The sequence below is a fragment of the Mycolicibacter arupensis genome (assembly GCF_002086515.1).
In the GTDB taxonomy this organism is placed as follows: Bacteria; Actinomycetota; Actinomycetes; order Mycobacteriales; family Mycobacteriaceae; genus Mycobacterium; species Mycobacterium arupense.
Genome location: NZ_MVHH01000027.1, coordinates 1 through 56,894 on the forward strand (window position 1 = coordinate 1; position 56,894 = coordinate 56,894).

53 protein-coding genes and 1 pseudogene (1 of these 54 running past the window's edge) are annotated in these 56,894 nt (G+C 67.5%); 33 read left to right on the forward strand and 21 right to left on the reverse strand.

The window, feature by feature from the left end; genetic code table 11:
- Positions 1–517 (forward strand): annotated as a pseudogene (locus BST15_RS13240) (PGRS repeat-containing protein); the annotation flags it as partial.
- 92 nt (positions 518–609) lie between these two features.
- Here the strand turns inward: BST15_RS13240 and BST15_RS13245 are convergent.
- Together BST15_RS13245 and BST15_RS13250 are read right to left on the reverse strand one after the other, a co-directional pair.
- Entirely contained in the window at positions 610–1,449 is an 840-nt protein-coding gene (locus BST15_RS13245; protein WP_046190601.1) for a dienelactone hydrolase family protein, read from the reverse strand.
- A gap of 40 nt (positions 1,450–1,489) precedes the next feature.
- Positions 1,490–3,319 (reverse strand): fatty acyl-AMP ligase, encoded by a 1,830-nt coding sequence (locus BST15_RS13250; protein ID WP_046190604.1) that lies wholly within the window; start codon positions 3,317–3,319, stop codon positions 1,490–1,492.
- A gap of 314 nt (positions 3,320–3,633) precedes the next feature.
- On the opposite strand from BST15_RS13250, the gene gjpA reads away from it, so the two are divergent.
- The 6 genes from gjpA (at position 3,634) to rnhA (ending at position 9,424) form a co-directional block, all read left to right on the forward strand.
- Positions 3,634–4,722, forward strand: coding sequence for an outer membrane porin GjpA (gene gjpA / locus BST15_RS13255; RefSeq protein WP_046190600.1), 1,089 nt, complete (start codon positions 3,634–3,636; stop codon positions 4,720–4,722).
- 111 nt (positions 4,723–4,833) lie between these two features.
- Positions 4,834–6,702, forward strand: a complete 1,869-nt coding sequence (gene glmS, locus BST15_RS13260; protein ID WP_046190599.1) for a glutamine--fructose-6-phosphate transaminase (isomerizing) — start codon at positions 4,834–4,836, stop codon at positions 6,700–6,702.
- 12 nt (positions 6,703–6,714) lie between these two features.
- Positions 6,715–7,272 (forward strand): hypothetical protein, encoded by a 558-nt coding sequence (locus BST15_RS13265; protein WP_052734909.1) that lies wholly within the window; start codon positions 6,715–6,717, stop codon positions 7,270–7,272.
- A 170-nt stretch (positions 7,273–7,442) separates the two neighbouring features.
- A complete protein-coding gene (locus BST15_RS13270; RefSeq protein WP_046190598.1) occupies positions 7,443–8,264 on the forward strand; it encodes a DUF4436 domain-containing protein in 822 nt (273 codons plus the stop codon).
- Positions 8,265–8,309: 45 nt separating this feature from the next.
- Positions 8,310–8,936, forward strand: coding sequence for a hypothetical protein (locus BST15_RS13275; protein WP_046190597.1), 627 nt, complete (start codon positions 8,310–8,312; stop codon positions 8,934–8,936).
- On the forward strand, positions 8,933–9,424 hold the full coding sequence (rnhA, locus tag BST15_RS13280) for a ribonuclease HI (RefSeq protein ID WP_046190596.1): 492 nt from the start codon (positions 8,933–8,935) through the stop codon (positions 9,422–9,424). Before BST15_RS13275 ends, rnhA begins: the two co-directional genes overlap by 4 nt.
- A 3-nt stretch (positions 9,425–9,427) precedes the next feature.
- Here the strand turns inward: rnhA and BST15_RS13285 are convergent, their stop codons facing one another.
- Complete coding sequence (locus BST15_RS13285; RefSeq protein ID WP_046190595.1) at positions 9,428–9,784, reverse strand: hypothetical protein; 357 nt, start codon at positions 9,782–9,784, stop codon at positions 9,428–9,430.
- Positions 9,785–9,922: 138 nt separating this feature from the next.
- On the opposite strand from BST15_RS13285, the gene BST15_RS13290 reads away from it, so the two are divergent.
- Positions 9,923–10,468: a hypothetical protein gene (locus BST15_RS13290; protein ID WP_052751422.1), complete on the forward strand. Its 546-nt coding sequence runs from the start codon at positions 9,923–9,925 to the stop codon at positions 10,466–10,468.
- Positions 10,469–10,472: 4 nt separating this feature from the next.
- On the opposite strand, the gene BST15_RS13295 is transcribed toward BST15_RS13290, so the two are convergent.
- From BST15_RS13295 to BST15_RS13305, 3 genes are all read right to left on the reverse strand, one after another.
- Complete coding sequence (locus tag BST15_RS13295; RefSeq protein ID WP_046190594.1) at positions 10,473–11,210, reverse strand: SDR family NAD(P)-dependent oxidoreductase; 738 nt, start codon at positions 11,208–11,210, stop codon at positions 10,473–10,475.
- On the reverse strand, positions 11,207–13,141 hold the full coding sequence (locus tag BST15_RS13300) for a flavin-containing monooxygenase (RefSeq protein WP_046190593.1): 1,935 nt from the start codon (positions 13,139–13,141) through the stop codon (positions 11,207–11,209). The genes BST15_RS13295 and BST15_RS13300 overlap by 4 nt, the downstream gene beginning before the upstream one ends.
- A gap of 103 nt (positions 13,142–13,244) precedes the next feature.
- Positions 13,245–14,009, reverse strand: coding sequence for a sensor domain-containing protein (locus tag BST15_RS13305; protein WP_046190592.1), 765 nt, complete (start codon positions 14,007–14,009; stop codon positions 13,245–13,247).
- Between the two features lie 257 nt (positions 14,010–14,266).
- Here BST15_RS13305 and BST15_RS13310 point away from each other — a divergent pair, with 257 nt between their 5' ends.
- The 3 genes from BST15_RS13310 to gad are packed head-to-tail and all read left to right on the forward strand — an operon-like array spanning position 14,267 to position 17,807.
- Positions 14,267–14,944, forward strand: coding sequence for a rhomboid-like protein (locus tag BST15_RS13310; RefSeq protein ID WP_046190591.1), 678 nt, complete (start codon positions 14,267–14,269; stop codon positions 14,942–14,944).
- Between the two features lie 33 nt (positions 14,945–14,977).
- Complete coding sequence (locus BST15_RS13315) at positions 14,978–16,399, forward strand: NAD(P)H-hydrate dehydratase (RefSeq protein WP_083070994.1); 1,422 nt, start codon at positions 14,978–14,980, stop codon at positions 16,397–16,399.
- A 10-nt stretch (positions 16,400–16,409) separates the two neighbouring features.
- On the forward strand, positions 16,410–17,807 hold the full coding sequence (gene gad / locus BST15_RS13320) for a glutamate decarboxylase (RefSeq protein ID WP_046189118.1): 1,398 nt from the start codon (positions 16,410–16,412) through the stop codon (positions 17,805–17,807).
- Positions 17,808–17,902: 95 nt separating this feature from the next.
- On the opposite strand, the gene BST15_RS13325 is transcribed toward gad, so the two are convergent.
- Positions 17,903–18,775, reverse strand: coding sequence for a DUF559 domain-containing protein (locus BST15_RS13325; RefSeq protein ID WP_046189128.1), 873 nt, complete (start codon positions 18,773–18,775; stop codon positions 17,903–17,905).
- A gap of 175 nt (positions 18,776–18,950) precedes the next feature.
- On the opposite strand from BST15_RS13325, the gene alr reads away from it, so the two are divergent.
- The 7 genes from alr (at position 18,951) to groL (ending at position 25,985) form a co-directional block, all read left to right on the forward strand.
- On the forward strand, positions 18,951–20,105 hold the full coding sequence (alr, locus tag BST15_RS13330) for an alanine racemase (RefSeq protein WP_046189117.1): 1,155 nt from the start codon (positions 18,951–18,953) through the stop codon (positions 20,103–20,105).
- A 40-nt stretch (positions 20,106–20,145) separates the two neighbouring features.
- A complete protein-coding gene (locus tag BST15_RS13335; RefSeq protein ID WP_046189116.1) occupies positions 20,146–21,204 on the forward strand; it encodes an alpha/beta fold hydrolase in 1,059 nt (352 codons plus the stop codon).
- Entirely contained in the window at positions 21,197–21,658 is a 462-nt protein-coding gene (gene tsaE, locus BST15_RS13340; RefSeq protein WP_046189115.1) for a tRNA (adenosine(37)-N6)-threonylcarbamoyltransferase complex ATPase subunit type 1 TsaE, read from the forward strand. Before BST15_RS13335 ends, tsaE begins: the two co-directional genes overlap by 8 nt.
- Positions 21,655–22,740: a bifunctional tRNA (adenosine(37)-N6)-threonylcarbamoyltransferase complex dimerization subunit type 1 TsaB/ribosomal protein alanine acetyltransferase RimI gene (locus BST15_RS13345; RefSeq protein WP_046189127.1), complete on the forward strand. Its 1,086-nt coding sequence runs from the start codon at positions 21,655–21,657 to the stop codon at positions 22,738–22,740. The genes tsaE and BST15_RS13345 overlap by 4 nt, the downstream gene beginning before the upstream one ends.
- Positions 22,737–23,762 carry a tRNA (adenosine(37)-N6)-threonylcarbamoyltransferase complex transferase subunit TsaD gene (gene tsaD, locus BST15_RS13350; protein WP_046189114.1) on the forward strand — a complete coding sequence of 342 codons (1,026 nt, stop codon included), beginning with the start codon at positions 22,737–22,739 and terminating at the stop codon, positions 23,760–23,762. The genes BST15_RS13345 and tsaD overlap by 4 nt, the downstream gene beginning before the upstream one ends.
- A 195-nt stretch (positions 23,763–23,957) precedes the next feature.
- Positions 23,958–24,260 carry a co-chaperone GroES gene (gene groES / locus BST15_RS13355; RefSeq protein ID WP_046189113.1) on the forward strand — a complete coding sequence of 101 codons (303 nt, stop codon included), beginning with the start codon at positions 23,958–23,960 and terminating at the stop codon, positions 24,258–24,260.
- A gap of 102 nt (positions 24,261–24,362) precedes the next feature.
- Positions 24,363–25,985 carry a chaperonin GroEL gene (groL, locus tag BST15_RS13360; protein ID WP_046189112.1) on the forward strand — a complete coding sequence of 541 codons (1,623 nt, stop codon included), beginning with the start codon at positions 24,363–24,365 and terminating at the stop codon, positions 25,983–25,985.
- 60 nt (positions 25,986–26,045) lie between these two features.
- Here the strand turns inward: groL and BST15_RS13365 are convergent, their stop codons facing one another.
- Positions 26,046–26,588 (reverse strand): HXXEE domain-containing protein, encoded by a 543-nt coding sequence (locus BST15_RS13365; RefSeq protein ID WP_234708289.1) that lies wholly within the window; start codon positions 26,586–26,588, stop codon positions 26,046–26,048.
- 121 nt (positions 26,589–26,709) lie between these two features.
- Here BST15_RS13365 and BST15_RS13370 point away from each other — a divergent pair, with 121 nt between their 5' ends.
- Positions 26,710–27,810 (forward strand): ferritin-like domain-containing protein, encoded by a 1,101-nt coding sequence (locus BST15_RS13370; RefSeq protein ID WP_046189110.1) that lies wholly within the window; start codon positions 26,710–26,712, stop codon positions 27,808–27,810.
- Positions 27,811–27,822: 12 nt separating this feature from the next.
- On the opposite strand, the gene BST15_RS13375 is transcribed toward BST15_RS13370, so the two are convergent.
- Positions 27,823–28,389: a TetR/AcrR family transcriptional regulator gene (locus BST15_RS13375; RefSeq protein WP_046189109.1), complete on the reverse strand. Its 567-nt coding sequence runs from the start codon at positions 28,387–28,389 to the stop codon at positions 27,823–27,825.
- A gap of 142 nt (positions 28,390–28,531) precedes the next feature.
- Between BST15_RS13375 and BST15_RS13380 the strand changes: the two genes are divergently transcribed.
- The 3 genes from BST15_RS13380 (at position 28,532) to BST15_RS13390 (ending at position 30,265) form a co-directional block, all read left to right on the forward strand.
- Positions 28,532–29,497: an oxygenase MpaB family protein gene (locus tag BST15_RS13380; protein WP_046189108.1), complete on the forward strand. Its 966-nt coding sequence runs from the start codon at positions 28,532–28,534 to the stop codon at positions 29,495–29,497.
- Positions 29,498–29,663: 166 nt separating this feature from the next.
- Positions 29,664–29,963 carry a GlsB/YeaQ/YmgE family stress response membrane protein gene (locus tag BST15_RS13385; protein WP_046189107.1) on the forward strand — a complete coding sequence of 100 codons (300 nt, stop codon included), beginning with the start codon at positions 29,664–29,666 and terminating at the stop codon, positions 29,961–29,963.
- 20 nt (positions 29,964–29,983) lie between these two features.
- Entirely contained in the window at positions 29,984–30,265 is a 282-nt protein-coding gene (locus BST15_RS13390; protein ID WP_046189126.1) for a hypothetical protein, read from the forward strand.
- Between the two features lie 282 nt (positions 30,266–30,547).
- Here the strand turns inward: BST15_RS13390 and BST15_RS13395 are convergent, their stop codons facing one another.
- Positions 30,548–30,838 carry a WhiB family transcriptional regulator gene (locus BST15_RS13395; RefSeq protein WP_046189106.1) on the reverse strand — a complete coding sequence of 97 codons (291 nt, stop codon included), beginning with the start codon at positions 30,836–30,838 and terminating at the stop codon, positions 30,548–30,550.
- A 256-nt stretch (positions 30,839–31,094) separates the two neighbouring features.
- On the opposite strand from BST15_RS13395, the gene BST15_RS13400 reads away from it, so the two are divergent.
- Complete coding sequence (locus tag BST15_RS13400; protein ID WP_046189105.1) at positions 31,095–31,883, forward strand: hypothetical protein; 789 nt, start codon at positions 31,095–31,097, stop codon at positions 31,881–31,883.
- Here the strand turns inward: BST15_RS13400 and BST15_RS13405 are convergent, their stop codons facing one another.
- Complete coding sequence (locus tag BST15_RS13405; RefSeq protein ID WP_046189125.1) at positions 31,884–32,288, reverse strand: DUF5319 domain-containing protein; 405 nt, start codon at positions 32,286–32,288, stop codon at positions 31,884–31,886.
- Between the two features lie 109 nt (positions 32,289–32,397).
- Here BST15_RS13405 and guaB point away from each other — a divergent pair, with 109 nt between their 5' ends.
- The 4 genes from guaB to BST15_RS13425 all read left to right on the forward strand — a co-directional run bounded on the left by guaB (position 32,398) and on the right by BST15_RS13425 (position 40,387).
- Positions 32,398–34,026, forward strand: coding sequence for an IMP dehydrogenase (gene guaB, locus BST15_RS13410; RefSeq protein ID WP_165757127.1), 1,629 nt, complete (start codon positions 32,398–32,400; stop codon positions 34,024–34,026).
- Positions 34,027–34,109: 83 nt separating this feature from the next.
- On the forward strand, positions 34,110–35,258 hold the full coding sequence (locus BST15_RS13415) for a GuaB3 family IMP dehydrogenase-related protein (protein WP_046189104.1): 1,149 nt from the start codon (positions 34,110–34,112) through the stop codon (positions 35,256–35,258).
- Between the two features lie 63 nt (positions 35,259–35,321).
- Complete coding sequence (locus BST15_RS13420) at positions 35,322–37,067, forward strand: GMC family oxidoreductase (RefSeq protein ID WP_046189103.1); 1,746 nt, start codon at positions 35,322–35,324, stop codon at positions 37,065–37,067.
- A 392-nt stretch (positions 37,068–37,459) separates the two neighbouring features.
- Positions 37,460–40,387 (forward strand): AMP-binding protein, encoded by a 2,928-nt coding sequence (locus BST15_RS13425; protein WP_046189123.1) that lies wholly within the window; start codon positions 37,460–37,462, stop codon positions 40,385–40,387.
- An 8-nt stretch (positions 40,388–40,395) separates the two neighbouring features.
- Here BST15_RS13425 and BST15_RS13430 read toward each other — a convergent pair whose 3' ends face one another.
- From BST15_RS13430 to BST15_RS13445, 4 genes are all read right to left on the reverse strand, one after another.
- Entirely contained in the window at positions 40,396–40,854 is a 459-nt protein-coding gene (locus BST15_RS13430; protein ID WP_046189102.1) for a DUF5709 domain-containing protein, read from the reverse strand.
- Between the two features lie 115 nt (positions 40,855–40,969).
- Positions 40,970–41,329, reverse strand: a complete 360-nt coding sequence (locus BST15_RS13435) for an HPF/RaiA family ribosome-associated protein (RefSeq protein WP_046189101.1) — start codon at positions 41,327–41,329, stop codon at positions 40,970–40,972.
- A 352-nt stretch (positions 41,330–41,681) separates the two neighbouring features.
- On the reverse strand, positions 41,682–44,057 hold the full coding sequence (locus tag BST15_RS13440) for a glycoside hydrolase family 65 protein (RefSeq protein WP_046189100.1): 2,376 nt from the start codon (positions 44,055–44,057) through the stop codon (positions 41,682–41,684).
- A gap of 10 nt (positions 44,058–44,067) precedes the next feature.
- A complete protein-coding gene (locus BST15_RS13445; RefSeq protein WP_046189122.1) occupies positions 44,068–44,802 on the reverse strand; it encodes a beta-phosphoglucomutase family hydrolase in 735 nt (244 codons plus the stop codon).
- An 88-nt stretch (positions 44,803–44,890) separates the two neighbouring features.
- Between BST15_RS13445 and guaA the strand changes: the two genes are divergently transcribed.
- Together guaA and BST15_RS13455 are read left to right on the forward strand one after the other, a co-directional pair.
- Positions 44,891–46,459 carry a glutamine-hydrolyzing GMP synthase gene (gene guaA / locus BST15_RS13450; RefSeq protein ID WP_046189099.1) on the forward strand — a complete coding sequence of 523 codons (1,569 nt, stop codon included), beginning with the start codon at positions 44,891–44,893 and terminating at the stop codon, positions 46,457–46,459.
- 4 nt (positions 46,460–46,463) lie between these two features.
- Complete coding sequence (locus BST15_RS13455; RefSeq protein WP_046189098.1) at positions 46,464–47,375, forward strand: phytanoyl-CoA dioxygenase family protein; 912 nt, start codon at positions 46,464–46,466, stop codon at positions 47,373–47,375.
- A gap of 15 nt (positions 47,376–47,390) precedes the next feature.
- On the opposite strand, the gene BST15_RS13460 is transcribed toward BST15_RS13455, so the two are convergent.
- Both BST15_RS13460 and BST15_RS13465 read right to left on the reverse strand, forming a co-directional pair.
- Positions 47,391–47,993: a TetR/AcrR family transcriptional regulator gene (locus tag BST15_RS13460; RefSeq protein WP_046189097.1), complete on the reverse strand. Its 603-nt coding sequence runs from the start codon at positions 47,991–47,993 to the stop codon at positions 47,391–47,393.
- Entirely contained in the window at positions 47,971–48,825 is an 855-nt protein-coding gene (locus BST15_RS13465; RefSeq protein ID WP_046189096.1) for an oxygenase MpaB family protein, read from the reverse strand. The genes BST15_RS13460 and BST15_RS13465 overlap by 23 nt, the downstream gene beginning before the upstream one ends.
- A 194-nt stretch (positions 48,826–49,019) precedes the next feature.
- Between BST15_RS13465 and BST15_RS13470 the strand changes: the two genes are divergently transcribed.
- Together BST15_RS13470 and BST15_RS13475 are read left to right on the forward strand one after the other, a co-directional pair.
- Positions 49,020–49,733, forward strand: coding sequence for a hypothetical protein (locus tag BST15_RS13470; RefSeq protein WP_046189095.1), 714 nt, complete (start codon positions 49,020–49,022; stop codon positions 49,731–49,733).
- 11 nt (positions 49,734–49,744) lie between these two features.
- Entirely contained in the window at positions 49,745–51,337 is a 1,593-nt protein-coding gene (locus BST15_RS13475; RefSeq protein ID WP_046189094.1) for a DNA polymerase Y family protein, read from the forward strand.
- Positions 51,338–51,346: 9 nt separating this feature from the next.
- On the opposite strand, the gene BST15_RS13480 is transcribed toward BST15_RS13475, so the two are convergent.
- Positions 51,347–51,622, reverse strand: coding sequence for a hypothetical protein (locus tag BST15_RS13480; protein WP_234708287.1), 276 nt, complete (start codon positions 51,620–51,622; stop codon positions 51,347–51,349).
- A 69-nt stretch (positions 51,623–51,691) separates the two neighbouring features.
- On the reverse strand, positions 51,692–52,387 hold the full coding sequence (locus BST15_RS13485; RefSeq protein ID WP_234708288.1) for an SDR family NAD(P)-dependent oxidoreductase: 696 nt from the start codon (positions 52,385–52,387) through the stop codon (positions 51,692–51,694).
- Positions 52,388–52,622: 235 nt separating this feature from the next.
- Here BST15_RS13485 and BST15_RS13490 point away from each other — a divergent pair, with 235 nt between their 5' ends.
- Positions 52,623–53,615 carry an NAD(P)H-dependent flavin oxidoreductase gene (locus BST15_RS13490; RefSeq protein WP_046189093.1) on the forward strand — a complete coding sequence of 331 codons (993 nt, stop codon included), beginning with the start codon at positions 52,623–52,625 and terminating at the stop codon, positions 53,613–53,615.
- A 15-nt stretch (positions 53,616–53,630) separates the two neighbouring features.
- Here BST15_RS13490 and BST15_RS13495 read toward each other — a convergent pair whose 3' ends face one another.
- Both BST15_RS13495 and BST15_RS13500 read right to left on the reverse strand, forming a co-directional pair.
- Positions 53,631–55,658, reverse strand: a complete 2,028-nt coding sequence (locus BST15_RS13495; RefSeq protein ID WP_046189120.1) for an SDR family oxidoreductase — start codon at positions 55,656–55,658, stop codon at positions 53,631–53,633.
- Positions 55,659–55,736: 78 nt separating this feature from the next.
- Positions 55,737–56,444, reverse strand: coding sequence for a histidine phosphatase family protein (locus BST15_RS13500; RefSeq protein ID WP_046189092.1), 708 nt, complete (start codon positions 56,442–56,444; stop codon positions 55,737–55,739).
- An 86-nt stretch (positions 56,445–56,530) separates the two neighbouring features.
- On the opposite strand from BST15_RS13500, the gene BST15_RS13505 reads away from it, so the two are divergent.
- On the forward strand, positions 56,531–56,894 hold the 5' portion of the coding sequence (locus BST15_RS13505; RefSeq protein WP_046189091.1) for a MaoC/PaaZ C-terminal domain-containing protein. 506 nt of this gene lie beyond the right edge of the window; 364 of the gene's 870 nt are visible here — the first part of the coding sequence; its start codon is at positions 56,531–56,533; its stop codon lies beyond the right edge, outside the window.

The following is a 56,894-nucleotide window of genomic DNA, read 5'->3' on the forward strand; positions in this document are numbered from 1 at the left end:
TGAGCGGAATACCGCTGACGCCCTCGGCGCCGGTGGTGCCGGCGGCAACGCCGACTCCGGCGCCGAGGGCGTCAGCGGTATTCCGCTCATCGGCGACAACAACACCGCCGGCGGCAACGGCGGCAACGGTAATGACGGCGGCACCGGCGGCAAGGGCGGGGTCGGCGGAGCCTCCACCTCCGGCACCGGCGGCAACGGCGGCGCCGGTGGCACCGGCGGCACGGGTGGTAACGGCGGTAACGGCGGGGCCGGCGGGACCAATGCCACCACCGGGAACGGCTACAACGGCGGCAACGGTGGTAACGGCGGCGACGGCGGTACCGGTGGCAACGGCGGCGGCCATGGCACGGGCGGTGGCGGCAACGGCACCGGCGGCGCGGCCGGTGGCGGCGGCAACGCTGGGGGAGCCGGGGCGGCCGGCCCCGGTGGTGCCGCGACGGGAACCGGAACGCCGGGCGCCGACGGTGCCCCGGGCAGTGCCGGCAACCCCGGTGCTGGCGGTACACCCGGCACCTAGCCGTTACTTCGCAGCGACCGTGGTCGCCGAGTCCCCTGGGCTCGGCGACCATGGTCGTCTCGCGACCTAGGTGATGCCGGCCAGCGCGTGGCCTAGGTGAACAGCGCCGCGAACTTCTCTTCCGGGCTCACCGGTTCCGGCAGGGCGTCGAGTGCGGTGGTCTTGGGCAAGACCACCCGCGGGTTGGCGAAGTCGCGGAACGTCTTGTCGCCCACGAGTTGTGCGAGCAAATAGCCGGTCAGCAGCGCCCGAACCCGCCGCTGGGTACGACGATCGGACGTGGGCAGGCCGAAAAACCCGGTAAGCCTGCGTCCCTGCGGAAGGCCGGCAGGTGTCACCTTGCCGATCACCCGCAGCGTAGCGAGCTCCCAGGCGTGCGCCAGTTCGATCGAGTTGGAGCGCAACGCTTTCGGGTCGCCCGGGCCGCTGAACACCACACCCGGTACCGCCAGCGTCGAAGCCGCCTGCTCGGCGGCCGGGGTCGTGACGGTCGGGAAGATCGCCGCCACCGCTTTGGGGCGCACCGACAGGATGTCCGCGGTGAACACCGCGGCCGAGCCGCCGAACCCGTGGCCGGCCAGCGCGAGTCGGTCGCGGTCGACGCTGATCCGTCCCGGCCCCAGGCGGACCTCGCTGGCGATATCCAAGGCGCGACCCAGATCAGCGGCCAGATCCAGCACCGACGGCGCCAGGCCCCGGCCCGTGTCGGGGGCCGCCACCACCATGCCCCAGGAGGCCAGGTGTTCGAGCAACCCGGCGTAGCGCTCGGCACCGGTCAGCCAGTCGTGACCGAACGCCACTGCCGGAAGCCGGTATCCCGACTGCGGCGTGTAGACCACCCCGGCCAAGCCGGCATAGGCCAGGTCCCCGCGCAGGACGCGATGCGGGCCGGGACGGGTCAACGCGGCGTAAAGGCGCTTGATGCTGGCCATCCGATGACGGTAACGCACGCCGGCTCAGATGCTGAGCCCCTCAGTCCTGCCGTGCCTTCCAGTACTGCAGTGCCACCGCCTGCTGGGCCACCGCGGCGGTCCGGGCCGCCGCCACCGGTTCGCTCGCACCGGTGCCCGCGTCCGGGGCTCCCCGCCACTGCGCCAGCGCGGTGAATCCGCCGTCGACGAAGCGCTCGCGGGCCGCCTGCCGCTGGATCTTGCCGCTTGAGGTGGTCGGGATCGATCCCGCCTCGACCAGCATCACGGCATGGGCTTGGATGCCGTGGTGGCGGGTGATCGCCGACCGGATCCTGCCCAGCACACCGGCCAGCGCGGCGGCGTCGGCAGCGTGGGTCTCCTGCACCACAACGAGGTGCTCGCCGGCACCGGGCTGGGGTTCCACGGCAAAGGCCGCACCCCGCCCGGACAGCAGGCCCGGATGGCTGCCCTGCACTGTCTTCTCGATGTCGTTCGGGTAATAGTTGTTGCCGCGCAGGATGATCAGGTCTTTGCAGCGGCCCGTGATGAACACCTCGCCTGCGCTCACGAAGCCCAGATCTCCGGTACGTAGGTACGGTCCGTCGCCGGTGTCGGCCAGGTACGCGCCGAAGGTCTGTTCGGTGTCCTCGGGCTTCCCCCGGTACCCCTGAGCAACCGACGGCCCGCAGACCCAGATCTCGCCGACCTGATCGGCACCGCGCCGCCGGCGGGTCTCCGGGTCGGCAATCACGATCTGCTGACCGCCGCGGGGATAGCCGCAGCCCACCAGCTCCAGCACACCGGAGGTGTCGGTCTGCGCATCGGCCACCTCGACCACCCGGTCTTCGCCCAGCGCGGCGCGGTCGATCCGCCGGATCACCGGTGCGGCGGCGTCCGATCCGCCCGAGACCAACAGGGTGGCCTCGGCCAAGCCGTACACGGGCAAGAACGCCTCGGACCGGAACCCGGCATCGGCGAACGCCTCAGAGAAGGCCCGCAGGGTGCTTGCCTGCACCGGCTCGGCACCGTTCATCGCGGTCGCCCACTGCGACAGATCCAGGGCCGCACGCTCAGCCGCGGTGCTGCGCTCGAGGCAGAGCTGGTAGGCGAAATTGGGTGCGGTGGTGCCGGTGGCGCGATACCGCGACATGGCCTCCAACCACCGCATCGGGCGGGTGATGAACGCCGCCGGCGACATCAGCACGGTGGTGCACCCGACGTAGACCATCTCCAGAATCCCGCCGATCAGGCCCATGTCGTGATGCTGCGGCAGCCAATACACCGTGATCGCCCGCTCATCGCCACCCCAGGCGTCGCGAATCGCGGCAAGGTTGGCCAGCAGATTGGCGTGGGTGAGAACGACGCCCTTGGGTGCCCTGGTGGATCCCGAGGTGTACTGGATCGTCGCCGTGGTGTCGCCACCGATGTCGGGTGGTACCCACCTGTCGGGGTCCGTGCCGGGGTCCTCGGGGGTCAGCCAGCGCAGCGGCCGTCTGACCAGGCCGTCCACCTGCGCACGGATGCTGGCTTGCGTCGCAGCGTCTGCGAGGGCGAACCCGGCGCGCGCGTCGGGAACGATCAGCGACAGGCGCCCCAGCCGATCCTGCACCGGAACCGCCACCGCGCCGGCGTACAGGCAACCGAAGTAGGCGGCGACGCTGTCCAGGCCCGGCCGGCAGACGACCAGCACCCGCCGGCCGGTGGCTCCCTGTTGCTGAAGTCCTGCCGCTATGGCACGTGCTCGGCGGTCGAGTTCTGTGTAGCTGATCCGGCTGTGCTCGGCGGTGCCGTCCGGGTCAAACACGAAGGCGGCCTTGTCCCCGTGGCGTTCGGCCTGCTGACACAGCAGTTCCACCAGGGTGCGGGCGGGGGCTGATTCATCCTCTGGCATGTCGTCACCTAAGACCGTCGTGTGCAGGCCGTCCTCGGCCACGGAGGCGCCGCGCGGAGTCTCAACATAACCGCTGCGGGCCGTGGCGGCAGCGGTGTTGACCGCAAATGTGCTGGCAGTAGCCCAAGAAAGCCCACTGTGGCCGAAACCGCTCCATCGGTCTCCCAAAGGCCCCCCGGGTTCCGAAACTGACAGCAAACTGCCATGAATCCTGGGTGCGAACTCCTTGTCGCACAGCTTCTTATTAAATATGATCTTGGTCACAGCACAGTTACTTCCCTAGTCACGGAACCGGATGTTGAGGAGATGCACAGATGAATCCGACGCTTCGCCCGTTTGTCACCGCCGGAATTGCGCTGGTAGGCGCGGGCATGATCACAGTGACCCCGGTGGCCACGCCGCTGCTGGAGTCGTACGTTGCGCGCGACGTCGCCTTGACCGCCGATCTCGATTTCACGGGGGCCTGGGCCGACGCCCTCAGCACCGCGCAGGCGAACATCGACACGCTGCAGACCGCGGCCCAGGACGCCAACACCGCCCTGAGTGAGGCACTCAACAACGCCGATCCCAGCAACCTGGACCTGGCGGAGCTTGGCGCCGCGCTGACGTTCCTCGCCGGAGATCAGAAGACCTTCATCAACCCGCTGGCGGCCTGGACGCTCAACGGCGCCGGACCCGACGCGGACATCACCGTCGACGCCACCCACGCGCTGCTGTTCCCGATCTTGACCAACCAGGCCGGCGACCTTGCGCCCGATCTGTTCCCGACCATCCCCGAGCCGATCCCGGAGATCGTCAACTTCCTGGCGTCACCACTGTCTGGCGTCCTGATCGGCGCACTGGGACCGTCCATCGCGCCGTTGGTCGCGCTGTTCAACAGTGTCGAGACGATCATCGGCAATCTCGGCGGTGAGGACCCGGACTCGATGGCGGCGATACAGGAGCTCATCAACATCCCGGCGAACATGTTCAACGGCTGGCTCAACGGCGCCACGCTGAATCTTGACTTCCTGATCCCGACGATCAGTGAGGCCGGACTGCTGCCCGAAGGCGCTGACATCACCTCGTTGAGCTTCGCCTTCGGCGGCATGACCACGCCCGGGATCGTCGGCGCCGACCCGTCCGACCTCGAAACGTTCGGTGATGTCATTCCCGGTGGCGGCTCGATCCTCAACTCGCTGGGCATCACCTTGAGCATCACCGATCCGCTGGAGTTGGAGCTGCCGTTCCTGCCCCAGGGGGTTGGCTTGACCGGTGCGCTGATCGGCTTGGAGCAGGTGTTCGCCGAGTTCTTCAGTGGCAACCTGGACTTCGACGGGCCGCCGCCAGAGGTGGTACCGGATCCGGGTGCGGCCACCGACTTCGACTTCGCGGGCCTGTGGGCAGGGCTGTTCGGGGCCTGACCGCGGTGATCAGCGGTCGCTGACCGTTCAGCGTGCTCGGCTGCTCACCGGGACGTCACTGACCTGCGCGGTTGTCCGGGTTCTGGCAGCGGTGCACTACCCTGAACAGCTATGTGTGGAATCGTCGGCTACGTCGGGAAACGGCCTGCCCGCGACGTCGTCGTCGAGGCCCTGCGCCGCATGGAATACCGCGGCTACGACTCCGCCGGAATCGCCGTCGTGGACGGCGTCGGCCAACTCACCGTTCGGCGACGGGCCGGCCGGCTGGCCAACCTGGAAGCCGAGCTGGCCGCCACCGATCCGGCGCTGCTGGCCGGGGGTACCGGTCTGGGCCACACCCGGTGGGCTACCCACGGACGTCCCACCGACCACAACGCGCACCCGCACTGCGACACCGCCGGCAAGTTCGCCGTCGTGCACAACGGCATCATCGAGAATTTCGCCGTCTTGCGCGACGAGCTGGAAATGGCCGGGGTGGAGTTCACCAGCGAGACCGACAGTGAGGTGACCGTCCACCTGCTGGCGCGCGAGTACCGGTACGGCGAGACGGCCGGGGATTTTGTCGCCTCGGCGCTGGCGGTGCTGCGCCGGCTGGAAGGCCACTTCACCGTGGTGTTCGCCCACGCCGATGAACCGGGCACGATCGTGGCGGCGCGCCGTTCCACCCCGCTGGTGGTCGGCATCGGTGACGGTGAGATGTTTCTGGGCTCGGACGTGGCGGCCTTCATCCCCTTCACCCGCGAAGCGGTCGAGCTCGGCCAGGACCAAGCCGTGGTCATCACCGCCGACGGCTACCGCATCACCGACTTCCACGGCACCGATGACACCGCCAACGCTCGGCGGTTTCACATCGACTGGGACCTGTCGGCCGCGGAGAAGGGCGGCTATGAGTACTTCATGCTCAAGGAGATCGCCGAGCAGCCCACCGCGGTCGCCGAGACACTGCTGGGGCATTTCGAGGACGGCCGCATCGTGCTCGACGAGCAGCGCTTGAGCGATCAGGAACTGCGCGAGGTCGACAAGGTGTTCGTGGTGGCCTGCGGGACCGCCTACCACTCCGGACTGCTGGCCAAGTATGCGATCGAGCACTGGACGCGGCTGCCGGTGGAGGTCGAGCTCGCCAGCGAGTTCCGCTACCGCGATCCGGTGCTGGACCGCAGCACCCTGGTGGTGGCGATCAGCCAGTCCGGCGAGACCGCCGACACCCTGGAGGCCGTGCGGCACGCCAAGGAACAGAAGGCCAAGGTGCTCGCGGTCTGCAACACCAATGGCTCGCAGATCCCTCGCGAGTGCGACGCGGTGCTCTACACCCGGGCCGGGCCGGAGATCGGCGTCGCATCCACCAAAACGTTCCTGGCGCAGATCACCGCGAACTATCTGGTGGGCCTGGCGCTGGCGCAGGCCCGGGGCACCAAGTACCCCGACGAGGTCGAACACGAGTACCGGCAGTTGGAGGCCATGCCCGAACTGGTGTCGCATGTGCTGGCCGGCATCGACTCGGTCGCGCAGCTGGCGAAGCAGTTCGCGTCATCGAGTGCCGTGCTCTTTCTGGGGCGCCACGTGGGTTATCCCGTCGCCTTGGAAGGCGCGCTCAAGCTCAAGGAACTGGCCTACATGCACGCCGAGGGTTTCGCCGCCGGTGAGCTCAAGCACGGCCCGATCGCACTGATCGAGGACGACCTGCCGGTGATCGTCGTGATGCCCTCGCCCAAGAACGCCGCGATGCTGCACTCGAAGCTGCTCTCCAACATCCGCGAGATCCAGGCCCGCGGCGCCGTCACCATCGTGATCGCCGAGGAGGGCGACGACACGGTGCGGCCCTACGCCGATCACCTGATCGAAATCCCTGCGGTGTCAACGCTGTACCAGCCGCTGTTGTCCACGATCCCGCTGCAGGTGTTTGCCGCGGGCGTCGCCCAGGCGCGTGGCTACGACGTGGACAAGCCGCGCAACCTGGCCAAGTCGGTCACCGTCGAGTAGCAGGAGCATTCAGTGCGACAACTGGTGGCGGTGGCGTGCGCCGCGATGGCGGTGCTGGCGCAGGTGCCGAATGCCGTTGCGGCGAATGAGGTTCCCGACCTCGATCCGCTGTTCGACGACAGTGGGCCATTGCCGGGAACGGTCGGCGACCTCAGTGCGATCCCCGACCTGGCGTTCACCACCGCGTCGGGGGTGGCCTGCCGGAAGAGTCACGGGAAACTGACGCACAGTGTGGCCTGTGTGGGCAACGTCGTCGGCGCGCCGCCGGGAACCCGCAGTGTCAGCCTCGGCACGGTAGCCGCCGACGGCAGCGGCCCGGCGCAGTTTCTGCCGATGGCGCCCGCCGGGCTCCTCGGCGATCCCGGGAAGGTGCCGCTGATCATGCTGGCGCCCGGCCACAAGATCGTGTTCTGGGATTTCTCGCCGACCGAATCGCTGGTCTGTGGCGCCCCGCTGGGAACCGAGGTGGCCTGCGTGCTCAAGGCCTCGCGTGAGAGCGGTGCCGCGAGCAACGGTGCGGCCGTGACGCACGGATTCGTCATCGCAGCCCCGCAGAGCGAAGTCTTCTAACCCGGGCGCGCCGCTGGTACGCCGAAAACTCGGCGGCGATCCCTGCGGCGATGAGACGATGCACAGTTGTCGGCGACCATCGATATGTCTCAATGAGAGGGAGGACGGCCGTGTCCACTAATGGTCCTGCTGTCCACTGGAACCGGCCCCGGCTGTTGTTGATCCTCGGAATGACGGTGTTCTTCATCGCCTCCTACGTCGTCACCGTCGCACTGTATGAGCGTGCCGGTTGCGGATGCCCTCGGCACCTGACCGAGGGTGTGGCGTCGGCCGATGGAACGACCGTTGTGATCGACATCGAGGACCTCCAGACCGTCAAGGGCACGCTGACCGGAAAGGTCACGATCAGCCCGGGACCGGCACTGCTCGATCCGGTCAGGCACGGACTCACCGAAGAACTCAGCATCGCCGTGCACTCTGCGGTCACCCCGACCAAGCGCACCTGGAGCAAGGGCACCGTGCCGGGGGAGTTCCCGGTTCCCCTGACCATCTCCGGGAATTCGTCCAAGTGGCCGTTCGATCATTATCAGACCGGGCCGGTGACCGTTGACGTCGTTCGCGGCGACGCCACGATGCCCGAACGAATGTCTGTGACTTTTGTCGACCACATCGCCGGCTGGCGCAACGAGATCGCCAGCGACCGCGACGACGGCGGACCGTATCGGATCGCGCTGCACCGCTCACCCAGCACCATCGCTTTCGGTGCCGTGATCGTGGGCGTTCTGGTCTCCTTGGCCGTGGTGGCCGTCCTCGTTGCGAACCTGACGTTCCTGGGCTGGCGTAAATTCCAGCCGCCGATGACAACATGGTATGCGGCAATGCTTTTCGCGGTGGTTCCGCTGAGAAACGCACTACCTGACGCCCCGCCGATCGGGTCCTGGATCGATGTCACGGTCACACTCTGGGTGATCGTCGCTCTGGTGATGTCGATGATGGTGTTCATCTTCTGTTGGTGGCGTGATCTGAAACCCGAGCCCACCACGCAGGTCTGACACGATGCGCTGAGCGCAGCGCTGTGCCGCAGTACTGTGAGCGGCATGTCCGTCACCGTCGACGAACTTCACCTTGCCGATCCAGCTGATGCGTGGCGGTCGGCCGGGTTCAGCGTGGACCCCGACGACGTCTGTCGGGTGGGCGAGGTTCGGCTGCGACTGAACGGAGGCGGAACCGGCATCCTCGGGTGGGCGCTGCGGGGTGTGCCCCGCGACGACCCGATCGACGGTATCCCCACCTTCGGTTCCACCGCGGTGGCCGCCGAACCGGCCGTGCATCCCAATGGCGTGACCTCGATCGATCACGTTGTGCTGCTTACCCCTAATCTGCCCCGCACCGTCGAGGCACTGGCGTGCGTGGCACTCCAGCCTCGCCGGGTCCGTGACGGCGAACTCGGCGGCCGGCCGATGCAACAGATCTTCTTCCGGCTGGGTGCGGTGATCCTCGAAGTCGTCGGGTCACCCGACACGCAGGCGGACGGCCCGTCCTCGCTGTGGGGTATCACCTACGTCGTCGCCGATATCGAGGCGACGGCGTCGTTCTTCGGCGAGCGCACGCTGCCGGTGAAGGACGCCGTGCAGCCCGGTCGCCGGATTACCACGCTGCGGCACCGCGATCTGGGCATGTCGGTCCGCACCGCGATGATCTCGCCGCCTATCCTCAGCCGATGACCGAATCCACCGATGATGTGGTCGTCATCCACACCGACGGTGGATGCCGGCCCAACCCGGGCCCCGGTGGTTGGGGTGCGGTGCTGCGCATGCGCCACCACGTGCGCGAGATGTGCGGTGGCGAGCCAGGGGAGACCAGCAACAACCGGATGGAGCTGACCGCTCCGATCGCGGCCCTCGAGGCCCTCACCCGGCCCGTGGTGGTGCATCTGCACACCGACAGCACCTACGTTCGCAACGGCATCACCAAATGGGTGACGGGCTGGGAACGTAACGGCTGGCTCACCGCTGCTAAGCAGCCGGTGAAGAACGTCGACCTGTGGCAACGGCTGCAGGCCGCCTGCGCGCGTCACCAGGTCGAGTGGTTCTGGGTGAAAGGCCATTCGGGAGTTGCCGACAACGAGTTGGCCGATGAGTTGGCGACGAGGGGCCTGCGGGAAGCGATCGCCGCTTCGGCCAAGCGCGCCGCGGCCGGAGACCCTTCCTAGCGGTCAGCCGCCCACCGCGGCGAGGTAGCCCGCCATGCCCGCGGCGCACGCCGCGGCGGTCAGCCCCAACGTCGCTAGGGCGAACGGCCAGGCCAGGTTACGGCGGGCCAGCCGCACGATGGTCACGATCGCGCCGATCACGCAGACCACGGCAGCCGCCGCGAATCCGGCCATGATTGCCGTGACCCCCGCATCGATATTGCAGGTCGTGGGCGGACAGTTGTCGGTGAAAGCCATCATGAACAGCCCCAGAGTCGCGGCCACACCGCCGCCGACGACCGTCAGCACCAGTGCCGCCAGGGAACCAAGGAGATCGCCACGCGAGATCGGCGGCTTCGGCGGAGGGTGGCTGGGGTACATCCTCACGGATGTTACCGACGGCCGTGCTCGTCTGGCGCGGTTCGGTCGCCGTGACTCCTACGGCTAGGAGCCATGACATTGACCCGCACGCCCGTCGCTCGTAGTTTGAAGATCTGTTGGTAAACAGGGAGGTTTCGCGTGGTAGGGCGGGCACTGGCAGCGGCGATCACCTCAGTGGTTGTGCTGACGGCAACCCCGAGCGCCGCGGCGACACCGGATTACCCCGATGTGGACTCCCTGATCGACGACAGTGGGCCACAGCCCGTGTCGGTCAGCGAGCTGCAACAGCTGCCTCCCGCCGCCTTCGCCACCGAGTCCGGGCTGGTCTGCCGGATGCGCCAGGGCAGGATCACCCACGAACTCAGGTGTGCCGGCGACATTCCGGGTGCACCGCCGGACGCCGGATCGGTCGAGCTGCCGGGAATCTATGGAAAGGCAAGTGTGCCGGCACGTTTCCTGCCCGCCCCGCCGGACGCCCTGGCCGCGGGAAGCTCGGTCGAACAGCTTCCGGCGGGCCACAAGATCGTGCTCTGGGACTTTTCGCCCGCCCATTCGATGGTCTGTGGCGTGCCGCCGTCCACCGACTTGGTCTGCGTGCTCAAAGAGCCCCAGGTGCCCGACACGGTGAGTCCGGTCATCAGCCACGGCTTTGTCATCGCCGCGCCGCAGAGCTGGGTCTTCTAGAGCCTCACGGATGCCGCGCGGTGACGCCACCGTCGACGACCAGCTGGGTGCCGGTGATGAACGACGCCCGCGCTGACATCAAGAACGCCACCGCCTGGGCGACTTCCTCTGGGGCGCCGATCCGGCCCAGCGGTGCGGCGGCCACAAAGCCGGCGGCGACTTCGGGCACGTCGAGTGCGATCTGCAGCATCGGGGTCTCGATGAACCCCGGGCAGACCGCGTTGACGCGGATACCGGCAGGCCCCAACTGGGCGGCCATCGACTTGGTGAGCCCCAGCAGTCCGGCCTTGGAAGCGCAGTAGGCGGGAATGAAAGGGTTGGCGGTCAGGCCCTCGATGCTGGAAATGCCCACCACGGCAGGCCCGCCGCCGGCGCGAACGACAGCTTCCAAGTGCGGCAGGAGCAACTGCACCAGCATGGCCTGGGCGCGCAGGTTGACGGCCATGACCGCATCCCACGATTGGCCGGTATAGGCACCCACGGGTTCGGGGAGAACCCGGCCCGCGGCGTGCACCAGCCCGTCGATGCCGTCGAGTGCCTCGGCTGCGGCGGCCACCGCGCCAGGCAGTGCGGCGTCGTCACAGACGTCGACGACGGCGCCGGGCATACCCAGCTCCTGGGCCACATCGTGAACGCCAGGGGCTATGTCCCACAATGCAACCCGACGACCTTCGGCAACCAGCTCCCGCGCGCAGGCCCGGCCGATCCCCGATGCGGCCCCGGTGATCACGACTCCGCTCAACTCGGTACTCCTTGGGTGATGACGAACTGCGACCAATCCGGCTCACGCACCGCCGACCAGTACTCATCGAGCCGCCACGGGCTCACGGTATGGATCTCCCCGTCGGCGTTCTTGAAATAGGAATGCTTGATCGATGGATGTGCCCACACGGTCTGTGCGATGGCTTCCTGGGTGGCCCGATGCCACTCGGCGGCCGCCTCAGCCGACGGTTCGATCGAGTGCAGTCCCTCGCCGGCGAGCTTGGCCAGGCAGGCATCGATGTAGCGCATCTCCAGCTCGGAGTTGAAGATCAGGCTGCCGCCGTGTGCCAGGTGCGCCCCGGGCCCGTAGAGCAGAAAGAAATTGGGGAACCTGGGCACCGTGATGCCCAGATACGCATAGGGCCTGGTGCCCCACAGCGTGTGCAGGTCGGTGCCATCGCGGCCGGTGACACGCATCGGCCAGAGCACCTCGGTGTGCCGAAAACCGGTGGCGTAGATGATCACATCCACCTCGTGGAGCACGCCGTCCTCGGTCTGCACGGCCTGCGGCGTGATCCGGCGAATGGGTTCGCGGTTGAGGTCGACGTTGTCGCGGCGCAGGGTCTTGAGCCACGTGCCGTTGTCCTGCAGGGTGCGCTTTCCGGTGGCCGGATAGTCGGGCAGAACCTTGGCCAGCAACTCCTGGTCGTCGCCCACCTGATCGGTGATCCAGCCGGTGAACATCTGCCGGGCCAGCGCGTTGATCTCACTGACGGCGAAGTCCTGGTCGGGATAGTCCGGGTCGACCCGGGCGGCCTCCAGGCCCTTGTCGGCGCCAGGCCACAACAGCAGGAACCGATACCAGCGGCCGTAGAACGGCAGATGCTCCAAGGCCCAGCGCACCCCGTCGTCCACCGGGTCGTGATACATCGGGTTGGGGAACATCCACTGAGCGGTGCGTTGAAATACCGTGAGGTGGGCGACCTTCTCGGCTATCGCGGGCGCGATCTGAAACCCACTGGCGCCCGCCCCGATCAACGCCACCCGCTTGCCGGCCAGGTCGACGCTGTGATCCCACGCCGCGGAATGAAACGCCGGCCCGGCGAAACTGTCGGCCCCGTCGAGGTCGGGCAGCTGCGGCCGGTTGAGCTGGCCGACAGCGGTGATCACCGCGCGCGCCGCCAGGGTGGACGTCGAGCCGTCACCGCGCAGGGTCAGCGTCCAGGTCCCACCTTCCTCGTCCCAGGCGGCATCGGTGACCTCGGTTCCCCACCGAATATGCTTCTCCAGGCCGTGTTTGGTCACTAGGCCAGCGAAATACGCCCGCAGCTCGGGCTGTTCGGCGAAGTAGTGTCCCCAGCTGTTGTTGGGTTCAAAGCTGTAGCAGTAGAAATGGTTCGCCACGTCCACCCGGGCTCCCGGATAGTCGTTCTCCCACCACGTTCCGCCGGCGCCCGCGTTCTTCTCGACGATCGTGAAAGGGATTCCCGCCTGCGTCAACCGGATACCGGCCAGCACGCCCGATTCGCCGCAGCCGATCACCACCACCGGAAGCTCTGCCGCGCGGGAAGGTTCCACGGGCGCGGGGCTTCGTGGATCGCGGCCCTCAAGATCGAGCTCCTCGGCGAGCAGGCCCAGGTAGGCGTCCGGCACGATCTCGCAGGCCGCCCAGTCCATCATCTCCTTGACCAGGGCGGGCGGCAGCGGGGCCGGTTGTGGGCAGCCCCGGTCGCGATAGTCCACGATCACTTGCAGTGCCTCAGCGCGGGCGCGCGCCTTGTCGTCCTCGGACATGAAGCCCTGGATCTCGTTGAGGAAGATCCCGTTCTGGCGGAAGTCCCGAATGAAGCGTGGGTCACCGGTGATGTGCACGCACGACAGCAGCAGGGTGGGGATCGACACGTGTTCCAGGGCGGCGGCGATCTCGGAATCCGCAGTGGTGAACGGTTCCCCGGCGTAGCGGTTGCGCAACAGCCCGACCCTCTCCCTCTATTCGCTACTGTGCGACGCGAAATTGTCTGGGACGATACGCGAGGCGCAGGGGCGGATCAAGGACGTAACCGGGGCGGTGCGTTCACCCGCTGGCCGAGTCGACCTTCGCGACGATCGATTTGAGGATGTCAGGTGCGGCATTCGGCGGGACGCTGATTCCGCAGACATCGGCCTGGGCGATGATGTTGTTGCGCATGGTCATGGCGTCCTGGCACATCCACCCGCCGCCGCCCTCGCTGATCGCGGTCGTCTTGACGATGCCGTCGGAGTCGGTGACCTCGGTGATGGTCCAGAAAACGCGCTGCTCATTCTCGCCCGGGGTGACCGTCATGTTGAGGGTACGACCGCCACACTTCTTCCAGCGCTCGTTCTGCTTGGCGTAGAAGGTCTGGGCCATCTGGGCTTGCGGGAAGGCCGCCACCGATACCAGCAGGCCGTGCTTGAGCTCGTTGGTGTCCATATCGGGTGGGCTGTACCAGCGTTGCCAACGAATGGCCGTCCACCCGGTGCCCGCGTACACGGGACCCGAGGCGACCGAACTGATGCCCTGGCAGTCCGCGTCGACCACGGTGGCGTCGTCCATCGCCTCACCGTTGGCGACGACACCGAGCTCAGGATCGGAGACCGCCGCAGCCAGCGTCTCTTGCTTCGGCAACAAGCCCTCGATCTTGGCCGAGGGCACGGGTGCCTTGTCCGAAGAGGCGGTGGACGTCGTGGTCGTGGTCGTGGTGGTGGAGGTCGACGACTTCGTGGCCGATTTGGCTGAGTTGTGATGGCTGCCGCGTCCGGACACCGACATGGTGATCACGACGCCGATCACGGCGATCACGGCGACGGCGGCCAGCACTGCCCACAGGGTTCGGCGGTTGGGTCCATGCGGTCCTGGCGGGGGTCCGCCGAGCCCAGGCGGCAGCAGTGGCGGTGGGTAGTGGCCCCCCGGGGCAGGGGGAAGCGGCCGGTTCATCGGCGGCCCGAACGGCGGCTGGTTGTACGGATTGGGCCTCGGACCGTGCGGTTCGCTCATTGGTGCCCCCACATCCCCTCGGGGCCTACCGCAGGCGGACGGCCCGATTTTTCACAGAGGTTATCAGCGGTTGGTCTGTCATGGTCCGTAGTGACCGTGCGACGCTGTACGCCGTGGCGGACGTCAGAACGCGCCTGGCAGCGGTGTGGCACTTCGTGCACACCGCGCCACTGACCTACCTGTGGCTGGCCGCACTGGGGGTCACCACGGTCATTCAGCACCTGGTCGGGCGCCGTCTGCACACCATGCTCGTGGAGCAGTCCACCAACCTGCATCACCTGGCTACCGACCCGTTGGAGGTCCTGGTCTCGAGCCTGCTGTGGATCGACGGCAAGGACTGGTCGCCGTATCTGGTGCTGTTCACGCTGTTTCTGGCACCGGCCGAACACTGGCTGGGCCACCTGCGGTGGCTGATGGTCGGACTGTTGTCCCACATCGGTGCGACCTACGTCAGCGAAGGTGCGCTCTACGTGCTGATCCACCTGCATCGCGAGTCCGAGCGGCTCACCTATGCGCGCGATATCGGGGTCAGCTACTTCCTGGCGGGAGTGATGGCGGTGCTGACCTATCGGATCCGCCCGCCGTGGCGTTACGGCTACGTGGCCCTGCTGCTGATCATCTTCGCAGTCCCACTTGCCATCAACCCCGACTTCACCGCGGTCGGCCACGCCGCGGCCGTACTGATCGGATTGTGCTGTTACCCGCTGACCCGCCACCATCCGCTGCGACATCCGGCGAGCAACGCCGACGGCCACTAGCCTGACTATCGCGAGCAGGGCGAGGAGGCCACAGTGCGGCACTACTACAGCGTCGAGGCCATCCGTGCCGCTGAAGCACCCCTGTTGGCCAGCCTGCCCGACGGGGTGCTGATGCGCCGGGCGGCATTCGGACTGGCGACCGCGATCGCACGGGAACTGGCGGGGCGCACGGGCGGGGTGGCCGGGCGCAGCGTGTGCGCGGTGGTGGGTTCGGGCGACAACGGCGGTGACGCACTGTGGGCGGCAACGTTGCTGCGCCGGCGCGGTGTCGCGGCCAGCGCTGTGCTGCTGGAGCCCGAGCGTGCCCACGCCAAGGGGCTCGCGGCGTTCCGCCGTGCCGGCGGCCGGATCGTCGCTGCGGTACCGGCAGCAACGGATCTGGTGATCGACGGGGTGGTCGGAATCTCCGGGCGGGGCGCACTGCGGCCGAACGCCGCCGCGGTCTTCGCCGCGGCCGACGCGGCGGGCATCCCCGTGGTGGCGGTCGACATTCCCAGTGGCCTGGACCCACACACCGGTGCGGCGGACGGGCCCGCGGTGCATGCCGCGCTCACCGTCACCTTCGGAGGCCTCAAACCAGTGCATGCGCTGGGGCAGTGCGGGCGTGTCGAACTCATCGACATCGGGCTGGATCTGCCCGACACCGACATGCATTCCTTGACGGCGGCCGATGTCGAGGCGTGCTGGCCGGCACCTGGCCCGCGCGACGACAAATACACCCAGGGAGTCACGGGGATCCTGGCCGGATCGGCGACCTACCCCGGCGCGGCGATTCTGTGCGCCGGGGCCGCGGTGGCCAGCACATCCGGCATGGTTCGCTACGCCGGAAGCGCTGATGCACAGGTGGTTTCGCACTGGCCCGAGGTGGTGGCCGCGCCCAGTCCGGCCGCGGCCGGAAAGGTGCAGGCGTGGGCGGTGGGTCCGGGCCTGGGCACCGGTGAGCAGGCGGCGGCGGCCCTGTGGTTCGCGCTGGGCACTGACTTGCCGGTGATCGTCGACGCCGACGCGCTGACCATCCTGGCGGCTCACCCCGCCCTGGTGGCCGACCGAAGCGCGCCGACCGTGCTCACCCCTCACGCCGGCGAATACGCCCGGCTGGCCGGGCATCCACCCGGCCCCGACCGCGTGGGCGCCGCGCGCGCCCTGGCCGAGCGCTTCGGCGCCACCGTGCTGCTCAAAGGCAACGTCACCGTCATCGCCGATCCGTCCGGCCCGGTCTACCTCAACCCGGCGGGGGGATCCTGGGCGGCCACCGCGGGATCTGGCGATGTGCTTTCGGGAATGATCGGCGCCCTGCTGGCGTCGGGCCTGCCGACCGCCCACGCCGCTGCCGCCGCCGCCTTCGTCCACACCCGTGCCGCCGCGGCCTCGGCCGCCGACCCTGGACCCGGCGACACCCCGACGTCGGCGTCGCGCATCCTTGCCCACATCCGCACCGCCCTGGCCCAGCTATAGAGGAGAAGCAGTGACCCATTCCCACCCGTCCGTGCCGGCGCACGCCATCGCCCCCGCCTACACCGGACGGATGTTCACCTCCCCGGTCCCAGCGCTGCGGTTGCCCGACGACCCGATGGAGCCGCAGGCCGCCTACCGCTTCATCCACGACGAGCTGATGCTCGACGGCAGTTCTCGGCTGAACCTGGCCACCTTCGTCACCACCTGGATGGACCCCGAGGCGTCGGCGCTGATGGCGGAGTCGTTCGACAAGAACATGATCGACAAGGACGAATACCCGGCGACGGCAGCCATCGAGCAGCGCTGCGTGTCGATGGTGGCCGATCTGTTCCACGCCGAGAACCTGCGCGACGACGACCCGGCCAGCGCTATCGGCGTATCGACGGTCGGATCCAGCGAGGCGGTCATGCTGGGCGGGCTGGCGATGAAGTGGCGTTGGCGGCAGAAACTCGAAGCCGCCGGCGAGGATTGGAAGGGCCGTACCCCAAACATGGTGATGGGGTCGAACGTTCAGGTGGTGTGGGAGAAGTTCTGCCGCTACTTCGACGTCGAACCCCGCTACCTGCCGATGGGGCAGGACCGCTACGTGATCACCCCCGAGCAGGTGGTCGACGCTGTCGACGAGAACACGATCGGTGTGGTGGCGATCCTGGGGACCACCTACACCGGTGAACTCGAACCCGTCGAGCAGATCTGTGCGGCGCTGGACACCCTGGCCACCGGCGGCGGGCCGGATGTGCCGGTGCATGTGGACGCCGCCAGCGGCGGATTCGTGGTGCCGTTCCTGCACCCGGACCTCAAATGGGACTTCCGGCTGCCCCGGGTGGTGTCGATCAACGTCAGCGGCCACAAGTATGGGCTGACCTACCCCGGCATCGGCTTTGTGGTGTGGCGCAACGCCGAGGAGCTGCCCGACGAACTGGTGTTCCGGGTCAACTATCTCGGCGGGGACATGCCGACGTTCACGCTCAACTTCTCCCGGTCGGGAAACCAGGTGGTCGGCCAGTACTACAACTTCCTGCGGCTGGGCCGAGCCGGCTACACCGAGGTGATGCGGACCCTGTCCGACACCGCCCGCTGGTTGTCGCATCAGCTCGCCGCCTCCGAGCACTTCGAGGTGATCAGCGATGGTTCGGCGATCCCGGTGGTGAGCTGCCGGTTGGCCGGCGAGCGCGGCTACACCGAGTTCGATGTGTCCCACGAGTTGCGGACGTTCGGCTGGCAGGTCCCAGCCTACACCATGCCCGAGGGTGCCGAGGACGTCGCTGTGCTGCGGGTGGTGGTCCGCGAGGGGCTCTCGGCCGACCTTGCCCGTGCGCTCTTCGACGACATCATGAAGTCGGTGACCACGCTGGACCGGCTCAAGCCCGCCGGCCACTTCGACGATCAGCAGCACTTCTCGCACTGAGGTCTTCCGTTGCTGCGCCGAGTGTGCGGTTTCGTTGGCAAAACAGCGCCCATGCCAACTGAACCGCACACTCGGCGTGGCGGCTCACCGGGCGGTCACCAGGTTCGCGGGCATCCGCGGTCGACCAGCGCCACGGCGACACGATCCAGGAACCTGTGTGGGTTCAGATGCAGCGTGCGGCTGGTCAGTCTGATCACGGTCCAGCCGAGTTCAGCCAGGACGTTGAAGCGCTCGGCATCACGTTCGCGCTGCTTGGGGTCGGTCCAATGGTGGGCACCCTCGAAGTCGACGCCCACCCGGTATTCATGCCAGCCCATATCGATGCGTGCGACGACGTAGCCGGCGCTGTCGTACACCGGGATCTGGGTCTGTGGTCGGGGAAACCCTGCCCGGACGAGGGCCAATCGAGTGAGCGACTCATACGGTGACTCGGCGCCGCCGTCGACGAGGTGCAGAGCCTCGTCCAGTTGCCGAAGGCCCCGAGCGCCGCGATGCATGTCGGCCACCGCCGCGACCTCGACGACCTTGAGATCGGTGGCGTTCATCAGGGCGTCGATACGTGCCACGCCCTCGGTGGGCTCTCGACGCCTGCCCAGATCGAACGCGGTGCGCGCTGCGGTGGTCACCGGTAGCCCGCGCGCGGTGCGCGTCTCGTCGGACAACACCGTGTCGGTGCGCACGTCAAGCAGCGGCGGCGATCGCCGGTTGGCATGGATGAGTTCGGCGGGGGTATCGGGGTCGATCCACTTGGCGCCGAGCAGCGCCGAGGCCGACAGGCCGGCGAGCACCCCACGCCGGCGTGACCAGAGCCATGCGGCGTGCGCGCGGTGGATCGCCGTCATCTCCACATCGCGCGGCATCCAGACGCCGGGGTAGATGCGTAGGCAGTCGCGACGTAACCGCTCCGGCGTCGCGACACCGGCCGCCAGTGCTTCTGACGCCCGAAACGCCCCTCGCGGTGTCGGCATGGGCGTCACGGTGGCACCCGCGTGGGCACCGATGCCGACATTGATCCACAGCTGGCTGCGCCGGGCGTTGTCGAGTGTGCGTTTTCGGCGGCAGAACGGCCCGCGGGCCAACCAAACCGCACACTCGGCGGCCTGGTAGGCCCATTTGTGCGTTTCTGGGACAATCGAGGCTGACATGACTGCCGTATCCCGAACGTCCGGCCTGCTCGCGCAAGCGCTGGTGGACCTGGACGCCATTGCCCACAACGTGCGGGTGCTGGCCGAGCACGCCGGCCGCGCCGGGGTTATGGCCGTCGTCAAAGCAGACGGGTATGGCCACGGCGCGGCCCCGGTCGCCAGGGCCGCGCTGGCCGCAGGCGCAGCCGAACTCGGCGTCGCCACCGTCGACGAGGCGCTGACATTACGTGCGGCGGGCATCACCGCGCCGGTGCTGGCGTGGCTGCACGGGCCCCACACCGACTTCGCTCCCGCGCTGGCCGCCGACGTGCAGATCGCCGTCTCCTCGATGCGGCAACTGGGCGATCTGCTCGACGCGGTGGGGCGCACCGGCCGGACGGCGGTCGTGACGGTCAAGGCCGATACCGGCATGAGTCGCAATGGGGTTGGCGCTGCCGATTTTCCGGCACTGGTGAGCGCGCTGCGCCGAGCCGTTGCCGACGACGCGGTTCAGGTCCGTGGCCTGATGTCACATCTGGCGTGCTCCGACGAGGTCGCCCATCCGGCCAACGACATGCAGGCTCGGCGCTTCGCCGACCTGATCGGCGTGGCGCGCGAGCACGGCCTGGAGTTTCCTGTCGCGCATCTGGCCAACTCGGCCGCGGCGATGACCCGTCCCGATCTGGCCTACGACATGGTGCGGCCCGGAATCGCGGTGTACGGCCTGAGCCCGATACCCGAACGCGGCGACATGGGCCTGATCCCGGCGATGACGCTGAAATCGACCGTGATCCTGGTTCGTCCGATCAAGGCCGGCGAGGCGGTCTCCTATGGGCGCACCTGGATCGCGCCGGTCGACACCACCGTGGCACTGGTCCCGATGGGATACGCCGACGGACTGTTCCGGCCGTTGAGCGGACGATTCGAGGTACTGATCAACGGCCGGCGGCGGCGCAGTGTCGGGCGGGTGTGCATGGACCAGTTCATCGTCGACCTGGGTCCGGGGCCCGTGGACGTGGGTGTGGGAGACGAAGTCACCCTGTTTGGGTCCGGAGCAAGCGGTGAGCCGCTGGCCCAGGACTGGGCCGACCAGCTGGGCACCATTCACTACGAGGTGGTGAACAGCCCACGTGGGCGGGTCGCCAAGACGTATCGGGGCGCCGGTGGCGGCTAAACGACGGGGATCGCGGCGAACCGGTGGCTGGCTGGCGGGAATGGCCGGTCTGGCCGCCGTCGGCACCATCGCCGGGACCACCATCGCGCGTTCGGTCACCAGGCGCACCACCGCCGACGACGCCTACGCCGACGAGGACTTCGAGATCCTGGAGCGCGACCACAGCTCGGTGGTGGTCACCGACGACGGTGTCGAGCTCGCGGTACGTGACGTCGGTCCGCGCAACGCACCGTTGACGGTGGTGTTCGCGCACGGATTCTGCCTGCGGATGGGCTCATTCCACTTCCAGCGCGCACGGCTAGCAGCCGAGTGGGGCGATCAGGTGCGGATGGTCTTCTACGACCAGCGCGGCCACGGCGATTCCGGTGTCGCCCCACCGGCCACCTACACCGTGCCCCGGCTGGGCCAGGACCTGGAGGCAGTGCTGGCCGCGACCGTGCCCCGTGGGCCGGTGGTTCTGGTGGGGCATTCGATGGGCGGCATGACCGTGCTGTCGCATGCCCGGCAGTTCCCGCGGCACTACGGCAGACGGATCGTGGGTGCGGCGTTGATCTCCTCTGCGGCCAAAGGGGTTTCCCGCTCCCCGTTGGGCGAGATCTTGCGCAACCCCGCTTTGGAGGCGGTGCAGTTCAGCGTCCGATACGTGCCGAACCTGGTGCATCGGGGCCGCGGCGCGGCCCGTGGGGTGATCGCACCGATCCTGCGCGCAGCCTCCTACGGCACCGATCAGATCAGCCCGAGTGTGGTGGCTTTCTCCGAGGAGATGATGCATTCCACGCCGGTGCCCACGATGGTGGGTTTCCTGCATGCTTTGGAGGTGCACGACGAGAGCGCTGGGCTGGCCGCGCTGGCCACGATCCCAACTTTGGTCGCCTGTGGTGATCACGATCTGCTGACCCCGGTGGGGTACTCGCGGGCGATGGCGGCCACGCTGTGGGATTGTGAGTTGGTGATCGTGCCCGGTGCCGGGCATCTGGTGCAGTTGGAGGAACCCGATGTCATCGACGACGCGCTGGTGCGTCTTGTGGAGCGGGCCACGCCTCGGCGCGCCATGCTGAGCCGCCGCCGGGCGCGCGGAAAGGCCGGGCGCAGTGGCTGATCCGCAGGAGGTGACGCTGGCCACCGCGGAGGACACCGTTGCGCTGGGAGCCCGGTTGGGCGGTGGCCTGCGCGCCGGTGACGTGGTGGTGCTCTCAGGTCCCTTGGGGGCCGGAAAGACTGTGCTGGCTAAAGGCATCGCGCAGGCGCTCGATGTCGATGGGCCCGTCACCTCGCCGACGTTCGTGCTGGCCCGTGAACATCGGCCCCGGCGAGCGGATGCCCCGGCGATGATCCACGTGGATCTCTATCGGCTGCTCGACGAGACGGGTCTGGACCTGCCCGCCGAGCTGGACTCACTGGACCTCGACACCGAGCTCGATGATGCCGTCGTCGTGGTGGAGTGGGGCGAGGGGCTGGCCGAGCGGCTCTCCGAGCGGCACCTGGACATCCGGCTGGAGCGCGCGGCGGACTCCGAGACCCGTACCGCGACCTGGCGGTGGCACGCGCCATGACCCGAGTGATTCTGGCCATGGACACCGCCACCCCTGCGGTCACCGCGGGCCTGGTGGAACTCGATGACGCCGGCCGGCCGACGGTGCTGGCTGAGCGGGTCACCATCGACGCTCGTGCGCACGCCGAACGTCTGACGCCCAATGTGCTGGGCGCGCTGGCTGATTGCGGTCTCAGCATGACCGACGTGACCGCTGTCGTGGTGGGTTGCGGGCCGGGGCCGTTTACCGGGCTGCGGGTCGGCATGGCCAGCGCCGCTGCCTACGGCCATGCGCTGGGGGTGCCGGTGTACGGCGTGTGCAGCCTGGACGCGATCGGGGTGCGCACCTCCGCAACCACGCTGGTGGTCACCGACGCGCGTCGCCGGGAGGTGTACTGGGCGCGTTACAGCGACGGGGTCAGGGTGGCCGGCCCCGCGGTCTGCGCCCCGGCCGCGGTCGATCCCGCCGACGCTGTCGCGGTGGCAGGATCGCCGGCGCACACCGAGTTGTTCGGCCTGCCGGCCCTTGACGTCGACTATCCGACTCCTGCCGGACTGGTTGCCGCGGTGCGGGATTGGGGTCATCCAGCGGAGCCGCTGGTGCCGTTGTATCTGCGTCGACCCGACGCCAAGCCCTCGGCGACGGCCGCCGCGGCGGTGACGCTGGGCCCGCTGGTGGACAGTGACGCGGCGCGCTGCGCCGAGTTGGAGGCCCAATTGTTCGGTGGCGACGATCCGTGGCCGGCTGAGGCATTCAGTCGCGCGATCGGAGCGCGTGACCATCATTACGTCGCCGCCCGAATCGGCGACGCCGTGGTGGGCTACGCCGGAATCGCCCGATTGGGACGTACCCCACCGTTTGAATATGAGGTCCACACCATCGGGGTGGACAAGGCGTATCAGGGGCGTGGTCTCGGGCGCAGGCTGTTGGCCGATCTGCTGGAGTACTCCGACGGTGGCGTGGTGCACCTGGAGGTCCGCACCGACAACACGCCGGCGATCGCGCTGTACCGCGACGTCGGGTTCGTGGAGACCGGAGTGCGCAAGCGCTACTACCGCAACGGCGCCGACGCGTACACCATGCGGCGGGAGGGGCTGTCGTGACGATAGTGCTGGCCATCGAATCCTCCTGTGATGAAACAGGTGTCGGCATCACCCGCCTCGAGGTCGACGGAACTCTGACGTTGTTGGCCGACGAGGTGGCCTCCAGTGTCGAGGAGCACACCCGCTTCGGCGGGGTGGTGCCGGAGATCGCTTCCCGCGCTCATCTGGAGGCGCTGGGGCCCACCATGCGCCGGGCACTGGCGACCGCGGGGCTGGACAAGCCCGACGTAGTGGCTGCCACCATCGGGCCAGGCCTGGCGGGGGCGCTGCTGGTGGGGGCGGCCGCGGCCAAGGCCTACGCGGCGGCCTGGGGCGTGCCGTTCTACGCGGTCAACCACCTGGGCGGGCATCTGGCCGCCGACGTCTACGCGCACGGCCCGTTGCCCGAATGTGTGGGCCTGCTGGTCTCCGGCGGCCATACTCACCTGCTGCATGTGCGCTCACTGGGTGAGCCGATCGTCGAGCTGGGCAGCACCGTCGACGACGCCGCGGGGGAGGCCTACGACAAGGTGGCCCGGCTGCTCGGGCTGGGCTATCCGGGAGGGCGGGCCCTCGATGAGCTGGCCCGCACCGGCGACCGCAGCGCGGTGGTGTTCCCCCGTGGAATGACCGGACCGCGTGATGACCCCTACGTGTTCAGCTTCTCGGGTCTCAAGACCGCGGTGGCCCGCTATGTCGAGGGCCACCCCGACTTCGTACCCGCCGACGTGGCGGCCGGTTTCCAGGAATCGGTGGCCGACGTGCTGACCGCCAAGGCCGTGCGCGCGGCCACCGACCTGGGCGTGGGCACCTTGCTGATCGCGGGTGGGGTCGCCGCCAATTCCCGGCTGCGGGAGTTGGCGGAGCTGCGCTGCGCGGCGGCCGGGTTGACGTTGCGGATCCCGCCGCTGCGGTTGTGCACCGACAACGGGGCGATGATCGCATCCTTCGCGGCACATCTGATCGCCGCCGGAGCGCCACCGTCGCCGCTGGAGGTGGCCACCAATCCGGGGCTGCCGGTGGTGGTGGGCCAGATCGCCTGATCTCGGCACCGGGGCCACCTTGAGTGCTAGCACTCTCACGTATAGAGTGCTAGGTGGCAGTCGGTCGATCTCTCGCTCGGCACCCGCGACGACGACGCGAGGGCCCGCACGAATGCCGAACACCTGAAGTAAGTACCTATCCGATGGACTCGGCCTATGCCGGGTCGCATCCAGACAATGTGGAGGGCTCCAATCGTGGCGAGCGTGAACATCAAGCCACTCGAGGACAAGATCCTCGTTCAGGCCAACGAGGCCGAGACCACGACCGCTTCGGGTCTGGTCATTCCGGACACCGCCAAGGAGAAGCCGCAGGAAGGCACCGTCGTTGCCGTCGGCCCCGGCCGGTGGGACGAGAGCGGCAGCAAGCGGATCCCGCTGGACGTCGCCGAGGGTGACGTTGTCGTGTACAGCAAGTACGGCGGCACCGAGATCAAGTACGGCGGCCAGGAATACCTGATCCTGTCCGCGCGCGACGTGCTGGCCGTTGTAAGCAAGTAGGCCGGCAAGTAGCCACAAAGCAACCACCGTGACCGCCCCGGAGATCCCCGTAATACGGGTGATGTCCGGGGCGGCACGCGTAGAGGAAAGAACCGAACAGCTATGAGCAAGCAGATTGAGTTCAACGAGGCCGCGCGCCGGGCGATGGAAGCCGGCGTGAACAAGCTCGCCGACGCCGTCCGGGTGACGCTGGGCCCGCGCGGTCGCACCGTGGTGCTGGCCAAGTCCTTCGGCGGTCCGACGGTCACCATGGACGGCGTCACCGTGGCCCGCGAGGTGGACCTCGAAGACCCGTTCGAGAACCTTGGGGCCCAGCTGGTGAAGTCGGTGGCCACCAAGACCAACGACGTGGCCGGCGACGGCACCACCACCGCCACCGTGCTGGCCCAGGCCATCATCTCCGGCGGGCTGCGCAACGTCGCGGCCGGCGCCAACCCGATCGCACTGGGCACCGGTATCGCCAAGGCCGCCGACGCGGTGTCACAGGCATTGCTGGACGCGGCCACCCCGGTCTCCGGCAAGGAGTCCATCGCGCAGGTCGCCACCGTGTCCTCGCGCGACGAGGAGATCGGCGAGCTGGTCGGCGAGGCGATGACCAAGGTCGGCAGCGACGGCGTGGTCAGTGTGGAGGAGTCCTCGACGCTGTCCACCGAACTGGAGATCACCGACGGGGTCGGCTTCGACAAGGGCTTCCTGTCGGCGTATTTCGTCACCGACTTCGACTCCCAAGAGGCCGTCCTGGACGACGCGCTGATCCTGCTGCACCGCGACAAGATCAGCTCACTGCCCGACCTGCTGCCGCTGCTGGAGAAGGTCGTCGAGGCAGGCAAGCCGCTGCTGATCATCGCTGAGGACGTCGAGGGCGAACCGCTGTCCACCCTGGTGGTCAACGCGATTCGTAAGACGCTCAAGGCCGTTGCGGTCAAGGCGCCCTACTTCGGTGACCGGCGCAAGGCGTTCCTGGATGACCTCGCGGTGGTCACCGGCGCTCAGGTGATCAACCCCGATGTCGGCCTGACGCTGCGCGAGTCCGGGCTGGACGTGCTCGGTACCGCACGACGGGTCGTGGTCAGCAAGGACGACACCGTGATCATCGACGGTGCCGGCAGTGCCGAGGCCATCGCCGGGCGGGTCAAGCAGCTGCGCTCCGAGATCGAGGCGACCGATTCGGACTGGGACCGTGAAAAGCTCGAGGAGCGGCTGGCCAAGCTGGCCGGCGGCGTAGCCGTGATCAAGGTGGGTGCGGCCACCGAGACCGCCCTCAAGGAGCGCAAGCACCGGGTCGAGGACGCGGTGGCCGCGGCCAAGGCCGCGGTCGAGGAGGGCATCGTCACCGGTGGTGGCACCGCGTTGGTGCAGGCCCGTGCGGCGCTGTCGGCACTGACCTCGACGCTGACCGGTGACGAGAAGCTGGGTGTGGAGGTGTTCTCCGCCGCGCTGAGCGCACCGCTGTACTGGATCGCCACCAACGCCGGCGTCGACGGTGCGGTGGTGACCAGCAAGGTGGCCGAGCTGCCGGCTGGACAGGGTTTCAACGCCGCCACGCTGGCCTACGGCGATCTGGCCGGCGACGGCGTGATCGACCCGGTCAAGGTGACTCGCTCAGCGGTGCTCAACGCCGCCTCGGTGGCGAGGATGATTCTCACCACCGAAGCCGCCGTGGTCGACAAGCCCGTCGAGGTCGACGAACACGCCGGCCACGGGCATCACGGTCATGCCCACTAAGTAGTTCGAGACGCAATCACCCCCGGTCCTGTTGGGCCCGGGGGTGATTGCGTATCTGGATCAGGTGGCGAAGTGAAACAGCCCGTACCAGACGACGAAGGCGAACACTGCCAGCCCGCCCGTCAGGGCCAGGCCGAACCGGCGAGGGCTCAGGATCTTCTCCTTGATGATCACCGCGCCGATCAGCAGGCAGATCGGGTAGTAGAGCAGCATGGCCGTGATCAGGCCGGGCGAGTACCGATTCAGGATCGGCGTCATGCCCAGGTGAAACAGCGCGTCCCAGAACAGGTTTGCGCTGGCGAAGACCACCAGGGCAACGCTGCGGACCTGCGTGTACCGCTGGTAGTTCACCGAGACCAGGGTCAGCAGGATCGCCATGAAGGCGAGGTTGTTGAACGCGAACGCGACGTTGTCGAAGCGGCCGTGCACATCGTGGGTGACCCAGGCGGCAAATCCGCCGAGGTATTCCTCGACGATGTGCAGCAGGTAGACCGCGGGCATCAGCCAGATGACGTTGCGGAAGCGGGGCAGGGTCACCGTCGCGGGGGGCTGTGCCGCCCCTTGGTGCGGGTGTACGTCGTCGCCGGTCATGCCGACGATCATCACCCACGGCACGTTCCGCGGGGGAGGTTTCCGGCCCGGCGTGCTTGACGCGCCGCCGCGGGCGGCGCAGTGTGATACGGGTCATATTGCCACTGGTCTGACCCGGTAAAGGCGGCAGCGCATGACCACCAAAGACAAATACACGCAGGTGCCCGCATCCGACTCCTGGCAGGTCCCCAGTGCCGGCGATGCGTGCTTCACCTGGGAGTACGACGAGGGGCGGGCCCGGCTCCTGTCGCTGTATCAGAAGGGCAAGGACAAGCAGTGGGATGCCCAGTTGCGCATTGACTGGGATCAAGATGTCGACCCGATGAATCCGCTCGGGCTCCCTGACGACTTTCATCCCCTGTTCGGCAGCCCGATGTGGGACGCCGCAGACGGCAAGCGTCGCGCCGAGATGCGTCAGCACCATCAGTCCTGGCAGTTCTCGCAGTTTCTGCACGGTGAGCAGGGGGCGATGGTGTGCGCGGCCAAGATCGTCGAGGTCGTTCCGGATCTGGATGCGAAGTTCTACGCGGCCACCCAAACCATGGACGAGGCCCGCCATGTCGAGGCGTTCTCACGGTTCTTGCAGGACAAGGCCGAGATGGTCTACCCGGTGAACCAGCACCTGACCGCGCTATTGGGTGACACGCTGCGTGACTCTCGTTGGGACATGCCCTATCTGGGTATGCAAGTCCTCATCGAGGGGCTTGCGCTCGCCGCGTTCGGCGTACTGCGTGACGTGTCGGCAGAGGGTTCGCTGGCCAAGCAGATCTTGGCCTACGTCATGCAGGACGAAGCACGCCACGTCGCGTTCGGTCGAATCTCCTTGAAGGACTACTACTCTGCGCTGACCGAGGCAGAGCGCGACGAGCGCGAAGAGTTCGTCGTGGACGCCTGCTACCTGATGCGCGATCGATTCCGGGGTGAAGAGGTCTTCGAGACCCTCGGCCTGAACGTCACCGAGTGTGCGCAGTGGGTCGACGCATCACCGTTGATGACGCAGTTCCGCTCACACCTGTTCAGCCGGATCGTGCCGATCGTCAAGGACATCGGACTGTGGGGACCCAAGGTGCAGAAGGCGTTCCGGGAGATGGGTGTGCTCGACATGGCCGGATTCAACATCGACGCACTGATGAAGGCGGACGAGGACCAGGCCGAAGCCCTGGACCGGGCGCACGCCGAGATGGCCGAGCGGGCGGTTGAGGTCAGCGAGGTGATCGCCACGGGCGCCGGCTGAGATGGACCGCCGTCAGGAGCGATGCGTCGCCAGCAGTCCCGTGGAGGCGAACTTCAGCCCGGCCCGCAGCTCATCGAGGGAGATCGGGTCGTCGGACTCGATGTAGCGCATGGTGGTCGCCACGGCCATGTTGAAGAACAACCACGCCAGCGCGTTCGGGCTCAGTTCGTCGCGGTAGTGGCTGCGGTAATGACTCATGTGCAGGGTCGTCATCGCCAACAGGGTGGCGTTGAGTCCAGAGATGTTGTCGAACGTACGCAGGTGATCGGGCCGCTGGGCCAGATAGCGGATCAGCCGCCGGTTGGCGATCGTGTAGTCGATGAGGATGTCGATCGACGCCTCCATGGCCGAGGCCGGCCGGTCTAACGTGACCGCGCGGAGCATGTCCTCGATCGCGGGCGCCTGCTCGGCGGCCAGCCGCTCCACCGCGGCATCGATGATCTGGTCCTTGTTCTCGAAGTACTGGTAGATCGATCCCTTGCTGATGTCTGCGGTCTCGGCGATCAGGTTGGTGGTGATCTGCTCGGGCGGGTGCCGGTGCAGCAGCCATGCGGTGGACGTCACGATTTTCGCGACCATCTCGCGGGAGCGGGCCTGTTGGGGCGACTTACGACGCCGTGAACTGGGGTTATAGGCGTTCATCCAACTTCCTAACGCGACTTGTATGCGACCGTACGTGCAGATTAGCGTCGGCTCGACCACATCGAAGACAGGATGGGCGATGACTTCCACACCCGATATCGAGGCCGCCCAGCAGGCCGACGACGTCGCGGCGATCGAAGACCTCGAGCGGATCGAGCTCATCCCGCCCGAATCGCTGATGGCCGAGCACACCGGACGGTGGACTTTCCTCATTCTTGAGGGCGCGGCATTCATGATGCAGGCCATGCACCCGGTCATCGCCGAGGTCACTGGTCGCTACTCCGCGGCTTTCCACGGTGACCCCGGCGGCCGGGCGATCCGTTCGGTGGACTCGGTGCTGCGCTGGACCTATGGGGGGACCGAGGCTAGAGCAGAAGGTGATCGGGTGCGCGCCCTACACAAGCCGATCACCATGCACAGCGCCGAAACCGGCAAGCAGATCAGCGCCTTGAACCCGGAGGCCTATCAGTGGGTGATCGCCACCGGCTACATCATCAACGCCCAAGCGGGCCCGCTGATGATCGGTCGCGAGTTCACCACCTCGGAGAAAGACGAACTGCTCCGCGACAACCGTCGGCTGGCCCGCCTGCTGCACGTACCCATGCGGGGGTACCCCGAGTCTCAGCAGGAGATGGCCGCCTACTACGAGCAGATGATCAACACCTTGCGAGGCACTCCGCAGGCGCTGCAACTGATCGCGGACCTGCGGTCGGGAAAGGCCGAGCTGCCCCCGGCCGTGCCCACAGTGCTGGCGCCACTGGTGCAGGCGGCATTGCGCCCCGCGATGCGCTTCAACTATCTGTCGGTGGTGGGCCTGCTTGACCCGCGGCTTCGGGAGAAGCTCGGCGTCACCTGGAGTCCTGAGGAAGACCGCCAACTCAAACGGACCTACACCGGCATTCGTGTCGCCTATCGGGTGCTGCCCGACCGGCTCACCTATTTCCCGCTCGCCTATCACGCCCGTAAGCACCATCAGTGCCTGCAGAAGATGAAGCAGCGCCAGGAGAAGTCGTTCGCCTATCGCCTGCCCGAGAACGCCGGCTGACGTCGCGGGCTAGCCGCATCCTAATCCATTGCATTGGTTATCAATTCAATTCCCTGAGCTGTCGCCAGGAAGTTTCCCATCGTGTGATTAGTGGGCGCGGAAAACGGGTATGGATCCGGCGCGACGTTGACCGACGGCGCTGACGGCGGTTGAGAAGGAGATCACCATGAACGCAGTGGCGGCCACCGAATTTCTGGCCCGTTCCACGACGTTGACCAGTGTCGGATGGATCGGCTATATCGTGATCGGCGGTATTGCCGGCTGGATCGCCGGCATCGCCATGAAGACCAAATACGGCTTGGTTGCCGATGTGGTGGTGGGGGTCGTCGGAGCGTTGATCGGCGGTTTCCTGCTCAGCTTCGTCGTCGACACAGCCAGTGGTGGTTGGTGGTTCACATTGTTCACCGCAGTCCTGGGCGCGATCATCTTGCTCTGGCTGCTGCGCCTGTTCGGGCGTGAGGCGTGAGGAGTACGGAAGGAATGGCGATGAAGAAGAGCGTTGTGTTTGCGGCCATGGCGTTGGGGGTGCTGATCTCCAGCGGCTGCTCGGCCTCGGAGGTGATCAACACCGGCGGGGACACGAGGTGCAAAGACTTCGTCGAGCAGGACCAGAAGAAGCAGGACGACGAGATCGCCAAGATGCTCAAGGACCACAGCGGGGCGGACCCTTCGAATCTGGAGATCTCGGCGACGAGGCTGTCGGTATCGACCTATTGCAAGACGCTGGGTACGCCGGACAGCAAGATCTCCGAGGCGCCGCACGGCTGATCGGGTACGGGTCTACCTGACGGTGATTCCGGCATCGATCGCGAGCGCGATCCCGGTGCTGTACCGGCCGGAATCACCGCACAGGTAGACCATGACATTGCTTCACCCCCGCCGCGTCTGCGCGGCGCTGCCGACGAGCGGCGCCAGTATGAACGCGGCCTTGCTGTCGAACTGGCCGGATGGGCGGGTCTGGCCCAGGGGAGCGAACAGCCCCCGGATGACCGGGGGCTGCTCTGGGGACCCACGGGCCGCGGGTGAATCCGCGGTCCGGCCGGGAAGAATTTAGCCGCTGGGCCGCAGATTGCAGCGCAGCGCCGCGTGCCGCTCGGCTTCTGACATGCCGCCCCAGATTCCGTAGGGCTCGCCCACCGCGAGCGCGTGCGTGCGGCACTGCTCGAGCACCGGGCAACTGCGGCACCATTTCTTGGCGTTCTGTTCACGCTGTGCGCGGGCACGGCCGCGTTCCCCGTCGGGGGGGAAGAACACCGACGAGTCCACCCCTCGACACGCTCCGCGGAGCTGCCAATCCCATACGTCCGCATTGCGGCCGGGCAACTGCTCAACCTGTGGCATGGGAACCCCTCTCAAAACGCTGCTCGGCCGGATCGGTGTGAGGCGGCGTGTCGAGCGGTGTCTGGGTGCTGTGCGTAAAACAGCGCCGGCTGTATTCCGGCGCCGTGCGCGACGGTAACGAAACGATCTGAAGTAAAACCAACGCGATCGTTAAGAAAGGCTGGCCTAAAAGAGTGGACATTCCGTGAACGTGGATGTTATTCCGCATTCTGAGGAGTGGTGATGCCCCGACGGGACCGCGTAAGGTCGCGCAGCGATGATCGAAGACCTCGAGACCGCACTGACGGCGGCTGCGTTCGGCAAGGATCCGGGGCGCTGGCCGCTGCCCGCGGCCACGACCGCCCGACAGCGGTGGTTGCGCGCCGTGGCGGCCGGCGGCCAGGGACGGTATGCCACCGCCGTAGCCGATCTGACGGCGTTGGTGCGCGACGTTCCGGCCGGACCGCTGGCTTCGCTGGCCTACAGCACCCGGGGGTCGTTTCTGCGCCAACTCGGTGGGCACGACCTGGCGCGGGGGTTCGACGGCCGTGCGCTGGCGCTGGCCGGTGACGACGTCACCGCACGTTCGGATGCGCTGGTCGGGCTGGCCGCCGATGCCCTGGGGGTCGGGCGTTTCGCGGCGTCGGCGGCCCTGTTGGAGCTGGCTCCGGCAGATTCAGGCTGCGCGCCGCCGCGGCTGGCCGTCCGCCGGCACTGGGTGACCGCGGAACTGGCGATGGTCACCGGCGACGGGATCACCGCGGTGCGCAACGCCGAGCAGGCATGCGAGCTGGTGGACGACGTCATGGTGCGCCACCGGGTGAAAAGTCAGGTGGTGCTGGCTGGGGCGCTGTGCTGCGCGGGAAACATCGAGCGGGCCCGCGCCGTGGCCGACGCCGCACTCCAGGAGACCGGACGGCTGGGTCTGATTCCGTTGCGATGGGCGCTGGCGTGCATGTTGGCTGACATCGGTAGTGCTACCCGCACGCCTGACGAACTGCGCGGAGTGCGTGATGACGCCGCAGAGCTGGTGCGCCACCGCGGTGGCGCCTGGCAGCGGTCCTGATCAGCGGTAGCCGTCGGCTTCCGAGGTCGCTCCGTTGAGTGACGCGTCGGCGTAGCCGCGGCAGTAGTCCCAGGTCACGTAGCTGTCCGGCTCCGGGTCGTAGGCCGGCTCGTGCGGGCGGACGGTGCCGTCGATCAGCAGCTGCAGGAGGTTGGCTCGCAGCATGTCCCAGTCGTGGTAGTGGTCCTGCTGGCAGTCGTCACAGCACACGACCAGACCGCGAATCCCGCGGTGCGCCAGCAGCGCCTCGTAGACCGCAAGGTCGGCGAGGTCCGCCTCGACGGCGCTGCGCTCCTGCGGGTCCAGCGGCTGGCCCGGTTCGACGGCGTCCAGTGCGGCCGAGGGATCATGGGGATCGTCGGCGAACGGGTCGGGCGGCAAACCGGGTGGCAGGTGGTCACGCACGCCCATCAGGGTACGCAGTCGCCCTGACAGAACGCCAGCGGTGGGCGCAGACACTCGTTCGGCGGCCAAGTGTGGTGGCGGGCGAAAGCATCCGCGCGACGCGATTAGGATGGACTTCTCACCCCGGCTTTGTAGTGGAGGCTCCCAAGATGGCCGTTGGTTGTCCAAAATCGAAGTCAGTGGCCCGATGAGCGCCCCCTATCTCACGGGTCCGCTCGATGACGCGGTGTACGCCGGCGGAGCGCTGGACGGTCAGTCCCCCAAGATCGCCATGCTGGGGCTGACGTTTGACGACGTTCTGCTGCTTCCGGCGGCATCCGACGTGGTGCCGGCCACCGCCGACACCACGAGCCGGCTGACGCGCAACATCACGCTCAAGGTGCCGTTGGTCAGCTCCGCGATGGACACCGTCACCGAGGCGCGCATGGCGATCGCGATGGCCCGCGCCGGCGGCATGGGCGTGCTGCACCGCAACCTGCCCGTCACCGAGCAGGCCGGACAGGTTGAGACCGTGAAACGGTCCGAGGCTGGGATGGTCACCGATCCGGTCACCTGCACCCCCGAGAACACCCTGGCCGAGGTGGACGCGCTGTGCGCCCGCTTCCGTATCTCCGGATTGCCGGTGGTGGACAAGGACGGCTCCCTGGTCGGCATCATCACCAACCGGGACATGCGTTTCGAGGTCGACCAGAACAAGCCGGTCTCCGAGGTGATGACCAAGACGCCGCTGATCACCGCCCAGGAGGGTGTATCGGCGGACGCGGCGCTGGGCCTGCTGCGCCGGCACAAGATCGAGAAACTGCCGATCGTCGACGGTCACGGCAAGTTGACCGGCCTGATCACCGTCAAGGACTTCGTCAAGACCGAACAGCACCCGCTGGCCACCAAGGACAGCGATGGGCGGCTGCTGGTCGGGGCCGCGGTGGGCGTTGGCGACGATGCCTGGGTCCGCGCCATGACTCTGGTGGACGCCGGGGTGGACGTGCTGATCGTGGACACCGCGCACGCCCACAACCGCGGGGTGCTCGACATGGTCGGCAAGCTCAAAGCCGAAGTGGGGGAGCGCGTCGAGGTGGTCGGCGGCAACGTGGCCACCCGAAGCGGAGCCGCCGCACTGGTCGAGGCCGGCGCCGACGCCGTCAAGGTCGGGGTGGGGCCCGGCTCGATCTGCACCACCCGGGTGGTCGCCGGGGTGGGTGCCCCGCAGATCACCGCCATCATGGAGGCCGTCGCCGTTTGCGCGCCGGTGGGCGTTCCGGTGATCGCCGACGGCGGCCTGCAGTACTCCGGCGACATCGCCAAGGCACTGGCCGCCGGCGCGTCGACGACCATGCTCGGCTCACTGTTGGCCGGCACCGCCGAGTCTCCCGGCGATCTGATCTTCGTCAACGGCAAGCAGTTCAAGAGCTATCGCGGGATGGGTTCGCTCGGTGCGATGCAGGGCCGCGGGGGAGCGAAGTCGTACTCCAAGGACCGCTACTTCCAAGACGATGCGCTCTCCGAAGACAAGCTGGTTCCCGAGGGCATCGAGGGCCGGGTGCCGTTCCGGGGTCCGTTGAGCACGGTGATCCACCAGCTCACCGGCGGCCTGCGAGCGGCCATGGGCTACACCGGCTCGCCGACCATTGAGGCCCTGCAGCAGGCGCAGTTCGTTCGGATCACCGCCGCAGGCCTGAAGGAAAGCCACCCGCACGACATCACCATGACCGTCGAAGCACCGAACTACTACGTGCGTTAGCGCCGAAACCGACGTTTTGCGGATCGCTTCTCGTACTTTTGCTGCAAAACGTCGGTCTCGCTGAAAGATAAGGGTGACCCCGCATGCGTGACATGGTTGAGATCGGCATGGGCCGCACCGCCCGCCGGACCTATGAACTCGATGACATCAACATCGTGCCGTCCCGGCGCACGCGTTCTTCCCAAGATGTGTCCACCGCGTGGCAGCTGGATGCCTACCGGTTCGAGATGCCGGTGCTGGCTCATCCCACCGATGCACTGGTCTCCCCGGAGTTCGCCATCGAGTTGGGTCGCCTCGGCGGTCTCGGTGTCCTCAACGGCGAAGGGCTGATCGGTCGCCACGCCGATGTCGAGGCCAAGATCGCCCAGGTGACCGAGGCGGCGGCCAAAGAGCCCGAGCCCGGGGCGGCGATCCGGCTGTTGCAGCAGTTGCACGCGGCCCCGTTGGATCCCGAGTTGCTCGGTGCCGCGGTGGCGCGGATCAGCGCGGCCGGTGTCACCACCGCGGTGCGGGTGAGTCCGCAGAACGCGGCGGCGCTGACGCCGGCGCTGGTGGCGGCCGGGGTCGACCTGCTGGTGATTCAGGGCACCATCATCTCCGCTGAGCGAGTGGCCGTGGACCGCGACGGTGCCGGCGAACCGCTCAATCTGAAGACGTTCATCTCCGAGCTGGACATCCCGGTGGTGGCCGGCGGCGTACTCGACCATCGCACCGCCCTGCACCTGATGCGGACCGGCGCGGCCGGGGTGATCGTCGGTTACGGCTCCACCTCCGGGGTGACCACCTCCGATGAGGTGCTGGGTATCTCGGTGCCGATGGCCACCGCGATCGCCGACGCCGCCGCGGCGCGCCGCGAGTACCTCGACGAGACCGGCGGGCGCTACGTGCACGTGCTGGCCGATGGCGACATCCACACCTCCGGTGACCTGGCCAAGGCGATCGCCTGCGGGGCCGACGCGGTGGTACTGGGCACGCCACTGGCGGCCGCGGCCGAGGCGCAGGGCGATGGCTGGTACTGGCCCTCGGCCGCCGCTCATCCCTCCCTGCCGCGTGGCGCGCTGATGCAGGTCGCCTACGGGGAACGCCCCGGACTGGCGCAAGTGCTCGAGGGCCCCTCCGACGACCCGTTCGGCTCGCTGAACCTGGTCGGTGGGCTGCGCCGTGCGATGGCCAAGGCCGGCTACTGCGATCTCAAGGAGTTTCAGAAGGTCGGGCTGACGGTCGGCTCCTGAGCCCACCAGGTAAGGGCAGCCTATCTAGCAAGTTACCGGTCAGTACGGTCATACTTGCTGGTTATGGAGCCTGACTATGACGTCCTGATCATCGGCTCGGGTTTCGGTGGCAGCGTGAGCGCGCTGCGGCTGACCGAGAAGGGCTATCGCGTCGGCGTTTTGGAAGCCGGACGCCGATACGCCGATGCGGATTTCGCCAAGAACTCCTGGCACCTGCGGGAATTCCTGTGGGCGCCGAAACTGGGTTGCTACGGGATCCAGCGCATTCATCTGCTCAACAACGTCATGGTGCTGGCCGGCGCCGGGGTAGGTGGGGGCTCGCTGAACTACGCCAACACGCTGTACGTGCCGCCGGAGCCGTTCTTCGCCGATAAGCAGTGGGCGCACATCACCGACTGGCGTGCCGAATTGATGCCGCACTATGACCAGGCGCAGCGCATGCTCGGGGTGGTCAAGAATCCGACGTTCACCGACGCCGATCGCATCGTCAAGCAGGTCGCCGACGACATGGGGGTCGGCGACACGTTCGTCTCCACCCCGGTCGGGGTGTTCTTCGGGACCGACGGCGCCCATGGGGCCAAGGAGCCGGGCAAGACGGTGTCCGACCCGTTCTTCGGCGGGGCGGGGCCCAACCGGACCGGGTGCATCGAATGTGGTGAATGCATGACGGGCTGCCGCTGGGGCGCCAAGAACACCTTGGTGAAGAACTACCTGTATCTGGCCGAATCCGCCGGGGCGCAGGTGCATCCGATGACGACCGTCACGTCCTTCGAGCAGGGTGGCGACGGGCTGTGGCGGGTGCAGACGGTACGGACCGGTCTGCGGGCACGCCGACACCGCAAGACCTTCACCGCGCGGTATCTGATTCTGGCCGCGGGCACCTACAACACCCAGCGGTTGCTGTTCAAGATGCGCGACAAGGGCAAGCTGCCCAAGCTGTCCGACAAGCTCGGAGTGCTCACCCGCACCAACTCCGAATCCATCGTGGGTGCGGCGACGTTGAAGGTCAATCCGGACCTGGACCTGACGCACGGTGTGGCGATCACCTCCTCGATTCACCCCACCGCCGACACCCATGTCGAGCCGGTGCGCTATGGCAAGGGCTCCAACGCCATGGGGCTGCTGCAGACGTTGATGACTGATGGCACCGGTCCGCAAGGAACCGACACTCCGCGGTGGCGCCAGCTGCTGAACCAGGCCGGCGAAGACCCCCGAAACATCCTGCGGCTGCTCAACCCCAAGGGGTGGAGCGAGCGCACCGTGATCGCGCTGGTCATGCAGCACCTGGACAACTCGATCACCACGTTCACCAAACGCGGCCGGCTGGGCTTTCGCCGTTACACCAGCAAGCAGGGGCACGGCGAGCCCAATCCGAGCTGGATTCCGGTCGGCAACGAAGTCACCCGCCGCATCGCCGCCAAGATCGACGGGGTGGCGGGCGGCACCTGGGGCGAGCTGTTCAACATCCCGCTCACCGCGCACTTCTTGGGTGGAGCGGCGATCGGCGACAGTCCAGAGCGCGGCGTCATCGACCCGTACCAGCGGGTGTACGGCTACCCGACCATGGCGGTCATGGACGGCGCGGCGGTCTCGGCCAATCTCGGCGTCAATCCGTCCCTGTCGATCACGGCCCAGGCCGAGCGGGCCGCATCGCTGTGGCCCAACAAGGGTGAGGCCGATCAGCGGCCGGCCCAAGGCGAGCCCTACCGCCGGCTGGAGCCGATCGCGCCGAAGAACCCGGCGGTGCCGGACCAGGCTTTCGGCGCGCTGCGTTGGAAGCCCGCCGATTCCGTCGATTCGGCGGGCTGAGAGGTTCAAGCGTGTGGCTGCCCGCCTTGAGGTGTCATTGACGCCGGGCCGGGACTGGTCGACATCAACGGTGCCGGAAGACGGCGGTGGTGCTTTTCTCGACGCCCGCCTCGGTGAGGGACTGCAAGTCTCGCGAACAGTCATTCAGCTTCGGCAGCAATAATTTTCACGTGCTACCTCCTCAGCCCACGTCCCATTCGGTGGTGGTGAAGTCCCGGGTCGATTGGATGTTGGCCCCAACCGGCTGAAGGCCTGAGCAACTCCGGCCAGCACTCGCGGATCGGTGCGCGGAAGCGACCGTCGGCACGGTGCCGCCGCTGCGCGTAGGGTTGGCTTCATGACGTCAGCCGATGTGTGAACAGCGGGAGTTCTCGGTGTGACGAGTGCTGCCGGTGAGCTGGGTTAGCGAGCTGTTGGCCGGTTCCGCCAACCGGACGATCGCGACCGTGCAAAACGGTGTCGAGGTGTTGCGGTTCGGCGGCTTCCAGACCGGTGCCCGTCCGTCGCCGTTTGAGGTCGTGGCGCAGTGCGACATGTACCGGCTGCGCCACTACTTCCCCGACAGTGCGATCCATCCGGACTGGCCTCCGGTGGTCTTGGTCCCGCCGATGATGATGTCGGCCAATGTTTTTGACGTCACCAGCGACCAAGGTGCCGTGGGTATCCTGCATGATCTCGGTCTGGACCCATGGGTGGTGGACTTCGGCTCGCCGGATCGGGAAAGCGGCGGACTTGAACGCACCTTGAGCGACCATGTCGTGGCGCTGAGCCGGGTCATCGACTCGGTGCACGCCCATACTGGGAGCAAGGTGCATTTGGCGGGTTACTCACAGGGCGGGATGTTCTGCTACCAAACCGCGGCCTACCGACGCTCCGAGGGCCTGGCCAGCGTCATCACCTTCGGGAGCGCGGTCGACTCGCTCAGCGGTCTGCCGTTCGGCATTCCGGCTGCGCTGGCGGGCCGCGGCGCCCGGCTGGTCGCCGATCACGTCTTCAACCGTCTCTCGGTGTCCGGATGGATGGCCCGCGCAGGGTTTCAACTACTGGACCCGATCAAGACGGTGCGGGCGAGGTGGGACTTTCTTCGGCAGCTTCATGACCGAGAGTCGTTGTTGCCCAAGGAACAGCAGAGACGTTTCCTCGAGGTGGACGGCTGGGTGGCATGGTCGGGCCCCGCGATTGCCGAGCTCCTGCGGCAGTTCGTGGTCCACAATCGCATGATGGCCGGTGGTGCCGTGATCGATGGCACGCTGATCACGCTCGCGGAAATCACCTGTCCCGTCCTGGCCTTCATCGGCGAGATCGACGACATCGGCCAACCTGCGGCGGTCCGAGGAATTCGGCAGGCCGCCCCCCGCGCCGAGGTGTCCGAGGCGCTGTTGCGGGCTGGTCATTTCGGGCTTGTCGTTGGATCGACCGCCGCCACGCAGACGTGGCCCACGGTCGGCCAATGGGTGCTGTGGCAAGACGGTCGAGGGACCAGGCCGCAGGGTGTGCACGTGATGGAGGCCGAACGGGGTGGCGAAATCGATGGTGCTGTTGGGTTGTCGTCGCGCATCGGTCGCTCAGCGGGGGCGCTGGCCGAGATGGGGATCGGGGTGAGTCTGGGACTGGCCGAGGCCGCGGTGAGCGTGGCGCACACCGGCTGGGAGATGACCGGGGAGGCCCTGCGTACTCTGCCCCGGCTCGCCCGCCTAGGGGAGCTGCAGCCCCATACCCGGGTGTCGTTGGGCGCCTTGATGGCCGAACGCGCCAGCGGAGCGCCCGACGAGGAGTGCCTCCTCTTCGACGATCGTGTCCGCACCAATGCAGCGATCGAACACCGCATCGACGAGGTGGTGCGTGAACTGATCGCCGCCGGTATTCACCACGGAGCCCATATCGGTGTCTTGATGGACACCAGCCCCAGCGCCGTGATCGCCATCGCCGCACTGTCACGGCTCGGCGCGGTGGCAGTGCTGCTGCCCCCGGATGATGATCTGGTATCGGCCGTGCAGCTCTGCGAGGTTGCCGACATCGTCACGGACCCGGACCATCAGGCGGCGGCCGCCGCCACCGGCGCCAGGGTGCTCATCCTCGGTCACGGCCGCACCGCAGATCTCAACCTGACGGAGTCGGACCGGGTCATCGAGTTGGATCGACTCGATCTGTCCGCTGAGCTGCCGCGATGGTATCGGCCGAACCCGGGCCGGGCAAGTGATCTCGCCTTCGTGTTCTTCAGCACGACGGGAGGACGCCGGGTGGTCAAAGAGGTCACGAACCATCGGTGGGTGCTGTCGGCTTTCGGCACCGCCGCGGCCGCCGCCCTCGACCGAGACGACACGATCTATTGCCTGACGCCACTGCATCATCCGTCGGGTCTGATGGTCGGTCTGGGCGGCGCGCTCGCCGGCGGGGCGCGTATCGCCTTGACCCGGGGTGTTGATCCAACTCGGTTCGCCGACGAGGTCCACCGTTACGGGGTCACGGTGGTCACCTACACCTGGGCGCTGCTGCTCGACTTGGTGGAGGCAACGTCGCCCCGACTCGCAGAGCATCACCCGATCCGCCTGTTCATCGGGGCCGGCATGCCAACCGGCCTGTGGCACAAGGTCAACGATCGATTCGCCCCAGCCCGAGTGCTGGAGTTCTATGCCTCCACCGAGGGCGATGCGGTCCTGGCGAATGTCGCCGGGACGAAGATCGGGGCTAAGGGTCGGCCGCTGCCGGGCAGCGCCAAAGTCCGGCTCGGCGGCTACGACGCCGCGACGGGCCGGTTCATCGAGGATGACCACGGCTTCGTGCGTCGCTGCGCGGACGACGAGGTGGGTGTGTTGCTCGCGAAGCCGCGGTCCGGACGCGATGCCGCACCGGTGTCCATGCGCGGAGTTTTCGCCGAGGGAGATACGTGGATCACCACGGACCACCTGTTTCGCCGCGACAGCGACGGCGACTACTGGTTTGTCGACAATCGCAACACGGTGATCCAGTCGGAGCGCGGACCGGTCTTCTGCCAGCCGATTTGCGACGCCCTCGGCGGTGTCATCGTGATCGACTTGGCCGTGGTCTATCCGTGTGCGACCGACAGTCAAGACGTGGTGGTCGCCGCCGTGACGGTCGGCAAACAGGGCATCCTGACCGGGGCCGCGCTGACTGCTGCGCTGCGAGGCCTACCCGGCGACCAGCGTCCTTGCATCGTGCACATTGTCGACCGCATACCAATGACGCCCTCGTGCCGCCCACTGTCGACCGCATTACGCGCGGCCGGGCTGCCGGAACCGGGGGAGACGACTTGGTACCACGACCTCACCGACGGCCACTATCGGCAAGCGGTCACGTAGGTGGGCCGCTACGGCTGCTCATCGTCGATGATGTGAACTGCGGCCTCCTCGGCGGAGGCTGCGCCGCCGTCGATACCGACGTCATCGGCAACCAGTTCCGCCTCCAGGTCCTCACCAAGCCCCCGGTCCGGCGCGACAAGCCGACCGGCGCGCGCACGTCCAACCTCATCGTGCTGCGGAAATTCAGCCTCCCGCTCGGCTGCGGCCGAGCGTTGCTGCTCCTCATTGTCGAGTGGGTTATAGGCCTGCATCGCCGGATCCGGCTCCTCCTCGGCAAGCAGTTGGTCCAAGCTTTCGGGCCCCGAATCGTACGAGGCACCGCCGTAGGGCCTCTCCGCCGGGGAGTACCCCTCGTCGAGCACATCGTCGACACCGCGATCGATCAGGGTGTCCTCTGGCTGAAGTTGGTTGTCATCATCGACGCTGTACTCGCCCGGCGCTTCTCTGGGGCTATCCGGATTGCTCATACCCCACAATGTCACTGCCCGGAGGAAATTTCACCAGATGCGGAAACCGTGTATGCACCCAATCCGGGAAGCTTGAGTCAGCTCTGACCAACGTGGCCGGACGCGCTGTCCAGACCTACTGTCGTCCTGACCGCGGCCCGCTACGAATGGAATCGTGCGCGCGACGGCCGGCGGGTCGGGCGGGATCGCTCTCGAGGAGTCTCTTCAGTTTGTGCAGCGCGCCTCGTAGGGCTTCGTCCACGGTGCCGGCGTGGTCGGTGACGGCCACCGGCGCTCGCCCGGTCGGCCGGGCTTCCACCATGCAGCGTTTGTCCTTGCCGCTGGATCGACCAGCGCTCTCATCGCTGAGATGGACCTCGACGCGGGTGAGGTGATCGGCGAAGTGGGCGAGGATGTCGCGGACCTCGATCTCGATACCGGCGATACGTGCTTGGTGTGCGCTGACGTTGTGATCGGTGTTGACCAGGATCTCCATCCGAATTCCTTACGCTAGGTTACTTGGAACCGTTCGTGTCCTGGATCTGACGATGTGCCTACTTCCTCGCGAACAATTGCGGCCCCGAAGGTCATCTTTGGGTTGGGGGCGAGGGGGTTTGGTGGAACGCATTATGGTGATGCTCGGAAGTGCGGTTGCCACCGCAGCGTCCGGCCGCGAGCGAATGCTCTATGAGCTGTGGCGGCGGACAGCCATTCTCATCCCGGACTAGTTGAGCTTCCCAACATCGTTAACGCTACACCTCGGCGCTCTGGGCTGGCATGCGGTCGACGGGCTGCGGTGGAAATCTTCTGCGGCGCTGGCGGCGCTGGCATCGGTGGTTGGAAGCACACTACGAGTGGGCGGTGTTCTGCTGCGGCGTCCGTCGGTAGTTCGGCGCGCGGCCGGGTGGCTGCGTCGGGGTGGGCAGCAGCGGTTCACGCCGCCGAACCGGCAGCGTGATCGAGGCTCGCGTGCTCAGTTCGACGTCTTCCCCGGCGTGGTTGATGATGAGCAGGCCGTCGGGGCCGTCGCGCAGCGTGTAGCTGACCTCGTCGTGGTTGGCGTCGACCGTGACCCGAAATCCCCGCCACCGCACCCGGAACTGCAGTCGCGAAATCCCTTCGGGCAGTGCTGGATCCAGGGACAACACCCCGGCGTCGTCGCGCAGACCGCCGAAGCCGGCGACCAGCGCGATCCAGGTCCCGGCCAGCGCCGCCATGTGCAGGCCGTCGCGGGTATTGTCGTGCAGATCGCGCAGGTCGACGAAGGCGGTCTCGTAGGTGTAGTCGTGGGCCAACTCCAGATGCCCTACCTCAGCGCACATCACCGCCTGCGTGCACGCCGACAGTGACGAGTCCCGCACCGTGCGCCGCTCGTAGTAGTCGACGTTGCGGGCCTTCTGCTCGGCGGTGAACGCGTGGCTGCGCCACTGCATGGCCAGCAGTAGGTCGGCCTGCTTGACCACCTGTGCCGGGTACAGCCGCACATAGGGTTCGTGGAGCAGCAGCGGGTAGGCGTTTCGGGTCTCGAAGTCCCATTCCGCGGCCGAGGTGAAGCCGTCGCACTGCGGATGTACCCCGAGTTCTTCGTCGTAGGGGATGTGCGCCGCGTCGGCCGCGTCCCGCCAGGCGGCCATCTCCTCCGTGGTTACCCCTAGCTCCTGGGCGGCTTCGAGGTGCCGCGCGCAGGCGTCGGCGGCGGAGTGCAGATTGTGGGCGGCCATCAGATTCGTGAATACGTTGTCGCGGACGATCGCGGTGTATTCGTCGGGGCCGGTCACCCCGGACAGGTGCCACACGCCGTGCCGGTCGTGGTGTCCCAGCGACCGCCAGAGCCGAGCCGTCTCCACCAGCACCTCGAGCCCGCATTCCTGTTCCACCGAGGTGTCCCCGGTGACCATCCGGTACTGCTCGAACGCCGCCGCGATATCGGCGTTGATGTGCCAGGCGGCGGTGCCCGCCGGCCAGTACCCGGAACACTCCTGACCGCGGATCGTTCGCCACGGGAATGCGGCGCCGGACAGTCCGAGTTCGGTGGCCCGTTGACGGGCGAGGTCGAGCGTTGTTGCCCGCCAGCGCAGTGCGTCGGCCGCGGCGTGCGGAGCGGTGTAGATCAACACCGGCAGGATGAAGCTCTCGCTGTCCCAAAAGGTATGACCGTCATAGCCGGTGCCGGTCAGGCCCTTGCTGGGGATGGCGCGGCGTTCGGCCCGAGCGCTGGCCTGCAGCAGGTGAAAAAGCGCGAACCGAATCGCCTGCTGACAGTCGGGGTCGCCGTCGACTTCGACGTCGGCACCGTCCCAGAATTCGTCGAGGTAGGCCCGTTGGGCGTCCAGTAGCCCCTGCCAGCCGCTGTAGCGGGCACCAGTCAGGGCGGCGATGGCCTGATCGCGCAGTGCTGGGCGGGACCGCTCACTTGACCAGCCATAGGCCAAGAATTTGACGATGCGCAGTTTCTGCCCTGGCCGCAGGCCGCACACGATGGTGGTCGCCGCCACGTCGGGGATCGTCATCGTGCTGACTTGAACGCGGCCGGGAACCTCGACCTCGTGATCCATTGCCGCGGCCATCATCAGTCCGCTGGCTCGGGTGCGGTGCACCAGGACCGCGCCGGTGTTGGTGCTCTCGCGTTCGACGGCCTCCAGGGGGTTCTCCAGGATCGCCGCGACTCGCGGATCGTCGGAGGTCGGCGGCTGGTCCTCGTTGGCCACCAGCTCGGACTGCACGGTCACCCGCACGAATTCGTCCACCGCCTCAACCACGTATTCGATGGCCGCGATGCTGCGGTGGGCCAGCGACACCAGCCGAGTCGAGTGCACCTTGACCTGTTTCTTCGCCGGCGAGCGCCAGTGGATGTGGCGGGTCAGGGTGCCCGCTCGCAGGTCGAGGATGCGTTCGTGGTCGAGCAGCTCGCCGTAGCGTACGTCCAGCGGTTCGTCGTCGACCATCAGCCGGATGATCTTGCCGTTGGTCACGTCCACCACGGTCTGCCCGGCCTGCGGGTAGCCGTAGCCGGCCTCGGCATGCGGCAACGGCCGCACTTCGTAGAACGAGTTCAGGTAGGTCCCGGGCATCCCGTGCGGCTCGCCCTCATCGAGGTTGCCGCGCAGCCCGATATGCCCGTTGGACAGCGCGAACAGCGACTCGGTCTGACCGAGCAGGTCCAGGTCGAGGTGGGTCTCGCGGAGCTGCCACGGCTCGATCGGGAAGTAGTCGTGCGCGATCATCGGCGGTCCTTCACAACAGCTCCTTCAGATCGGTGACGACGATGTCGGCGCCGTGGCTCAGCAGGTCTTCGCGCTGACCCACCCGGTCGACGCCCACCACGAAGCCGAACCCGCCGGCTCGGCCGGCCTCGACCCCGGAGAGCGCATCCTCGAAGACCGCGGACGCGGCAGGGGTGACGCCGAGCAGCTGCGCCGCCCGCAGAAACGAATCCGGTGCGGGCTTGCCCGCGATGTGTTCGGTGCGCAGCGTCACGCCGTCGACCCGCTGCGCGATGAACGTCTCCAGGCCGGTGAGCGCCAGTACCTCGCCGGCGTTGGCACTGGCCGACACCACCGCGGTGGCCAGGCCCGCCGCGGTGACCGCTGCCAGGTAGCGGCGGGACCCCTCGAACACCTCGACCCCGTCAGCACGCAGCGTCTCACGGAACGCCTCGTTCTTGCGGTTTCCCAGACCGTGCACGGTCAGCGCATCCGGTGGGTCGTCGTCGGCGCCGTCGGGCAGCGTGATGCCGCGGCTGGCCAGGAAGGCACGCACGCCGTCGTCGCGTTTGCGGCCGTCGACGAAGCGCCGGTAGTCGTCGTCCGGGTCGAACGGGAGGAATGGTTCGCCGGTGTCCTCGGCGCGCCTCGACAGGTAGGCGTCGAACATGGCCTTCCAGGCGCGGGTGTGCACGCTGGCGGTGTCGGTGAGCACTCCATCGAGGTCGAACAGGCAGGCACGGATCGTTTCGGGAAGACCCAGCACCGTGTTGTTCTCCTTCCGGGTGACTGTCTCCACTTCATCATGCCCGCCTAAGGATCGGCTGACTTTTGCCGCCACTAGACTCTTTGCGGTGTCGTCACCATCGTCTCGCCCCGTTCTGGTCATCGACTTCGGCGCGCAGTACGCCCAATTGATCGCCCGCCGGGTCCGAGAGGCGCGGGTGTTCTCCGAGGTCGTCCCGCACACCGCGACAGTCGACGAGATCGCCGCCCGCAATCCGCTGGCGATCGTGCTGTCCGGCGGGCCGGCCAGTGTCTACGCCGAGGGCGCCCCGCAGCTCGATCCGGCACTGTTTGACCTCGATATTCCGGTGTTCGGGATCTGCTACGGCTTCCAGGCCATGGCGGCCGCGCTGGGCGGCGCCGTGGAGCGCACCGGCACCAGTGAGTACGGCCGCACCGAGCTGAAGGTGACCGGCGGGGAACTGCATGCGGGTCTGCCGGACACCCAGCCGGTGTGGATGAGCCACGGTGACGCGGTGACTATGCCCCCGGCCGGTTTCACCGTGGTGGCCGCCACCTCGGGAGCGCCGGTGGCCGCGTTCGAGAACCGCGCCCGCCGGTTGGCCGGGGTGCAATACCACCCCGAAGTGCTGCACACCCCCTACGGGCAGCGGGTGCTCAGCCGGTTCCTGCACGAGTTCGCCGGCATCGACGCCGCCTGGACGCCCGCCAATATCGCCGACGCGCTGATCGAGCAGGTGCGCGAACAGATCGGCGACGGCCATGCCATCTGTGGACTGTCCGGCGGGGTGGATTCCGCGGTGGCCGCGGCGCTGGTGCAGCGTGCCATCGGTGACCGGTTGACGTGCGTGTTCGTCGACCACGGGCTGTTGCGGGCCGGCGAACGTGAGCAGGTACAGAACGACTTCGTCGCCGCCACGGGCGCGAAGCTGGTCACTGTAGATGCCGCCGCCGTCTTCCTCGAGGCGCTGTCGGGGGTGTCGGATCCCGAGGGCAAGCGCAAGATCATCGGACGGCAGTTCATCCGGGCCTTCGAGGGTGCGGTCCGCGACGCCCTGGGAGAGCACGACGCTTCTCAAGACGGCGTCGAGTTTCTGGTGCAGGGCACGCTGTACCCCGACGTGGTGGAGTCCGGTGGGGGTACGGGCACCGCGAACATCAAGAGTCACCACAACGTCGGTGGACTGCCCGATGACCTGAAGTTCAGTCTCGTCGAGCCGCTGCGGCTGCTGTTCAAAGACGAGGTTCGGGCGGTCGGGCGCGAGTTGGGCCTGCCGGAGGAGATCGTTGCCCGCCAACCGTTCCCGGGGCCCGGCCTGGGCATCCGGATCGTCGGGGAGGTCACCGCTGAGCGGCTGGCCACGCTGCGGCAGGCCGACGCGATCGCTCGCGAGGAGTTGACCGCCGCCGCGCTGGATCATCAGATCTGGCAGTGCCCGGTGGTGTTGTTGGCCGATGTCCGCTCGGTGGGGGTGCAGGGTGACGGTCGCACCTACGGTCACCCGATCGTGCTGCGGCCGGTGTCCAGTGAGGACGCCATGACCGCCGACTGGACCCGGGTGCCCTACGAGGTGTTGGAGCGGATCTCGACTCGGATAACCAATGAGGTTTCCGAGGTCAACCGCGTAGTCTTGGATGTCACCAGCAAACCACCCGGCACTATTGAGTGGGAGTAGCCACATGATTGCTGCGCTTTCCGCCGCTGATGTACAGCGGCGTGAATTCTGGACCGGGCTGTGCCCATCGATGTCCATCGAGGCCGGCGGCGCGCGCCCGGTCGCAGCGGTCGGCGAGCTGGACACCCACCTGGCCAACTTGAGGCGTGAGGGCTACGTCCAGGTTCCCGACGCCCTGCCCGAAGCGGTCGTCGCACCCATCCGCGAGGGTGTGTCGACGCTCTTTCAGCAAGGAATCCCACTGGCTTTCGCCTTCGTCTACGACGAGTTGTGGCTGGCTTTCCAGGGACTCTCGGAGTTCCTCGCCAGTGTGATGGGCGAGGGATATCGGGCGTTGCCCGACTTCTGGGTCTGGCACGTCAATCCCAGCGATAACTCCGTCGGCTGGGGGCCACATCGGGACAAGTTGATCAACACCCTCGATGGCGACAACTCGCCCCGGACACTGACGGTGTGGTTGCCGTTCACCGATGCCACCCCGCTCAACGGATGTATGTACATGCTGCCCGCCCATCTCGACGATCGTTTCGTTCAGCGTCGCTGGGACGGGCCGGACAACGCGATCGTCCATAATCTGCAGGACATCCGGGCGCTGCCTGCCACGGCGGGCACCATGTTCGCGTGGAATCAGGCGGTGCTGCATTGGGGTGGGCGCGGCAGTCGGCTCGGGGCTGCGCCGCGGATCAGCGCCGCCTTCGAATTTCAGCGCTCCGACTGCGCGCCGTTCAACTCACCGTTGCTGGATCCGGGCCGCACGCCGACGTTCACCGAGCGGCTGGGGCTGATCGGCAAACAGGTGCTGCAATACCGCCACATGTATCCGTTGTCGGCCGATGTCGAGGCCATCGCCACCGTGCTCGCGGAGCGGTACATGCCTGAGGTGGCTGCCTCGGTGGGGGTCGGTGCGGCCCTCTGACGGGCCGTGCGACGGCTAGACCGCAATACTGCGCAGCGCCGCGGGAAGGCCGGGCAGAAAATGCCCGGTCGCGAATGCGCGGATGTCCTCGACGGAATCCAGCGGTTCGCGTGACGGCAACAACAGTGCCATGGCCGCGTAGCGCAGGATGGTGTCGGCCAATTCGGTGACCACCGCCGGCCCCAGACGCTCGGCGAATCCGGGCGGGAAGATCACCTGCAGCGCCTCAGCCATCCGGTCCAGGATCGCGCCGTAGTGCCGCCGGGAGAGCTCCAGTGCCAACGCCGGCTCATCGGTGATCATCCGGTTCAACACCCGGTGCCGGCGGAACTGCATGATCGCCGAGGTGAACGCTTCGACATAATAATTCGACTGGGGGGCAGAGGCTTTCAGCTCTTCGGCGATGTCGTCGTAAAGCGCGGCGTTCTCCCGATCGATGACCGCGGCGACCAGCTCGTCGCGTCCGGCGAACCGTCGGTAGATGGTGGTCCGGCTGACTCCGGCGCGCCGTGCCACGTCGTCGAGTGCGACCCGCCGGAATCCGTGCTGCTCGAACTCGACGACCGCGGCATCGAGGATGGCGGTGGTCGCCGGGTCAGCCCCGGGTGTAGCCGGCATAGGCGAATTTGTTGTAGCGCAGTCGCATCGGCACATGATCCCATGCCCAGTTGACCGGCCGTGACCGGCAGAGCGCGGCGAACCGCTGATAGCGCCGTTCCTGCCGGTCGCTCCACGGCAGGCCCAGTTGAACCCGGGTGCTCGGCGGCATGCCGCCGGTGGTGAGAAACGCCGCAAGCGGATTGAACACCACCGAGATCGCCCGCCACAGCGCCGGCGGCACCCCGTTCGGGCAGGGGAAGCCCTTGGTGACGTAGCCGACGCCGTACTTGGCGGTCGGGTGGTCGGTGAGAACCTTGTCCAGCATCTGATTCCAGTAGCGCTCGAATTCGGCGTAGTCGGCCGGCATCACCCGGTCGCTGACCCCATAACGGCGATACCAGGTCTTGGATTCGAGGTAGATCTGCTCTTTGTCTTGCGGCGTCAGGCGTTTGACGAAGGTGTCGGCGAAGTACAGCACCTGCTCGACAAACGTGGCGTGGGCCCAGAAGTAGGTCTCGGGATCCAGTGCGTGGTACCGGTTTCCATCCGGCATGGTCCCCTTGATGTTGAGGTGGAAGTCGCGCACCTGCTGGCCGGGGTTGTCGGACTCGGCGCCGTAGACGGTCATGAAGATGGGCGGCAGTGAGCGTTTGACCCGGGCTGCGGTGTCGGTGAAGAACACCGAGTGGTCCAGCACGCCCTGGCCGAGCTCGGCGAGCATGTTCTGCAGCACGGCGGGCCGCGGCCCGATCAAGAACATCCGGTTGTCGCCGAAGTAGCGCCATACCAGGGACTGCGGCCCCAGGGGCAGCGCATCGGTAGCCGCGTCGGTCGGCACGGATCGAGTCATGCGAAACAGTGTTACATATTTTGAACTGTGTACCAATGCGCCGAGTCGTGAGCGGGTAATGCGGTGCGGATGTGGCGCGCGGGGCCGTTGATGCATGGCCGAGGGGCCTCGCTTGACGTTTGTCGGTGGGGGGGTGTTCACTCGGGTCGATCGAACATAGTTTCGAATATTTTAGCGTTCTTCCGGAGGCGATCATGGCGGCGGCAGTGGGTGTGGGGCCGGCGGTGGGGCGGCGTCGCATCGTTCCTGAGGATCGCGCTGAGCAGCTCAAACAACTGCGTGTTCAGATGGCTGCGGTGGGCGGAAAGGTAGGGGCCGGAAGGCAGGGGCCCAGCGCAGTCCCGGTCGCCCCGGCCGCCGAGGCCATGCTTCCGGTCCCGCCGCTGCTGGCCGAGGTTCTACCCGCCGGATTGCCGCGTGGCACGGTCGCGGTGCTCTCGGGGGCGCGGTCGCTGATGCTGGGCATGGTGGCCGCGGTGACGGGGGCCGCGGGTAACGCGGCCATCGTCGGTCAGCCGGACCTCGGGCTGCTGGCCGCATCCGAGATGGGCGCTGACCTGAGCCGGCTCGCGGTGATCCCCGATCCCGGTAATGATCCGGTGGAGGTGGCCACGGTGCTGATGGACGGCATGGATCTGGTGGTACTCGGTCTCGGTGGCCGCTGCGTGCCGCCGTCGCGGACCCGGGTGGTGTTGGCCCGGGCCCGCCACCGCGGCTGCGCGCTGTTGGTCTCCGGCGGTGACTGGCAGGGTTCGGCGCTGCGCCTGGATGCTCGGGTGAGTGGTTATGAGACGACGGGCGAGGCGATGACGGGCTGCGCTGCGGTTCCCGGGTTCGGTCGAATCGGCGCGGTGCGCCTGGAGGTACGGGCCGCCGGCCGGGCGGCCGGGCGGACCCGGGCCGGATAGCGAGTCGTCTCATGGCCGACTCACGAGTGCTGGCGTTGTGGTGCATGGACTGGCCCGCGGTCGCCGCCGCATCCGCGGCGGGTCTGCCGGCCACCGCGCCGGTTGCGGTCACCCTGGCCAACCGGGTGATCGCCTGTTCGGCGGGCGCTAGAGCGGCGGGGGTGCGGCGCGGACTGCGGCGCCGAGAAGCGGCGGCGCGCTGTCCGGCGCTGCACGTGGTGGCCGCCGACACCGACCGCGATGCCCGGTTGTTCGAGCCCGTTCTGGCTGCGGTCGATGAACTGGTACCGGCGGCCGAGGTATTGCGGCCGGGCCTGCTGGTGGTGGCGGTGCGCGGTGCGGTACGGGCCTTCGGCTCCGAGGAACAGGCCGCCGAACGCCTGGTCGACGCGGTGGCCGCGACCGACATCGAATGCCAGATCGGGATCGCCGACGGGCTCGCCACCGCGGTGCTCGCTGCCCGCGCCGGTGCGGTGGTGCCGCCGGGGGGAGATGCCCGGTTCCTGTCGGCCCTGTCGATCCGGCAGCTGGCCGCTGAACCCAGCCTGTCCGGGCCGGGTCGCGATGGCCTGGTCGACCTGTTGTGGCGCTTGGGGATTCGAACCATCGGGCAATTCGCCGCACTGCCGCGGCCGGATGTCACCTCGCGGTTCGGCCCCGACGCGCTCGCCGCGCACCGATTCGCCCGCGCCGAGCCGCAGCGTGGGCCGTCCGGGCGGGAGCCGGAACCGGATCTTGAGGCCGAGCTGCACTGCGATCCGCCGATCGACCGGGTGGACGCCGCGGCGTTCGCCGGCCGCTCGCTCGCCGGTGTATTGCACCGGACGCTGATGGCCGCCGGGGTCGGCTGCACCCGGCTGGCCATTCACGCCGTCACCACCACCGGGCAAGAGTTGACCCGGGTCTGGCGGTGCGCCGAACCGCTGACCGAGGAGGCCACCGCGGATCGGGTGCGCTGGCAGCTGGACGGCTGGCTCACCAGCCGCATCGCCTCCGATCGGCCTACCGGCCCGGTGGCGGTGCTGCGCCTGCAACCGGTGGAGGTGGCATCGGCGACCGAGGCGCTGCAGTTACCGCTGTGGGGCGGTCTCGGGGAAGAAGACCGGCTGCGAGCCCGCCGCGCCCTGGTGCGGGTCCAGGGCCTGCTCGGCCCCGAAGCGGTGCGGGTCCCGGTGCTCTCCGGCGGCCGCGGCCCCGCCGAGCGCATCACCTTGACCCCACTGGGAGATGAGCCGGTGCCGCTGGCCGACCCGCGCCAGCCGTGGCCCGGTCGACTCCCCGAACCGTCGCCAGCGGTACTGCTCGATGACCCGGTGGAACTTCTTGACGCCGAACGCAATCCGATCAGGGTAACCGGTCGGGGATTCTTCTCCACCGACCCGGTGTGGCTGGTGGCCCGGGGCCGGGACGATCGGCTGCGCTGGTGGGCCGGTCCTTGGCTAGTGGATGAGCGGTGGTGGGATCCGCAACGGCAGGGGCCGGGATCGGGGCGCACCGCCCGGGTTCAGGTGTTGGTGGAGGGTTCCCCGGGCGCAGCGCCCGGGCAGGCGCTACTGCTGTGCTATCGGCTGCGGCGGTGGTATCTGGAGGGGGTCTACGAGTGAACCGGACCCCTAGCCGATCTGAGAGGCTTGGTAGTAGGTGATGCTCCCGGCGTCTTCGGTGTGTTCGACGATCACCCCCAGGAACAGGTTGACCGGGGAGCGGTCGGGAAATCCGAAATCTGCGGAAAGGTATCCGAGTACTTGGTTGGAGGCCAGCCGGCGGATGTGCAGGATCTGGTAGTCGACAGTCATTCCCGGGGCTTGGCTCGCGTAGTACTCACGGACCCCCTGTCGGCCCACGCTGTAGCGACGCAATCCCTGGAAGAGCGCATCCTCGGCGAACACCCGGAAACCCCTTCGGGGTCCTGGGCATCGATGGCTGCCTTCCACCGGTTCAAAACCTCACGTAGAACGTCAGTGTCCGGCACTTTGGCCACCGTCCACATGCAGGATTTCGCCGGTCACGAAGTGCGCACCTTCCAGGTACAGCACGGCGTCGACGACTTCGTCGACCTCGCCCAGACGCCCCAGGGGATGCATCGCAGCCAAGGCTCCCAGGCTCGCCGGATCATGCATCGGGGTGCGAATGATGCCCAGCGCCACGGCGTTGGACCGGATTCCGCTCCCGGCGTATTCGACGGCCAGCGCCCTGGTCGCTGCGTTCAACCCGCCTTTGGTCAGTGATGCCAGAGCCGAGGGGACTGCGGAGTTGGGGTGGTCCACCAGGCTGGTGGAGATAGTGACCAGGTGACCTCCTTCCCCCCGGGCGAGCATCGCCGATACCGCCGCGCGGGAAAGCTCGAAGAAGCCCCGAAGATTCACGCCGGTGACGGCGTCGTAATCCGCGTCGGTGTATTCGATGAAGGGCTTGGCGATGAAAATGCCGGCGTTGTTGACGACCGTGTCGACCCTTCCGAATCGCTCGAGCGCAGCATCGACGACGCGCTGGCCGACGCCGGGTTGTCCGATATCGCCGGGAATCGCGAACACCAGCGGATCAGCGCTGGGGCTGATGTTGCGTGAATTGGCGACGACCGCGTAGCCGAGTTTGCGGTAGCCGGTGACGAGTCCGGCTCCGATGCCCTGGGAGGCGCCGGAAATGACTGCCACGGGTTGAGCATGAATCAAGCGAATCCGCTTCCTCGATAGGTTCCCCTGTGCCGGCACATCCGAGGCTCTTGCCGAATTGTTGCAGTATGCCGCGCCGGCCGGCTCCAAGTGAAGACCCTGGCTTGAGCTTGTTCGGCATGGTTGCGCAACGACAAGTTCACGTACCGCCGATTCGCGCGCATGATCGTAGTGATCGAGGGCGTGCACTTCGCCCCACATCCTCTGGGAGGAAACGATTCCCCTGACAACACGGCTTACCGAGTATTTCGGCATCGACCACCCAATCCTCCTAGCGCCGATGGCGCTGGCCGCGGGCGGCCGGCTTGCGGCAGCCGTGACCGAAGCCGGCGGATTGGGGCTAATCGGCGGTGCCTATGGCGATCTGCCGTGGCTGGACGCCGAAATCGCCGAAGCGGCCGGTGCGCGCGTTGGGTACGGGTTCATCACATGGCGTCTGGCGCAGCGACCGGAGGCGCTCGATCTGGCGTTGGCCCAACAGCCCGCCGCGATCATGTTGTCTTTTGGTGATCTACGCCCGTTCGCTGAGCGAATCCGCGGGGCCGGGGTGCCGCTTATCGGGCAGGTCCAAACCGTGGCGCAGGCGCGACAGAATCTGGAGGTCGGCGTCGATGTCCTCGTGGCACAAGGCAGCGAGGCGGGCGGGCACGGAATGAGTGCCCGTTCGACCTTCACCCTGCTGCCGGAGGTCGCCGATCTGGTCGCCGAGCTTTCCCCTCAAACGCTGGTCGTCGCCGCTGGTGGAGTCGCCGACGGGCGGGGGCTGGCGGCGGCGCTGACTCTGGGAGCAGATGGAGTGCTGGTGGGAACTCGTCTTTGGGCATCCCGGGAAGCCCTGGTTTCGCCGCGGGCGCACCAGCGCGCACTGATTGCCAGCGGCGATGACACCTACCGCACCGGTGTTTACGATATTGTCCGGCAACTCGATTGGCCGGTGGGATACAACGCCCGCGCGCTGCGCAACTCCTTCGGAGATACCTGGCGTGGCAGGGAGTCCGAGCTGCTGGGAGCGCTGACCGAGACGCTCGCCGACTACCAGAGGGCCGTCGTTGCAGAAGACTTCGATACTGCCGGGATCCTGGTTGGCGAGGCGGTCGGTCAGATCGACGAGATTTGTTCGGCCGCGGACATTGTCAACGGCATGGCAGTGGATGCAGTGGGAATCCTGCTCCGGGCAAGCGCCTTCGGCGTGTCTGGTCTGGATGGTTGATAGCCGGCCCCTGGCTCACCAGTACACCCCCGGAACCAGCCGTACCGCCCGCTTGACCGGGCGGGGTACCCGCACTCGGGTGATCGCCCGCGATGGTCTCCTGGGCCTGCGGGAAGCCTGTCGAGGCGGTTGTGCTGCAACAGTTTCGGTGGTTGCCATGCCGCGAGCCGCCGCGGAGTCCGGGTAGCCCAGGTAGACCTGGTGCAGCACCCGGCGGGCCAGCCTGGGGGTGACGTAGTTGCCCGCCTCGGCCAGGGTTCCCAGCGGAGTGTCGATCCGGTCCGGCTTCTCGATCAGCCCGCGCACCACCATGGCTGCCGCATGCTCGGCGCTGATCGCCCCGACCGGGAGCAGTTTCCCCGTCGGCGCAATCATCGGTGTGGCCACCAGTGGCATATGAATGGTGGTGAATGTGATGTGATCCGAGAGGGTTTCGGTCGAGATCACGTCAGCGAACGCATCCAGTGCCGCCTTGGTGGGTACGTATGCGCTGTACTTCGGGCTGTGCGCCAGCACCCCTTCGCTGGAGACATTCACCACGTGGCCGAAACGGCGTTCCCGCCAATGGGGCAGCAATGCCAGCACCATTCGCACCGCGCCGAAGTAGTTGACTGCCATCGTGCGTTCGTAGTCGTGCAGGCGCTCGGTGGAGTTGACCACCGAGCGGCGGATCGACCGGCCGGCGTTGTTCACCAGGTAGTCGACGTGCCCGAACCGGCCGAGGATGTCCTTGATGGTGTGCTCCACCGATGCCGAATCGGTCACATCGCAGGTGAATGCGTGCGCCTGTCCGCCGCCGGATCGGATCTCGGCCACCAGATCGTCGAGTGCGGAGCCGCTGCGGGCCAGCGCGAAGACGGTGCCGCCACGCTCGGCGACGGCGATCGCCGACGCCCGACCGATTCCGCTGGACGCCCCGGTGATGATGACGTGCCGTCCGACCAGCGGCCCGGCCGGATCGTCGCGGCGGGCCCGATCGGGATCCAGATGCCGCACCCAATACCGCCACAGCTTCGGCGCATACTCGGCGAACTCGGGCAGTCGGACACTGTCGCCCAGCGCCGCGCGGGTGGCCTCGGCGACAAAGGTCGGCCGCAGGTTCACCAGGTCGAGCACCTCGGCGGGCAGACCCAGCTGGGTGGCCATCATGTTGCGCCATACTCGGGCCCGACCGCCGACATTGAGCACCGGGGCTGCCACGGCGCCGGGCAGCTTGGCGCGCAGCGGCGGGAGCCCGGCCTCTCGCGCCACGGCCCGGTAGATCTCGGGCAGCCCGATGGATCTCGGGGAGGTCAGATGGAAGGTGCGCCCGTCGTATCCGTCGGCATGCATCAACTCGACCAACGCATCCACCACGTAGTCGACCGGAACGACGTTGGTCCGTCCGGTGTTGGGCACGGCCATCGGGGTGAGCCGGGGCAGCGCCGCCAGCTTGGCCAGCAGCGGAAAGAAGTAGTACGGCCCGTCCACCTTGTCCATCTCGCCGGTGCGGGAATCGCCCACCACCACCGCCGGGCGGTACACCCGGTAACGCAATCCCGGCGCGGAGCGCACCAGTGCTTCGGCCTCGAACTTGGTCTGGTGATACGGGGTCGGCAGCTCCTGGCCGATGTCGAAGTCGTCTTCGGTGAACTCGCCGGCGTAATCGCCGGCCACCGCGATCGAAGACACGTGCGCCAAGGTGGCGTCCAGGCGTTTCGCCAGGTCGATCACGGCGCGGGTGCCCTCGACGTTGGCCGCCTGCTGCTCGGCCGCCCCGGCGGTGATGTCGTAGATGGCCGCGCAATGCACGACGTGGTCGATCTCGCCGAGCTCGGCGATCACCGTGTCGCTCAACCCGAGACCCTCGGCGGTCAGGTCGCCGACCAGCGGTTTGACCTGCTGGCCCCATGCCTGGCCGCTGCGGGAGGCGAGAGCTTCGAAGCGGCCCAGCGAGGCGCGGCGCACCAGCACCCACACCTGGGCATCCGGGCTGGCCTCCAACAGGCGCGACACCACTCGCCGTCCAATAAACCCGGTACCGCCGGTAACGACATAACGCATGCGGTCATGGTGGCCGCTCTCGGCTGCCACGTCAACAGTGGGTTTGACGCTCCCGGCTGATCCTGGGTGCCGGTGCGCTCAGAACGCGCGGATTCCGTCCCAGTCCACCAGATTCCAGCCGGTGGTCGGGCTCCCCTTCACCACGACCTTGCCCAGATTGGGCAGGGGATGGTCGATCAACAGCTCATCGCGGGGGTTCTTGACGTTCATCAGCGTCCACGTCGCGATGGATGCGCCATGCGCGAACGCAACAGGGTTGCTGTCTCCGTTGTCGTATATCTGCTGCACCGCAGCACTGAACTCTTCGTTGAACTGGTTACCGTCGATCGAGCCTGGGATGACTGCCGTCCGGTCACCGCGCAGCCAGGCCTCCGGGGCCAGCCAATACGCCGAGTGTGCGATCGAACTGGGCTTGTCGCCGAACCAGCCGGCGTTGATCTCGCGCAACCCCGGCAGGACCTGCACCTGACGCCCGAGCTCGCGTGCCAGCGGTGCGGCGGTCTGCTGAGTGCGCACCATCGACGAGGCGTAGACCCCGTCGTGGCGGTTGCGGGAGAGCTGGTCGGCGATCTCTTGAGCCTGTACGCGGCCCTTGTCGGTCAGTCCCGGGCCGGGCACCGAGGTGTCGAGGATTCCGGCGGCATTGGCTTCGGATTCCGCGTGCCGGACCAGTGTCAGGGTGATGATTCGGGGGTGCGGTGTTCCAGAACAACCTCCGAGCGCCAAGGTCACGGCCAGCGCCGCCGCCACGATCGCGAACATGTTGCCCCGGATGCGTTTTGCCATGTCGACAGCCTGCCGCGTGGATAGCATCGGCGGGGCCGGTTCTGCTGAAATGATCAGGCCGGTTCGTCGCAGGCGAAGGAGAATCCGTGGCACTTGACCCCACAGCGATCGGTACGACCGCTGATCCGATGTTGGTCGAATGGACTGATCGCGACACCATGCTCTATGCACTGGGGGTCGGCGCCGGAACAGCCGACCTGGCGTTCACCACCGAGAACAGTCACGACACCCCGCAGCAGGTGTTGCCCACCTACGCCGTCATCTGCTGCATGGGCTTCGCGGCCGCAGGCAAGATCGGCACATTCAACCCGGCGCTGCTGCTGCACGGCTCGCAGGAGGTGCGGCTGTTCGCGCCGCTGCCCCCGGCCGGGAGCCTGCAGGTGGTGGCCGAGGTCGCCGACATCCAAGACAAAGGCGAGGGCAAGAACGCGATCGTGATGCTGCGTGCGC

Excerpts from the sequence above, each read along its gene's own strand:
- BST15_RS13475 (WP_046189094.1), top strand. The coding sequence starts at position 49,745 with ATGGCCGACTCACGAGTGCTGGCGTTGTGGTGCATGGACTGGCCCGCG.
- BST15_RS13460 (WP_046189097.1), bottom strand. The coding sequence starts at position 47,993 with ATGCCGGCTACACCCGGGGCTGACCCGGCGACCACCGCCATCCTCGAT.
- BST15_RS13335 (WP_046189116.1), top strand. The coding sequence starts at position 20,146 with ATGGCCGGTCTGGCCGCCGTCGGCACCATCGCCGGGACCACCATCGCG.
- BST15_RS13345 (WP_046189127.1), top strand. The coding sequence starts at position 21,655 with ATGACCCGAGTGATTCTGGCCATGGACACCGCCACCCCTGCGGTCACC.
- BST15_RS13500 (WP_046189092.1), bottom strand. The coding sequence starts at position 56,444 with ATGGCAAAACGCATCCGGGGCAACATGTTCGCGATCGTGGCGGCGGCG.
- BST15_RS13380 (WP_046189108.1), top strand. The coding sequence starts at position 28,532 with ATGACTTCCACACCCGATATCGAGGCCGCCCAGCAGGCCGACGACGTC.
- BST15_RS13270 (WP_046190598.1), top strand. The coding sequence starts at position 7,443 with ATGACGGTGTTCTTCATCGCCTCCTACGTCGTCACCGTCGCACTGTAT.
- BST15_RS13400 (WP_046189105.1), top strand. The coding sequence starts at position 31,095 with ATGATCGAAGACCTCGAGACCGCACTGACGGCGGCTGCGTTCGGCAAG.
- BST15_RS13420 (WP_046189103.1), top strand. The coding sequence starts at position 35,322 with ATGGAGCCTGACTATGACGTCCTGATCATCGGCTCGGGTTTCGGTGGC.
- BST15_RS13495 (WP_046189120.1), bottom strand. The coding sequence starts at position 55,658 with ATGCGTTATGTCGTTACCGGCGGTACCGGGTTTATTGGACGGCGAGTG.
- BST15_RS13465 (WP_046189096.1), bottom strand. The coding sequence starts at position 48,825 with ATGACTCGATCCGTGCCGACCGACGCGGCTACCGATGCGCTGCCCCTG.
- BST15_RS13455 (WP_046189098.1), top strand. The coding sequence starts at position 46,464 with ATGATTGCTGCGCTTTCCGCCGCTGATGTACAGCGGCGTGAATTCTGG.
- BST15_RS13415 (WP_046189104.1), top strand. The coding sequence starts at position 34,110 with ATGCGTGACATGGTTGAGATCGGCATGGGCCGCACCGCCCGCCGGACC.
- groL (WP_046189112.1), top strand. The coding sequence starts at position 24,363 with ATGAGCAAGCAGATTGAGTTCAACGAGGCCGCGCGCCGGGCGATGGAA.
- guaB (WP_165757127.1), top strand. The coding sequence starts at position 32,398 with ATGGACTTCTCACCCCGGCTTTGTAGTGGAGGCTCCCAAGATGGCCGT.
- BST15_RS13275 (WP_046190597.1), top strand. The coding sequence starts at position 8,310 with ATGTCCGTCACCGTCGACGAACTTCACCTTGCCGATCCAGCTGATGCG.
- BST15_RS13395 (WP_046189106.1), bottom strand. The coding sequence starts at position 30,838 with ATGCCACAGGTTGAGCAGTTGCCCGGCCGCAATGCGGACGTATGGGAT.
- BST15_RS13245 (WP_046190601.1), bottom strand. The coding sequence starts at position 1,449 with ATGGCCAGCATCAAGCGCCTTTACGCCGCGTTGACCCGTCCCGGCCCG.
- BST15_RS13430 (WP_046189102.1), bottom strand. The coding sequence starts at position 40,854 with ATGAGCAATCCGGATAGCCCCAGAGAAGCGCCGGGCGAGTACAGCGTC.
- BST15_RS13390 (WP_046189126.1), top strand. The coding sequence starts at position 29,984 with ATGAAGAAGAGCGTTGTGTTTGCGGCCATGGCGTTGGGGGTGCTGATC.
- BST15_RS13440 (WP_046189100.1), bottom strand. The coding sequence starts at position 44,057 with ATGATCGCGCACGACTACTTCCCGATCGAGCCGTGGCAGCTCCGCGAG.
- BST15_RS13375 (WP_046189109.1), bottom strand. The coding sequence starts at position 28,389 with ATGGTCGCGAAAATCGTGACGTCCACCGCATGGCTGCTGCACCGGCAC.
- BST15_RS13310 (WP_046190591.1), top strand. The coding sequence starts at position 14,267 with ATGGTCCGTAGTGACCGTGCGACGCTGTACGCCGTGGCGGACGTCAGA.
- BST15_RS13325 (WP_046189128.1), bottom strand. The coding sequence starts at position 18,775 with ATGCCGACACCGCGAGGGGCGTTTCGGGCGTCAGAAGCACTGGCGGCC.
- alr (WP_046189117.1), top strand. The coding sequence starts at position 18,951 with ATGACTGCCGTATCCCGAACGTCCGGCCTGCTCGCGCAAGCGCTGGTG.
- BST15_RS13435 (WP_046189101.1), bottom strand. The coding sequence starts at position 41,329 with ATGGAGATCCTGGTCAACACCGATCACAACGTCAGCGCACACCAAGCA.
- BST15_RS13250 (WP_046190604.1), bottom strand. The coding sequence starts at position 3,319 with ATGCCAGAGGATGAATCAGCCCCCGCCCGCACCCTGGTGGAACTGCTG.
- glmS (WP_046190599.1), top strand. The coding sequence starts at position 4,834 with ATGTGTGGAATCGTCGGCTACGTCGGGAAACGGCCTGCCCGCGACGTC.
- BST15_RS13285 (WP_046190595.1), bottom strand. The coding sequence starts at position 9,784 with ATGTACCCCAGCCACCCTCCGCCGAAGCCGCCGATCTCGCGTGGCGAT.
- BST15_RS13365 (WP_234708289.1), bottom strand. The coding sequence starts at position 26,588 with ATGATCGTCGGCATGACCGGCGACGACGTACACCCGCACCAAGGGGCG.
- BST15_RS13470 (WP_046189095.1), top strand. The coding sequence starts at position 49,020 with ATGGCGGCGGCAGTGGGTGTGGGGCCGGCGGTGGGGCGGCGTCGCATC.
- rnhA (WP_046190596.1), top strand. The coding sequence starts at position 8,933 with ATGACCGAATCCACCGATGATGTGGTCGTCATCCACACCGACGGTGGA.
- gjpA (WP_046190600.1), top strand. The coding sequence starts at position 3,634 with ATGAATCCGACGCTTCGCCCGTTTGTCACCGCCGGAATTGCGCTGGTA.
- BST15_RS13370 (WP_046189110.1), top strand. The coding sequence starts at position 26,710 with ATGACCACCAAAGACAAATACACGCAGGTGCCCGCATCCGACTCCTGG.
- BST15_RS13385 (WP_046189107.1), top strand. The coding sequence starts at position 29,664 with ATGAACGCAGTGGCGGCCACCGAATTTCTGGCCCGTTCCACGACGTTG.